Below are 47,783 nucleotides of genomic sequence, written 5' to 3'. Positions count from 1 at the left end.
CATCCTGTCGGACAACCTTGAAAGCAGTTTGCGGATCATGCGGAAACTCTTCTGCGGCACGCGACCCGGCCTAGCTAGGCGTGAACCGCACGCCTGTAAAGGCCGGCAGGTCACAGCGATGGCTTCGCGCCGCCGCGTTCGGACAGGCGCGGGCACCCGCGAGCGGATGTCCGCGCCCCGCTGTTCAGTCCGGAAGCTTGGTGTAGCGCAGGTAGGGCAGAACCGCGTTGAACCCGCCGAACTTCTTCTTTGCCGCCTCGTCGTCGAGCGCGAGCGGGATGATCACGTCCCCGCCGGGGGTCCAGTCGGCGGGCATCGACACGCCCGCGCGCGCGGAAGTCTGAAGGGCGTCGAGCGCGCGCAGGACCTCGGAGAAGTTGCGACCCACCGTCATCGGATAGGTCATCGACAGTTTCAGCTTCTTGTCCGGTGCGATGATGAAGACCGCGCGTACCGTCTCGCTGTCGGCCGGGGTCGGGTGCTCGGGCAGATAGTATTCGTGCGGCAGCATGTCGAAGGCTTTCGACACATGCAGGCCGTCATCGGCGATGATCGGGAAATAGGGCGTGGCGCCGCCCGCCTTCTCGATGTCGCGCTTCCAGCGCTTGTGGTCTTCGATGCCGTCCACCGAGATGCCGATCACCTTAGTGTTGCGCTTGTTCCATTCGTCGGCAAGCCGCGCCACGGCGCCGAATTCGGTGGTGCAGACCGGGGTAAAGTCCTTCGGGTGCGAGAACAGGATCGCCCAGCTGTCGCCGATCCATTCGTGGAAGCTGATCACGCCCTGGTCGGTCTGGGCCGTGAAGTTCGGAACCGTGTCATTGATGCGAAGGCCCATGCCTTGTCCTTTCCTGTCGGGTGGAACTCATGTGTCAGACACGTAGTCGTTTCCGCAACGTTTTTCACCCCGTATGGCACCCGAAGGCGAGATTCGTTTTCAGGGTCCGGCTATGGGTCCGACCGGGGGCGGATCGCAGCCCCGGGAAAGGCGCTTTTGCGAGGTTGTCAGCTTGTCCTCTTGAATTTCGGAAAAATTTGATCAAATTATGCGTCGACGCTTGCGGCCCGGCTTAGGGCCTGCCACTTTGCCGCCGCCATCTGACGAGGTATGCCATGATCGAGAAACGCGACTTCTACATCGACGGGCGCTGGACCGCCCCGCTTGCCCCCCGCGACTGCGCGGTCATCGACCCTTCGACCGAGGAGCCCTGCGCGGTGATCTCGCTCGGTTCGGCGGCCGATGCCGACAGGGCCGTCGCCGCCGCCAAGGCCGCCTTCCCGGCCTGGGCAGCGACCCCACCGGCGGAGCGCCGCGCCGTCGTCGTTCGCATTCTCGAACAGTACGAGAAGCGCAAGGAGGAAATGGCCGAGGCGATTTCCTGCGAGATGGGTGCGCCGATCGACATGGCGCGCGACAGCCAGGCGCCCTGCCTGCCGTGGCACCTGACGAACTTCCTCCGCGCCTTCGACGAGATCGAATGGGTGAAGCCCCTCGGCCCGCATGCGCCGAACGACCGGATCGCGCTCGAGCCGATCGGCGTCGTCGGGCTCATCACTCCGTGGAACTGGCCGATGAACCAGATCGCGCTGAAGGCGATCCCGGCGCTGCTGGCGGGCTGCACCTGCGTGCTGAAGCCTTCCGAGGAAAGCCCGCTCAATGCGATGCTCTTCGCCGAGTTCTGCCACGACGCGGGCGTGCCGCCGGGCGTCTTCAACCTCGTGAACGGCGACGGGATGGGGGTTGGCACCCGGCTCTCGACCCATCCGGACGTGGAGATGATCTCCTTCACCGGCTCGACGCGCGCGGGCATCGCGATTTCCAAGGCGGCGGCCGAGACGCTGAAGCGGGTGACGCTGGAACTCGGCGGCAAGGGCGCCAACGTGATCTTCGCCGATGCCGACGAGAAGGCGGTGAAGCGCGGCGTGCTGCATATGATGAACAATTCCGGGCAGAGCTGCAACGCGCCCTCCCGGATGCTGGTCGAGCGGTCGGTCTACGATCGCGCGGTGGAGACGGCGGCCGAGGTCGCGGCCTCGGTCAAGGTCGGCCCGGCCTCCGAGCCCGGCCGCCATATCGGCCCGGTGGTGAACAAGCGCCAGTGGGAGCAGATCCAGGGCTACATCCAGAAGGGCATCGACGAGGGCGCGCGGCTGATCGCCGGGGGGCTCGGCCTGCCCGAGGGGATGAACAAGGGCTTTTACGTCCGCCCGACGGTCTTTGCCGACGTGAAGCCCGGCATGACCATCGAGCGCGAGGAGATCTTCGGGCCGGTCCTGTCGATCATTCCCTTCGAGGACGAGGCCGAGGCGGTCCGGATCGCCAATGACACGCCCTACGGGCTCACGAACTACGTCCAGACCCAGGACGGCGCGAAGCGCAACCGGATGGCGCTGGCGCTGAAGGCCGGCATGGTCGAGATGAACGGCCAGTCGCGCGGTGCGGGTTCGCCTTTCGGCGGGGTGAAGGCGTCGGGACGGGCGCGCGAAGGCGGGCATTGGGGGATCGAGGAGTTCCTCGAGGTCAAGGCGATCTCGGGCTGGGCCACGGATCTCGCGGCCGAGTAGGGGAGGAGCGCGGTCCGGCCGGGGCATCGAGCCGCGTCCGGACCGGTCCGGCTGACGCCGGACGGCACCGACCCAATGTCGATGCAAAACGACATTTCGAACCTTCGGAATGTCGCCATGGCTACTTTCCCCGGCGCCGCCGCTGCCCGTAAAATCGGGCCCGGAATGCGCAACTGCCGAGGAGAGAATTATGGCTGGCGAGGACACAACGGCAAAGGCGCGGCACGGTGGGCGCGAGGCGCGGCGGCGCGAGCGGTCGCACAAGGCGACGGGGCTCGGACGGCCCTACATCACCCGCAACATTCCGACCTATGACGTCCTGTCGGAAGAGAACCTCCTGAAGATCGAGGCCGCGGCCGACCGCATCCTCGCCGAGACCGGGATCGAGTTCCGCGACGACGACGAGGTCCTGGGCTACTGGAAGGCGGCCGGCGCCAAGGTCGACGGCACGCTGGTGAAGTTCGAGCCCGGCATGCTGCGCGAGATCCTGAAGACCGCGCCGGCCGAGTTCACCCAGCACGCCCGCAATCCCGCCAATTCGGCGCAGATCGGCGGCCGGAACGTCGTCTTCGCGCCCTCCTACGGGTCGCCCTTCGTGATGGACCTCGACCGCGGCCGCCGCTTCGGCACGCTGCAGGACTTCCAGAACTTCATCAAGCTCGCGCAGTCCTCGCCCTGGTTCCACCACTCGGGCGGCACGATCTGCGAGCCGACCGACGTGCCGGTGAACAAGCGCCACCTCGACATGGTCTATGCCCATGTCCGCTATTCCGACCGCCCGTTCCTCGGCTCGATCACCGCCGAGGAGCGCAGCGAGGATTCGATCGACATGGCGCGGATCGTGTTCGGCGAGGACTTCGTCGACCAGAACTGCGTCATCATGGGCAACGTCAACGTCAACTCGCCGCTGGTCTGGGACGGGACGATGACGAAGTCCTTGCGCGCCTATGCCCGCGCAGGCCAGGGCTCGGTGATCGTGCCCTTCATCCTCGGCGGCGCGATGGGGCCGGTGACGAATGCCGGCGCCATCGCCCAGGCGCTGGCCGAGACGATGGCGGGCTGCGCGATCACCCAGCTCGAGCGCAAGGGCGCGCCGGTCGTGTTCGGCAACTTCCTGTCCTCGATGTCCCTGCGCTCCGGCTCGCCGACCTTCGGCACGCCGGAACCGGCGATCGGCTCGATGGTGATCGGTCAGCTCTGCCGCCGGCTGAACCTGCCGCTGCGCTGCTCGGGCAACTTCACCACCTCGAAGTTGCCGGACGCGCAGGCGATGACCGAAGGCGTGATGTCGATGCTGGCCGCGATCCATTGCGGGGCGAACTTCATCCTGCATTCGGCGGGCTTCCTCGACGGGCTCCTGTCGATGTCCTACGAGAAGTTCATGCTCGACGCCGACCTCTGCGGCGCGCTGCACAGCTACCTCGACGGGGTGAAGATCGACGACAACCAGCTTGCCGTCGACGCCTTCGCCGAGGTCGGTCCGGGCAACCACTTCTTCGGCTGCGCGCACACGATGGCGAACTACGAGACCGCCTTCTGGGACAGCGAGACCGCCGACAACGAGCCCTTCGAGAAGTGGGAGGCGAACGGCAGCACGGATGCCGCGACCCGCGCCAACCGGCTCTGGAAGGAGAAGCTGCGCGAGTATCAGGCGCCGCATCTCGACGAGGGCATCGACGAGGCGCTGAAGGACTACATCGCCAAGAAGAAGGCCTCGATGCCGGACGCCTGGTACTGAGACCTCAATCTTTCGAACCAAGAGAACACTCATGGAAACTCACGCCCGTGTTGTCATCATCGGCGGCGGCGTCGTCGGCTGCTCGATCCTCTTCCACCTCGCCAAGTTCGGCTGGAAGGACGTCATCCTTCTCGAACGCGACGAGCTGACCTCCGGGTCGAGCTGGCATGCCGCCGGCCAGATCCACACGATCTCGTCGGACCCCAACATCAGCCGGCTCCAGGGCTACACGATCAACCTCTACAAGGAGATCGAGGAGACGTCGGGCCAGTCTGTGGGGATGCACAACACGGGCGGCTTCTACCTCGCTTCGAACGAGGTCTGGTACGATTACCTCAAGCGCGAACGCTCGAAGGCCCGCTACATGGGCCTCGATCAGGAGTTCATCTCCGTCGAGGAGGCCGCGCGGCGCCACCCGCTGATCGACCCCAAGCATTACATCGCCGCGCTCTGGGATCCGCTCGATGGCGACGTGGACCCCTCGGGCGTCTGCTATGCCTATGCGAAATCGGCCCGCGTGCACGGCGCGAAATACTACACCCATACCCCGGTGATCGAGACGCGCCAGCGCAAGGACGGGACCTGGGACGTCGTGACCGAAAAGGGCACGATCAACACCGAGCATGTCGTCAACGCCGCCGGGCTCTGGGCGCGCGAGGCGGGGCGGCTGGCGGGGGTTCACCTGCCGGTGCAGCCTATGGAGCACCATTACCTCGTTACCGAGGAGATCCCCGAGATCGCCGAGCGTATGAAGACGGGGGAGCGGCTGCCCGCAGGCATCGACTACGAGGCCAACATCTATTTCCGCCAGGAGCGGAACGGGATGCTCCTTGGCACCTACGAGCCGAAATCGACGCCCTGGAAGGTCGGCGGCACCCCGATGGACTTCGGCCACGAGCTTCTGCCACCCGATCTAGACCGGATCGCCGACCGGCTGGAACTGGCCTTCGACCGCATCCCGGCGCTCGGCCGCGCCGGCATCAAGAACGTCGTCAACGGGCCCTTCACCTTCGGCCCCGATGGCAACCCGATGATCGGGCCGGTGCCGGGCCTGACGAACTACTGGGCGGCCGTGGGCGTCATGGCGGGCTTCTGCCAGGGCGGCGGCGTCGGCAAGTGCCTTGCCGAATGGATGATCGAGGGCGAGCCGGAGATCGACGTCTGGGCCATGGACATCGCCCGCTTCGGCGATTTCGCCACCCCCGACTGGGGCACGGTGAAGTCGTCTGAGAACTACGAGCGCCGCTTCGTGATGACCTTCCCGAACGAGACCCTGCCCAAGGGCCGGCGCCAGAAGACCACCGCGCTCTATGACCGGCTGGTCGGTCGCGGCGCGGTCATGGGCACCTCCTTCGGGCTCGAACACGCGCTCTGGTTCGCGAACGGACCCGAGGATGCGCATGAGGCGCCGACCTTCGACCGCAACCGCAGCCACGCCTATGTCGCGGCCGAGGTGAAGGCTGTGCGCGAGGCGGTCGGCATGATCGAGATCGCCAACTTCGGCAAGCACGAGGTCAAGGGGCCGGGCGCGCGCGCCTTCCTCGACCGGATGCTCGCCGGCAGGCTGCCGAAACCGGGGCGTGTCGCGCTTTCGCCGGTGCTGACCCACAAGGGCAAGCTTTACGGCGACCTCACCGTCACCTGCCTCGCCGAGGATCACTTCGTGCTGCTCGGCTCGGGTGCTGCGCAGGAGATGCACCGGCGCTGGTTCACCCGCCACCTGCCGGATGAGGGCGTCGCCTACGCCAACATCACCGACAGCCTGCACGGTGTCGCCATCGCCGGGCCGAATGCCCGGAAGCTCCTCGAGCGTGTCACCCGCGACGACGTTTCCGCGAATGCGCTGAAGTTCCGCGATGTGCGCAGGACCTTCGTCGGCGGTGTGCCGGCGATCCTGATGCGGCTCTCGTTCTCGGGTGAACTCGGCTACGAGATCTATGTGGCGCCCCAGTACCAGATGCGGCTCTGGGAAGCGCTGGAGGCGGCCGGCGCCGATCTGGGGCTGAAGCCCTACGGCGCGCGGGCGCTGATGAGCCTGCGGCTGGAAAAGGGCTGGGGGGTCTGGACGATGGACTTCCGCCCCGACTACACCGCTGCGGAAAGCGGGCTCGACGCCTTCATCGACTGGAAGAAGGACTTCATCGGCAAGGCGGCGGCCGAGGCCGAGGCGAAGCGGGGGCCTAAGGCCAGGCTCGTGACCATGGTCATCGAGACCGACCGCGACGTGGTCGGCGACGAGGCGATCCTGCAGGACGGCGCCTGCATCGGCCATGTGACCTCGGGGGGATATGCCCACCATGCAGGCAAGTCCGTGGCGCTCGGCTATGTGCCGCCTGCGGCAGCGGCTGACGGCACCGCGCTACAGGTCGAGATCAACGGCACCTTCTGCGCCGCGAAGGTCGTGGCCGAGCCGCTCTACGACGCGGCCGGCGAGCGTATGAGGGGGTGACCGTGACCACCGCCCATCCCCGCCTCATGTCCCCGATCGAGCTTCGGGGACATACGCTTCGCAACCGCATCGTCTTCGGTGCCCATACCGCGAACATGAGCGTCGAGGGCCTGCCCGGAGAGCGGTTCGGGGCCTATCTCCTCGAACGCGCGCTCGGCGGCGCGGCGATGATCGTCGCCGAGCCGATGCCGGTGCACCGCACCGGGGTCCTCACCCGCGGCAACTTCCGCCACGGCACCGACGATGTGATCCCGCATTTCCGCAAAGTGACCGAGCCGGTGAAGGAGGCGGGCGCCGTCCTCCTCCAGCAGCTCTACCATGTCGGCTCGCACGGCGATTCCGACCTCAGCTTCTCGCCCCACTGGGGGCCGTCCGGGGGGCCGAGCTATCACGACTCGGACGGCTCGCATGCGATGACCGAGGCCGAGATCGAGGAACTGATCGAGGCCCATATCGCCGCCGCTGTCCGCTGCCAGAAGGGCGGTTTCCAGGGCGTCGAGGTCTGGGGTGCCTATCACTCGCTTCTCGACCAGTTCTGGACCCCCTGGTCGAACAAGCGCACCGACAAGTGGGGCGGGAGCCTCGAGAACCGCACCCGCATGTCGCGGACGATCATCGAGGGCATCCGGAAGCGCTGCGGCGAGGATTTCATCATCGGCCTCGCCATCTCCACGTCCGACGCCTACGACGTGACGCTTCAGGGCGAGGCTTTGGCCGAGGTCGTGGCGGCGCATGACGCGACGGGGCATATCGACTATGTCACCTGCGGTCACGGCGGCTATCTCGACTTCCAGCGGCTGATGCCGACCTTCCTTTACGGCGAGAAGCTGACCGCTCCCTTAACCGAGGAGCTGAAGAAGATCGTCAAGCACGCCAAGGTCACCTCGGAGGCGCATATCCGCACGCCCGAGAATGCCGAGGCGGTAATCGCCTCCGGCCAGGCCGACATGGTCTCGATCGTGCGCGGACAGATCGCCGACCCGCATCTGGCGCGCAAGACCTTCGAGGGCCGGGCCGAGGACGTGCGCGGCTGCATCTCTTGCAACCAGATGTGCTGGGGCCGGCGCTCGCGCGACTACTGGATCTCCTGCCTCATAAACCCCTCGGCGGGGCGCGAGTTCGAATGGGGCGGCGACCGTTTCACGCCGGCCGGGAAACCCCGCCGCATCGTGGTTGTCGGCGCCGGTCCGGCCGGGCTCGAGGCGGCGCGGGTCGCGGCCGAACGCGGGCACAGGGTCGATATCTTCGAGGCCCAGCCCCGCATCGGCGGCCAGTTCCGGCTCGCCGGCGAACAGCCGCGCCGGGCGCAGATCCTTGAGCTGATGGACTGGTACGAACGCCAGTTCGAGAAGCTGCAGGTCCGGCTCCACCTCAATGCCTATGCCGAGGCCGAGGATATCCGCGCGCTGAACCCCGATGTCGTGGTGCTGGCGACCGGCTCGCTGCCGGACGAGGACGGCTTCCAGAGATGGATGCCCGGCGCCGACCGGCTTCCCGGCATCGACAGGGGCAATGTCTGGTCACCCGAGGACGTGATGCGCCGCGAGGCGAAGCTCGGGGATCACGTCATCCTTTATGACGAGGGCGGCAACTGGCGCGGCCTCGGCACCGCCTGGGCGATGGCCGAGCGGGGCCTGAAGGTGACGATCGTCACGCCCGAGCCCTTCATCGGCAAGGAACTCGCCCGTACCTCGTCGGACATCCCGCTCCGCCCGCGGCTGGCGCAGCTTGGCGTGACGTTCCTCACCGAACACCTGATCGCCGAATGGCACGGGAGCGGGGCAACGGTCCGCAACATGCTCACCGGCAGCGACATGAGGCTCGACGCCTCGGCGCTCGTCATGTCGACGACGAACCGCGCCTTCGATCCGCTGTCGGGCGACCTCGCCGGGATCGAGACCCACCTCATCGGCGACGCCGCGGCGCCCCGGCAGGCGCCCTATGCCTTCCATGAGGGCCGCAAGACCGGCCTGAAGCTGTAACCTCGGCGCCGGCGGGCAAGGATGCCCGCCGGCGCTCTGGACTTGGCCCTCGCGCTCGCCTATCTCGGGCGGATCATGGCCGAGAAATCAGACCCCAACTACAAGGTGATCGCCGAGAACCGCCGCGCGCGGTTCGNCGGCGCCGGCGGGCAAGGAGGCCCGCCGGCGCTCTGGACTTGGCCCTCGCGCTCGCCTATCTCGGGCGGATCATGGCCGAGAAATCAGACCCCAACTACAAGGTGATCGCCGAGAACCGCCGCGCGCGGTTCGACTATTTCATCGAGAGCGATCTCGAGGTCGGCATCGTGCTGACCGGGTCGGAGGTGAAGTCGCTCCGCACCGGCCAGTCGAACATCGCCGACAGCTATGCCTCGGTCGAGGGTGGTGAGCTCTGGCTGATCAACGGCTATATCGCGCCCTACAAGCAGGCCGGCATCTTCGGCCACGAGGAGCGGCGGCGGCGCAAGCTCCTGGTGTCGCGCAAGGAACTGGGGCGGCTCTGGCAGGCGGTGGGGCGCGAGGGCATGACGCTGGTGCCGCTGGTGATGTACTTCAATCACAAGGGAATCGTGAAGCTGAAGATCGGCATCGCCAAGGGCAAGAAGCAGGCCGACAAGCGCGCGACCGAGGCCAAGCGCGACTGGGGCCGGCAGAAGCAGCGGCTCCTGAAGCAGGGGTGACGCCGGGTCATTCGGCTCGGGCTGCGCACCGGTATTGTTGCCAAATCAGAGACATGAGACGCTATAGAGCACCGGACGGCCCCCGGCCGCAGCCGCCGGTACTCGTATTGGCGGTCTTACGAAAAGGTGTGTTTTCATGGAACAATTGATCATCAGCCTCCTTTCGGGCGCCGCCGGAGGCAACATAGCGGGCAAGCTCCTTCGCAACCTCGATTTGGGCCTCCTCGGAAACTCGCTTGCCGGAATCCTCGGCGGCGGCCTGGGCAGCCAGATCCTCGGCGCGCTTTTCGGCGGTGGCGGGGAGGCGGCTGCGGGGCTCGATATTGGCTCGATCATCTCCTCGGTCGCGTCGGGCGGCGTCGGCGGCGGGGTCCTTATGGCGCTCATCGGCGTCGTGAAGAGCATGATGGCGAAGTGACAGATTGCGGAGCGGGACCCGAGGTCCCGCCCGCTTTCCCTCATGCACCCTTGCGTCCCCCCGCCGCTGCCGGTTATTGCAGTTTTGTCAGATTTTTGGGGATGGCCATGGCAACGGACGATCCGAAGACGCTTGTTTCCACAGACTGGCTCGAGACACATCTGAAGGATCCCGACCTCAGGATCCTCGATGCGTCCTGGTACCTGCCCGACATGGGGCGCGACGCGAAGGCGGATTACGCCGCCGCCCACATTCCCGGCGCGCGGTTCTTCGACATCGACGACATCTCCGACCACCGCTCGCAGCTGCCGCACATGGCGCCGCCGCCGGAAAAGTTCATCTCGCGCCTGAGGGCGATGGGCGTGGGCGACGGCCACCAGGTCGTGGTCTACGACGGGGCGGGGCTCTTCTCGGCGGCGCGGGTCTGGTGGACCTTCCGTCTGATGGGCAAGACCGATGTCGCGGTGCTCGACGGCGGCTTCCCGAAATGGCAGTCCGAGGGACGCCCGATCGAGGACATGCCGCCGGTGCTCCGTGACCGCCACATCACCACGAGCCGTCAGGCGCATCTTGTGAAGGACGTGACCCAGGTCGCCGCCGCGGCCAAGCTCCGCGACCACGAGATCATCGACGCCCGCAGCGCGCCGCGCTTCCGCGGCGAAGAGGAAGAGCCGCGGCCGGGTCTCAGGTCCGGGCATATCCCGAATTCGAAGAACGTGCCGTATCGCGCGGTCCTGAACGGCGACGGCACGATGCTGGCGCCCGAGGCGCTGCGCAGCGTGTTCGAGACCGCCGGCGTCGACCTCTCGAAACCCGCGATCACCACCTGCGGTTCGGGCGTCACCGCCGCGATCCTGAGCCTCGCGATGGAGCGGATGGGCAAGCGCGACCACGCGCTCTATGACGGATCCTGGGCGGAATGGGGAATGTACGGCGATCTGAAGGTCGCCAAGGGCTGACAGGAGTATCGCCATGCTGGGCACTCTCAAACCGCAACCCGCGGACAAGATTCTGCAACTTATCGGCCAGTTCAAGGCCGATCCCCGGACCGACAAGATCGACCTCGGCGTCGGCGTCTACAAGGACGCGACCGGGCTCACGCCGGTGATGCGCGCGGTGAAGGCCGCCGAGAAGCAGCTCTGGGAGGTCGAGAAGACCAAGACCTATACCGGCCTCGCGGGCGAGCCGGAATACAATGCCGCGATGGCCAGGCTCGTCCTCGGGGACGCGGCCGCGGCCGACCGCATCTCCTCGGTCGCCACACCGGGCGGCACCGGCGCCTGCCGGCAGGCCTTCGAACTGATCCGGATGGCGAATCCCGAGGCGAGCGTCTGGGTCTCCGACCCGACCTGGCCCAACCACCTCTCGATCCTGAAATATCTCGGGATGAAGGTGGAACCCTACCGCTATTTCGACGGCGACACGCGGGCGGTCGACTTCGAGGCGATGCTGGCCGACCTTGCCGCCGCGAAGCCCGGCGACGTCGTGCTGCTGCACGGCTGCTGCCACAACCCGACCGGGGCGAACCTGACCCTGCCGCAGTGGCAGGCGGTGGCCGAGCTGCTGGAAAAGACCGGCGCGGTGCCGATGATCGACATCGCCTACCAGGGCTTCGGCGACGGGCTCGAGGAGGACGCGGCCGGGGTACGGCTGATCGCGTCGCGGCGGCCCGAGGTGCTGATCGCCGCCTCCTGCTCGAAGAATTTCGGCATCTACCGCGAACGCACCGGCGCGCTGATCGCGCTGTCGGAGCCGGCGAATCGCGAGGTGACGCAAGGCACGCTCGCTTTCCTCAACCGGCAGAACTACTCCTTCCCGCCCGACCACGGCGCGCGGCTGGTGACGATGATCCTCACCGACGCAGCGCTCCGCGCCGACTGGCAGGCGGAACTCGAGGAGGTGCGGCGCGGCATGCTCGGCCTGCGCGAGCAGCTGGCGAAGGAACTGCAGACGCTCTCCGGCTCCGACCGCTTCGGCTTCATCGCCGAGCATCGCGGCATGTTCTCGCGCCTCGGTGCGAGCCCCGATCAGGTGGAGCGGCTGAAGACCGAGCACGGGATCTACATGGTGGGCGATTCGCGGCTCAACATCGCTGGTCTGAACAAGACGACCGTGCCGATCCTCGCCCGCGCCATCCTCGACGTCGGCATCTGATCGCGGGGCGACACGGCGGCAGGACGTTCGAGGGAAGAAAAAGGCGGGGCACATGCCCCGCCTTTCGCTTTTCCTGCGCCGAGGCTCAGGCGTGGTAGGCGCTCTCGCCATGCGCGGTGAGGTCGAGCCCCCGGCGCTCGTCGTCGCCGTCGACCCGGAGCCCGATGGTCTTGTCGACGAGGAGATAGAGTACCGCCGAGGCGAGGCCGCACCAGAGGATGGTGATCGCGACCGCCTGGATCTGGATCCAGGTCTGCGCGGCGATCGCATAGTCCTCGCCGCCGGTCCCGCCGAGGCCCGGCGCGGTGAAGATGCCGGTGCCGATGGCGCCGACGATGCCGCCGATCCCGTGGATGCCGAAGACATCGAGGCTGTCATCATAGCCGAACTTGTTCTTGACCACCGCGACGAAGAAGTAGCAGACGGCCGAGGCGATTGCGCCGAGGACAATGGCGCCCACCGGGCCGACCGACCCCGCTGCCGGCGTCACCGCGACGAGACCGGCAATGAGGCCCGAGGCTGCGCCGAGAAGCGAGGCCTTGCCGCGCAATACCGCCTCGAGCCCGGCCCAGGCGAGGATCGCGCCCGCCGTCGCGGTGAAGGTGTTGATCATGGCGAGCGTCGCGCCGCCATTGGCCTCGAGGTTGGAGCCCGCGTTGAAGCCGAACCAGCCGACCCAGAGGATGCCCGCGCCGACAAGCGTCAGCGTCATCGAGTGCGGCGCCATCATGTCGCGCCCGTAGCCGACTCGCGGTCCGACGAAGAGCGCGCCGATCAGTGCCGCTACGCCTGCGTTGATATGAACGACCGTGCCGCCGGCGAAGTCGAGCGCCCCCATGTTGAAGATCAGCCCGGCGCCGTCCCAGACCATGTGGGCGACCGGGAAGTAGACCACCGTCACCCAGAGCGCCGAGAACAGCATCACGGCCCCGAACCTGATGCGCTCGGCGAAGGCGCCGACGATCAGCGCCGGGGTGATCGCCGCGAAGGTCATCTGGAAGGCGATGAAGACATATTCCGGGATCACCACGCCGTCGGTGAAGGTCGCGGCCATGCTGTCGGGCGTCACGCCGGCGAGGAAGAGCTTGCCGAAGCCGCCGAAGAACGGTCCGGTTCCGCCGCCGAAGGCGAAGGAGTAGCCGTAGACCACCCAGATCACCATCACCATCGCGGTGACCATGGTGCACTGCATCAGCACCGAGAGCATGTTCTTCGACCGCACCAGCCCGCCGTAGAAGAGCGCCAGGCCCGGCAGGATCATGAACAGCACCAGGAGCGTCGACACCATCATCCAGGCGACGTCGCCCTTGTCCATGACCGGCGCGACCTCTGCCGCAGTTTCTGCCGCCGCCTCCTGCGCTGCCGCGGGCAGCGCGGCGAATCCGGCCGCGAGCGCGGCCCATCCAGCAAATTTCGTCATTCCGTTCCCCATTTCCATATGCCGACTCACAGCGCGTCCTCCCCGGTTTCCCCGGTCCGGACGCGCAAGGCGTCCTGAAGGTCGAGGACGAAGATCTTGCCGTCGCCGATCTTGTCGGTCCGAGCGATGCGGGCGATGGTGTCGACGACGTCATCGGCCAGCGCCGCGCTGACCGCGACCTCGATCTTCACCTTGGGCACGAAGTTCACGGCGTATTCGGCACCGCGATAGATCTCGGTATGGCCGGACTGCGTGCCGAAGCCCTTGATTTCACTTACCATCATGCCCCGGACGCCGATCGCGGTCAGCGCCTCGCGCACCTCGTCGAGCTTGTAGGGCTTAATTGCCGCTATGATGTATTTCACGTCGCGTTCCTCGCAAAACCAGCCCCCAGAGCGGGCCTCGGGGTCGAGCCAAGACGCTGCGCTGCAGCATTTCAAGGAATGCAGCGGCGGCAAGGGCCGAAAATCCGGGGATACGCACATCTTTCGCACGTTTTCTGCCGATTGCCTGTTTTTTGGGCAGATGACGAAGCGAAACGTGAACGTGAACGGCTCCACATTCCCGGCGCGTGCCTGTATGGTCCCGACCGGAAAAGCAGGCATCGGGTTCGACATCAATGAGCAGATCGGGCGGCAAGAAACCCCCCATGGTCGCCGAGAGGCGCTATTCGCAGGGCGCGGCGCCGAAGTCGAAGCCGGCCCGGAAGCCGGCGCGCAAGCCGAAGGCGGCACGGCCGCGCCGGGCGGCGAGAGGGTCGAGCTGGCCGGTCCGGCTGGTGACCGGGCTCGCCGGGCTGATCTGGCGCGTGGTCTGGGGCATCGGCTGGCGCGTCGGCGCGGTGGTCGCGATTCTCGTCGGCCTCGCGACGCTCTATTTCTACGCGCAGCTGCCGCCGCTCGAGCAGCTGATCGACGCCCGCACGCGCGGTTCGGTCACGATGCTCGACCGTGACGGCAAGGTCTTCGCCTGGCGCGGCGAGACCTTCGGCGGCACGATCACCGCCGACACCGTGTCGCCGCATCTCAAGAACGCGATCGTCGCGACCGAGGACAAGCGGTTCTACCGCCATCTCGGCGTCAGCCCGCGCGGCATCGCCAGCGCGATCCGCATCAACCTCGCGGAGGGGCGGGGGCCGCTCGAGGGCAACGGCGGTTCGACGATCACCCAGCAGGTCGCGAAGCTCCTCTGCCTCGGCGTCGCCTATGACCCGGCGACCTGGAAGTCCGAGAGCGACTACGAGGCCGATTGCCGCCGCGGCAGCCTCGTGCGCAAGATCAAGGAAGTCCCGTATTCGCTGGCGCTCGAGGCCAAGTACGGCAAGGACGATGTCCTCACGCTCTACATCAACCGCGCCTATCTCGGCGCCGGCGCGCGCGGCTTCGAGGCGGCGAGCCAGCGCTATTTCGGCAAGTCGGCGAACGAGGTCAACCCGAGCGAGGCGGCGATGCTCGCCGGTCTTCTGAAGGCGCCCTCCTACTACGCGCCGACCAACGATCTCGGCCGGGCGCAGGAGCGCGCGGCGTTGATCCTCGGGCTAATGCACGACCAGGGCTATATCACCGACACCCAGTATGCCGAGGCCCAGGCCACTCCGGCGCGGCTGTCGCAGGCGGCCGAGGCCCGCGCCGGCGGCTATTTCGCCGACTGGGTGATGGAATCCGGTCCGGGCTTCCTGACCCAGGACACGACCGAGGACGTGATCGTGCGCACCACGCTCGACCAGCGGATGCAGACGGCGGCGGAGGACGCACTGGCCTTTGTCTTCGATACCAAGGTCAAGGAAGGGTCGCAGGCCCAGGCGGCGATCGTGGTGATGTCCGCTGACGGCGCGGTGCGGGCGATGGTCGGCGGGCGCAAGACCAAGGTCAACGGCGCGTTCAACCGGGCGATCCAGGCCAAGCGCCAGGTCGGCTCCACCTTCAAGCCCTTCGTCTATGCCGCGGCACTCGACATGGGCTACACGATGAACTCGATCGTCGAGGACGCGCCGATCACGCTTCACGTCAAGGGCTCGGGCGAGTGGTCGCCCAAGAATTATACGCCGGACTTTCGCGGCCCCATCACGCTGACCGACGCGCTGGCGAACTCGATCAACACCGCGACGGTACGGGTCAGCCAGTGGGTTGGGCTCGAGGCGGTGCGCCAGGTGGCTGAGTATTTCGGGCTCGCCTCCGACCTCGCGGCCGGGCCGGCGGTGGCGCTGGGCGCGTCGGAATCGACGCTTCTGGAGATGACCGGGGCCTATGCCGGGATCCTGAACGGCGGATCCTCGGTCAGGCCCTACGGACTGACCGAGCTGCGCATCCAGGGCGACGACACCGCGCTCATGGGCCAGGAGGGCGGCATGGGTGAACGCGTGATCTCGGAGGAGGCGGCGCGCCAGCTGACCTACATGATGACCCAGGTGATCGAGCGCGGCACCGGCGGTCGGGCGCGGCTCCCGGACCGCGACGCTGCCGGAAAGACCGGCACGACGTCGGACTACCGCGACGCGTGGTTTATCGGCTTCACCGCCGACTACGTCGCCGGGGTCTGGATGGGCAACGACGACAACTCGCCGCTCACCGGCGTGACCGGCGGCGGATTGCCGGCCGAGATCTGGCACGAGGTGATGCTGCGCATCCACGAGGGCTTGCCGCCCGGGGCGCTGCCGATGATCCGGCCCGAGCAGCTGCCTCCCCCGGCCTGGTCGGGACAGACGCAGCAGAGCGGCGGGTTTGCCCAGCAGGGCCAGCAACCGCGGCAGGATCCGGTCGAGAATGTCATCAGGGATGTTCTTGGCGCGATTCTCGGCGGCGGCCGGAACTGATCCCGGCCGGCGCCGGGCGGTTCAGCCCGCCCGCGTCAGGTCGGCGGTCAGGGCGCCGATATCGCCCCCGCGGCGGTCGAGCATCGCGCCGATCTCGGTGCGCTCGGCTGCGAGCATGTTCACGCCCTCGATGATGATGTTGAAAAAGCGCTCGCGGCCGGACTTGTCGAAGACGTGCCAGTCGACCCGGAACGGCGCCTGACCGCGCAGATGCGCAACCGTGCGCACCTCGTAGAAGCTCTTCAGCGGCCGCGCGTCCGTGACCTCGATCCTTCCGCCGATGAACTCGCGGAAGCGGCGTCCGTACTTGCGCGCCATGTAGCCCTGGAAGGCCTTGATATAGGCCGACATCTGCGCCTTGCTGGCGCGCCGCCCGGCCGGGCCGAGGGCGCTCTGGGCGATGTAGCGGACATCGGCATGGCGCACGAAGATCGCCTCGAAGGAGCGCAGCATCGCGCTTTCGGACTTGCCGGAGTTGATCACGCCGTTGACCTCGCCCACGACCTGGTCGACCAGCGCCCGTGCCTGGCCGACGGTAAGCGCCCCCGCCGTGCCCGGCAGGCTGGCCAGCGCGAGGCCCGCGGGAAGCGTTGCGAGCAGGTGGCGGCGGGTGATGTCACTGGCCATAGGGATCCTCGTAGGGGTCGATGACGTCGGTTTCGATGCCAAGCTCGAAGCGGCGGTTCTGCAGGTGGATGAGCCGCATCTGCGCGTAGCTGTCCGCGCTTTCATATAGGATCGAGTCGATGGTCTCGCCATAGAGCTGGCGGTCGGCAACCATTCCGCCCACGCGCGCGGCGACGATGTAGTAGGCCTCCGGCGCGCCGACGAGGATGCTGATCGGGTCGACGAAGAGGTCGGCGAACCAGCCGATCGCGTCGCGCTCCGTCGTCGGGCCGGCGATGGGCACGACCAGATAGGCCCCCTCCGGCGCGCCCCAGACATGCAGCGTCTCGCCGAAATCGGTGCTCTCGGCATGGATGCCCATTGCGGTCGCCGGGTCCAGAAGGCCGCCGACGCCGATCGTGGTGTTGATCGCGAACCGCAGCGCGTTCTGCAATGCCGGCCCGGGGCGCACCTGCAGCACGCTGTTCACCGCCGAGCCGGGCATGTCGAGGTTGCTCGCGAAGTTGCTGAGCGAGGTCGCGACCGGCTCCGGCAGGAAGGGCTTCCTGCCGGGCTTGCCGCCGCCGAAGAGCGCCCGGTCCATCGCCAGGTTCTCCTCGTGCACTGCCCGGTTCTGCGCCTCGTGGGGGTCGTTGAACTCCACGCCGGGGGGCGGGGCGGAGCAGGCCGCGAGAAGCCAGGCTGCGGCGAGAACCGGTCCGAGCGACCGGCCGCGGATCGCAATATCAACGGAAGTGTTCGACATCTGCCCCTTACGCCCTCGCTATTGCGACGTTGCGTGACCCAGCCCCGATTCTAGGCTTAGAAGCCACGGCTGCCGGTGGCAAGCCGCAAGCGGCGCAGAAAGGTCCGGGCAGGTGTTTTGCGGTGACCGACCGCCGCGTCCGGGCTTTCGTTCGGCGCGCGCCGCGGGTAACTTCCGCCGAAACTGGAATCGGGAGATTGAGACATGGCCGGAAAGATCGACGCACGCCTGGCAGACCTTGGCATCACCCTGCCGGACGCCCCCGCGCCGGCGGCGAACTATGTGCCTTATGTGCAGACGGGCGACCTCGTCTTCGTCTCGGGCCAAATCAGCCAGGGCCCGGACGGCCTGATCAAGGGCAAGCTTGGCGCCGACATGGCGGTCGCCGACGGGGCCGAGGCCGCGCGGCGCTGCGGGCTCAGCCTTCTGGCGCAGGCCCGCGCCGCGCTCGGTGGCGATCTCGACCGGATCGTGCGGGTGGTCAAGCTCACCGGCTTCGTGAACTCGACGCCGGACTTCACCGACCAGCCGAAGGTGATCAACGGCTGCTCCGACCTCATGGTCGAGGTGCTCGGCGATGCCGGCCGCCACGCCCGCGCCGCGGTCTCGGCGCCGGCGCTGCCGCTCGGCGTCGCGGTCGAGATCGAGGCGATCTTCCAGGTCGCATGATGGCGCCGCAGCCGGTTCCGCTGCCCGCCGCCTTCCTGACCGCCCCCATCGCCCATCGCGGGCTTCACGACCGCAGCGCGGGCCGGCCGGAGAACTCTCCGGCCGCGTTCCGCGCGGCGCTTGCGGCGGGCGTCGGGATCGAGTGCGACATCCAGCCCTCGGCCGACGGCGTGCCGATGGTCTTCCACGACTACGACCTGCGCCGCCTGACCGGGGTGCCGGGCCGGGTCGGCAGCCGCACAGCGGCGGAGCTTGGCGCGCTGAAGCTCCTTGGCGGTGCCGATTGCGTGCCGACGCTTGCCGAGATGCTCGCGCTCGTCGCGGGCCGGGTGCCGCTTCTCATCGAGATCAAGGACCAGGACGGGGCGATGGGGCCCGATGTCGGTCCGCTGGAACGGGCGGTGGCCGAGGCGCTTCGCGACTATGCCGGTCCGGTGGCGCTGATGTCCTTCAACCCCCATTCCGTGGCCGCCCTCGCCGCGGCCGCGCCCGACCGGCCGCGCGGGCTCGTCACCTCCTCCTACACGGCGGCCGACTGGCCGCTTCTGCCCGCCGAAGTGCGCGACCGGCTGCGCGAGATTCCCGATTACGACCGGGTCGGCGCGAGCTTCATCTCGCACGAGGTCGCCGATCTCGGCCGCGACCGCGTGGCCGAGCTGAAGCAGGCGGGCGCGGTGGTGCTGTGCTGGACCGTGCGCTCGCCCGAGGCCGAGGCCAAGGCGCGCCGGGTCGCCGCAAACGTCACCTTCGAGGGCTACGCCGCGCCGGTTCCGGCTTGACGCGGGCGGGGGCGCCTCCCCAAGTCAAGGGGGAGGAACCCGCCCGCCCATGGACCAGAAAGCCGTCGAAATCACCGTCCTCTCCGGCCTCGGCGACATCGCCGCCGCCGATTGGGACGCCTGCGCCTGCCCCGAGGCGGCGGTGGGCCGGCCGCGCGACCCCTTCACCACGCACCGGTTCCTTTCCGCGCTCGAACGCTCGGGTTCGGTCGGAGCCGGGACCGGCTGGCAGCCGCACCACCTTGTCGCCCGCGTCGACGGAGAGGTCATCGCCGCGATGCCGCTCTATGCCAAGAGCCACAGCCAGGGCGAATACATCTTCGACCACGGCTGGGCCGATGCGCTCGAGCGGGCAGGGGGCCGCTACTACCCGAAACTGCAATCGGCGGTCCCCTTCACGCCCGTCACCGGCCGCCGCTACCTCACCCGCCCCGGCTGGGAAGGGGCGGGCCGCGCCGCGCTGACCCAGGCCTTGGTGCAGATCGCCGCCGACAACGCGCTCTCGTCGGCCCATGTCACCTTCTGCACCGCCGAGGAGGCCGAGGCGGGCCGCGCGATGGGGCTCTTGCACCGTGTCACCCAGCAGTTCCATTGGGAGAACCGCGCCTACGCCGATTTCGACGCCTTCCTCGGCCAGCTTTCCTCGCGCAAGCGCAAGGCGATCCGGCGCGAGCGGGCCGGCGCCGCGGCCTTCGGCGGCACCATCCGCCGGCTCAGCGGCGCGGCGATCCACCCCGAGCACTGGGACGCGTTCTGGGCCTTCTACCAGGACACCGGCAGCCGCAAATGGGGCCGCCCCTACCTGACCCGCGCCTTCTTCGACGAGATCCACGAGACGATGCGCGACGACGTCCTCCTGATCCTCGCCGAGCGCGACGGCCGCCCGGTCGCCGGGGCGCTGAACTTCCTCGGGGCCGACACGCTCTACGGCCGCTACTGGGGCGCGCTCGAGGATCACCCGTTCCTGCATTTCGAATGCTGCTACTATCAGGCGATCGACCACGCGATCGCCCAGGGCCTGGCCTGCGTCGAGGCCGGTGCGCAGGGCGAGCACAAGCTCGCGCGCGGCTACCTGCCGGTCGAGACCCACTCGCTGCACTGGATCGCCGAGCCCTCGTTCCGCGCCGCCGTCGCCCGCTACCTCGACGCCGAGCGCCACGCCGTCGGCAGCGAGATTGCGGCCCTCACCGACTACGGCCCCTTCCGCAAACCCCAGAGGGACGGCTGATCAGTTTCGTCCTCCCGAAAATATCCCCGCCGGAGGCATTGAAGTTTCTCGCCCCCGGCGGGAGTATTCCCGGCAAGATTGAAGGGAGTGCCACGCCATGGCCGCCGACCTCGTCCTCTATTCGAACCCGATGTCGCGCGGCCGGATCGCGCGCTGGATGCTGGAGGAGGTGGGCCAGCCCTACGAGGTGCGCTACCTCGATTACGGCGAGGCGATGAAGTCGCCGGAATATCTGGCGATCAACCCGATGGGAAAGGTGCCGGCGCTGGTCCACGGCGACCGGATCGTCACCGAATACGCCGCGATCTGCGCCTATCTCGCCGACGCTTTCCCCGAGGCCGGGCTCGCTCCGAAGGACCGCTCGTCCTACTACCGCTGGCTCTTCTTCGGGGCCGGGCCGTTCGAGGCGGCTGTGATCGCCAAGATCTGCGGCTGGATCGTGCCGGACGAGCAGCGCGGACGGGTCGGCTTCGGCCCGCTCGACACCGCGCTCGACGCGCTCGAACGCGCGGTGACCGATCATCCCTACCTGGCGGGCGACAGCTTCTCCGCCGCCGACGTCGCGACCGGATCGCAGATCGGCTTCGGGATGCACTTCGGCACGATCGAGAAGCGCCCCGCGCTCGAAGCCTACTGGGCGCGGATCAACGCGCGACCGGCCCTCGGACGCGCCAGTGCTGCCGACGACGCGGCGCGAAGCGAGAAGGAATGACATCATGGCAGAGCTTTTGACCGAAACCGAACGCAAGGCCGAACTGCCCGCGCTGGGCGATGCCGGCTGGGGCGCAGTCGAGAGCCGCGACGCGATCCGCAAGATCTGGAAATTCAAAAACTTTTCAGAAGCCTGGGGATTCATGTCGCGGGCCGCGCTTCAGGCCGAGAAGCTCAACCACCACCCGGAATGGTCGAACGTCTACAACGTCGTCGACGTGACGCTGACCACGCATGACTGCGGCGGGCTCTCGGCGCTCGACCTCACGCTCGCGAAGCGGATGGACAAGATCGCCGGCGCTGCGGAGGTGCAGCGCGACCATTCCGAGCCCGTCACATGCCTTTGCGAGATCCACGCCCGCAAGTAGGGCTCAGAGCTTCTCCAGCAGCGCCTCGCCGGTCGAAAGGCTGCATTGGCCGATCGGGTCAAGCTCGAAGGCGGTCACAACCCCGTCCTCCACCACCATCGCGTAGCGGCGCGAGCGGCCGAACATGCCGGCGGCGGGATTGTCGTAGGTGAGCCCCAGCGCGCGGGAGAAGGCGCCGTCGGCATCGGCCAGAAGCGTGATCCCCGCCGCCGTCGCGCCCGTGGTCTCGCCCCAGTAGCGCATCACATGGGCGTCGTTGACCGAAACGCAGATGATCTCCTCGACGCCTCTCGCGCGAAGCGCGGGGGCGCTGCGGATGAAGCCCGGCAGATGCGCCGAATCGCAGGTCGGCGTAAACGCCCCCGGCACCGCGAAGAGCACCACCTTGCGGCCCGCCAGACGCTCCGACAGGCGGACCGTCTCCGGTCCGCCCGCGCCGATCCTGAGAAGCTCTGCCTCCGGCAGGCGCCCGCCCGTGGCGATCACGCTCAGATCTCTGCCAGCAGGTGTTCGCCGGTCGAGATGTCGCAGACCCCCGGCTTGTCGACCCTCGCGGCGGTGATCACCCCGTCGTCGAGCACCAGCGCATAGCGGTTCGAGCGCCCGATCAGGCCGAGATGCGGTGCGGTGAACTCCATGCCGAGCGTCTTGGTGAAGCTGCCGTCGGCATCGCCCAGAAAGCTGATCCCCGCCGCCGTGGCACCGGTCGATTCGCCCCAGGCCTTGAGCACGAAGGGATCGTTGACGGCGATGCAGATGATCTCGTCCACGCCCTTCGCCCGGAAGGCGTCGGCGGTCTTGACGAAGCTCGGGATGTGAATGCCGGTGCAGGGGCCGGTATAAGCGCCGGGCAGTCCAAAAACCACGACTTTTCGGCCCTTCAGCCGCTCGGAAAGCTTAACCTCCCGCGGCCCCTCCGTGCCCATTTCCACGAATGTCGCCTCCGGCAGCCGGTCGCCCTTGGAAAGTGCCATTCTCTCATCCTCTCGCGTTGCGTTTTCCCGAACCCACGATATAGGCTCCCCGCGACCGGCGACCAGAGGGAGAATGGGCATGGGCGGGATCGTTATCATCGGCGCGGGCCAGGCCGGCGCCTCTCTGGCAGCAAAGCTGCGCGCCCTTGGCTATGACGGGGACGTCACGATGATCGGCGAGGAGCCGGCGCCGCCCTACCAGCGCCCGCCGCTGTCGAAGGGCTATCTCCTTGGCGACATGGAGCTGGAGCGGCTCTATCTCCGCGCGCCCGCCTTCTGGGAGGAGCACCGCATCACGCTGAAGCTCGGCGCGGCGGTGACCGCGATCGACCGCACCGCGAAGACGGTGCGGGTGAACGGCGAAACGATCTCCTACGACCAGCTCGCGCTGACCACCGGCTCGCGCCCAAGGCGGCTGCCGGCGTCGGTGGGCGGCGATCTGAAGGGCGTCTACACCGTCCGCACGCTCGCCGATGTCGACGCGATGGCCCCGGAATTCGAGGCCGGGCGCAAGCTCCTCATCGTCGGCGGCGGCTATATCGGGCTCGAGGCGGCGGCGGTGGGCGCCAAGCTGGGGCTTTCCGTCACGCTGATCGAGATGGCGCCGCGCATCCTCCAGCGCGTGGCCGCGCCCGAGACCTCGGACTATTTCCGCAAGACCCATGCCGACCACGGCGTGACGATCCTCGAGAACACCGGTCTCGACCGGCTGACGGGCGAGGGGCGGGTGTCCGGCGCGGTCCTCTCCGATGGCCGCGAGATCGCCGTCGACTTCGTCATCGTCGGCGTCGGCATCACGCCGCTCACGATCCTCGCCGAGGAGGCGGGGCTGGAGATCGACAACGGCATCCGCACCGACGAATTCGGCCGCACCTCCGATCCGGCGATCTGGGCGGCGGGCGACTGTGCCTCGTTCCCGCACCAGGGCGGGCGGATCCGGCTCGAAAGCGTCGGCAACGCCATCGACCAGGCCGAGATCGTGGCCGAGAACATGCTCGGCGCCGAAAAGCCCTATGCGGCCAAGCCGTGGTTCTGGTCCGATCAGTACGACGTCAAGCTTCAGATCGCCGGGCTCAATACCGGCTACGACCGGATCGTGACCCGGGGCGAGGGCGCCTCGGTCAGCTTCTGGTACTACAAGGGCGACAAGCTCCTCGCCATCGACTCGATGAACGACGCCCGCGCCTACATGATCGGAAAACGCCTGATCGAGGCGGGGAAGTCGCCCGATCCGGCGGTGATCGCGGACCCCGCTTCCGATCTCAAGGCGCTCCTGAAGTAGATGCGGATCATCGGCGGAGCGCGGCGCGGGCTGAAGCTCGCCGAGGTCGGCGCGGGCGATGCGGCGGCGCATCTCCGGCCGACCTCGGACCGGGTCCGCGAGGCGATCTTCAACCTCCTGATCAACGGTCCCTACGGCAATCCGGTCGAGGGCGCGCGGGTGCTAGACCTCTTCGCCGGGACCGGCGCGCTCGGGCTCGAGGCGCTCTCTCGCGGCGCGGCGCGGGCGGCTTTCGTCGATGAGGGCACAGCGGCGCGGGCGCTTTTGCGGCAGAACATCGAGAAGATGCAGGCGATGGGCGTCACCGATGTCTGGCGCCGCGACGCGACCCGGATGGGGCCGAACCGGGGGGCGGGCTACGACCTCGTGTTTCTTGACCCCCCCTATGGCAAGGGCATGGGCGAGGCGGCGCTCGCCTCCTGCATCGAGGGCGGCTGGCTCGCGCCCGGCGCGATCGTCGTATGGGAGGAGAGCGCCGCACCGGTCCCGCCCGAAGGGGTCGAGGTCCTTGACCAGCGCCGCTACGGTGACACCCTGATCACGATCCTCCGCACCCCGGCCTGACGCCGGGGAGAAGCGTCGCAAACAGGCGGCCAATTCCGAAATATTTCCGCTATGGCGCAGAATGCGGCCTTTGGCCGCCGTTCGAGCGAACGGATTCGGAAAACCTGAAAGGGCGCGTGCGATGGCCGATTCAATCAGCAAGGTGATCACGCTGCGCGGTCTGGAGGTTTTCGACGAACTCGCGCGCACGGGGTCGCTGCAGGAGACCGCCCGCAAGCTCGGCCTCAGCCCGCCGGCGGCCTCGCAGCAGCTGAGAAACCTCGAAGCCGCGCTGGGCGTCGATCTCGTCGATCACGGCCGCCGCCCGCTGGAGCCGACACGGGCGGGGCGCGCCTACCTCTCGCACGCCCGTGCCGCGCTCGCGCATCTGCGGCAGGGCGCGGCGGAGCTGTCGCTGATGGATCTCAGGCGGCTCCGCAGCCTCAGGCTCGGCATCATCGACGATTTCGACGGCGAGGTGACGCCGAAGCTCGCGGTCGCGCTCGCGGCGATGCTGACACCTTGCGATCTTTCGCTGCGGACCGCCCTGAGCCACACTATCCTCGCCGATGTCGCCGAGCGGCGGATCGACCTCGGTGTGGCGGCGCGCGCCCACGACCTGCCCGAGGGCGTGGTGGAGACGCCGCTCCTGCGCGACCCCTTCGTTCTCGCGGTTCCGCACGGCCGCCTTCCGGGACCGCCCGACTCGATCGCGGCGCTCGGGTCTCTGCCGTTCCTGCGCTACGAGAAGAGTCAGATCATCGGCCGGCAGATCGCCACCCATCTCGCGCGGTTGAAGCTGGCGCCGCAGGGGCGGATCGAGCTTGACAGCAACCAGGCGCTGTTCGGGCTCGTTGCGAATGGCGCGGGCTGGGCGATCACCACGCCGCTCGGCTATCTCCGGGCGCGGCGCTTCCACGGCCAGGTCGATCTCTATCCGCTGCCCTTCGCCGGATTTTCACGGGTGATCTCGCTCTTTCACAAGTCCGACTGGACCGACGAGGTCTCCGGCGTCATCGGCGGCACGCTGCGCGGCATCCTGCGCCGGCAGGTGGTGGAGCCGGGCGTGTCGGCGCTGCCCTGGCTCGAAGGCGGGCTCGCGCTCCTGCCGACCGAACCGGCGCCGGACTGATCGGGCAGAGCGGGAGTTTCGGTTTCCCCGACCCGCCGAAACCGTTTTTCGAAATCGGGCCGCGCCGGATTGACCGGAGGCCGGGGTTCCGCGCTCATGCTCCAAAGACTGCAATCGGAGGCGCGCCATGAAGACCCAGACCCGTGTCGTCGTGATCGGCGGCGGCATCGCCGGATGCTCGACGCTTTATCATCTGACGCAGGAGGGCTGGACCGATGTCGTCCTCGTCGAGCGCAACGAGCTGACCTCGGGCACGACCTGGCATTCGGCCGCACAGGTGACGAACTTCGGCATGACCCAGACGATGGTCGGGCTGAAAAGCCACTCGATCCGGCTCTACAAGGAACTGGCCGAGGATCCGGAGTACCCCATCAACTACCACCATGCCGACGGCGGCATCCGACTGGCCAATACCGAGCGGGTGATGGAGGGCTATCGCCATTTCGCGAGCATGGCCAAGGGCATGGGCGTCGATTTTGAAGTGATCGACGGCGAAGAATGCGCCCGCCGACATCCGCTGATCTCGACCGACAACCTCATCGGCGGGCTCTGGGACCCCTTGGACGGCGACATCGACCCCGCCCAGCTTTGCCAGGCGCTCGCGCGCCGTGCGCGCAAGGCCGGTGCCGAGGTCTACCGCAACACCCCCGTCATCGGGCTCACGCAGCATCAGGACGACAGTTGGACCGTGCACACCACTCACGGGGACATTGCTTGCGAGATCGTCGTGAATGCCTGCGGCTACCGCGTCAACGAGGTCGGCGCGATGATGGGGGTGCACCACCCGGTCGCCTCGATGGAGCACCAGTACTTCCTGACCGAGGAGATCCCGGCGATCCGCGAGGCGGGCCACCGGATGCCGCTCCTGCGCTGCCCGATCAGCGACTACTACTGCCGGCAGGAGAAGTTCGGGCTCCTGGTCGGGTTCTACGAACAGGGCTGCAAGACCTGGGGCATGGACGGAATCGACCCGAACTTCGTCAACGCGCTCTGCCCCGATGACCTCGATCGCGTGACCGACGTGCTGGAAGGCGCCTTCGCGCGGATGCCCGCGCTGACCGAGGTCGGCATCCACACCGTCGTCAACGGCCCGATCACCTACACGATCGACGGCGCGCCGCTGGTCGGCCCGATCCCCGGCAAGCGCAACGCCTTCTGCATCATCGGGCTCCGCGCCGGGCTTGGCGAGGGCGGCGGCCACGGCTGGCTTCTGGCGCAGCAGATCGTCCACGGCGAGGCCTGCTACGACACCTGGGTCATCGACCCGCGCCGCTTCACCGGGCACGCCAACGTGGAGCTGACCGCGCTGAAGGCGGTGGAGGACTACCAGAACGAGTTCCGCTTCCACTTCCCGCACGAACACCGCCCCGCCGGGCGGCCGATGAAGACCACGCCGCTCACCCCGATCCTCGCCGCCGAGGGCGCCGAGTTCGGAACCGTGAACGGCTGGGAGCGGGTGGCCTACATCAAGCCCGCGCCCGACTTCCACGAGACCCATTCGTTCCGCTTCACCGAGGCCTTCGACGTCGTTGCCGCCGAGGTCAAGGCCGTGCAGGAAGGCGTGGGCCTCACCGAGGTCAACGGCTTCAACCGGATCGAGATCACCGGTCCGGGTGCGCGCGACTGGCTCGACCGGATGGTCTGCGGGCGGATTCCGCGCAACGAGGGCAAGGTCGGGCTCGGGTATCTCCTGAACCACCACGGCATGGTCAAGGCCGAGGCGACGCTCGCCAATCTCGACGAGGGTACGATCTGGTACGGCTCGGCCGCCGCGTCGGTATATCACGACATGGACTGGCTCACGGCGCATCTGCCGAAGGACGGCAGCGTGAGGCTCCGCTCGCTCACCAATGACTGGACGATCCTCGTCCTCGCCGGGCCAAGGGCGCGCGACGTGCTTCAGGCCGCCTCGCGCGGCGACTGGTCGGCGGCGGCGTTCCCCTGGCTTTCGACCCGCCGCGCCTTCGTCGGCATCGCGCCGGCCGTCGTCATGTCGGTCAGCTTCTCGGGCGAGCTTGCCTACGAGATCCACGTCCCCAATGCCTCGCTCTATGCCGCGTATCTCGCGCTGCGGCGCGCGGGCGAGGCGCACGGGCTGAGGCTCTTCGGCTCCTACGCGGTGGAATCGATGCGGCTTGAAAAGGGCTACCTGCACTGGAAGGCCGACCTCGTGACCGAATTCACCCCGTTCGAGACCGGCCTCGACCGTTTCGTGGCGATGGGGAAGCCGGATTTCACCGGCAAGCCGGCGCTGGAGCGGATGGTCGCGGCCGGTGCGCGGCGGGCCTTCGTGAGCCTCGTGCTCGACTGCACCCACGCGCCCGCGCATGGCGGGGACAGCATCATCCACGAGGGCCGCGTCGTCGGCACCGTCACCTCGGCGGGGTGGGGGCATCGCATCGGCAGGAACATCGCCATGGGCTTCGTCGAGCCGGGCTTCGCCGCGCCCGGAACCCGGCTCTCGGTCGAGGTGATCGGCGCGCCGGTCGCGGCCGAGGTGGTGGAGGGCTGCCTCTACGATCCCGAAAACGTCCGCGTCCGTGCCTGATCCGCTTCGCACGGAAATACTCATCGCGCCGGGGTTCGTTCCGACCGAACTGGCCGCGGCGCTCGACTGCCTGCGCATCGCGAACCGCGTTTCAGGGCGCGAGCATTTCAAGTGGGCGATCGTCTCCGCCAATGGGAAAAGCAGCGTCACGTCGCTTGGAGGCATGGAGGTGACGGCGGTCCCGGTCGCGAAAGCGGCGACCTCGCCCGACCTTCTGATCATTCCGGGCGGAAGCGGAATTTCCGATTGCCTGCGGGACGTTCTGCCGCGACTGCACCGGGTGAACCATCGCGGCGGCTGCGCGCTCGCGATGTCGGATGCCGCGCGGGCACTGCTGGTCGCCGGAATGACCGAGCGCGCGGCCGTTCATTGGGAAACACGCGCCGTTCTGGAAGAAGAAGGCCTTGCCCCGAACTGCGTGCCGGTCATCTTCCTCCGAGAGGGCAAGCTTGTCACCAGCGCGGGCATGGCGTCGGCCTATGACGCGCTGATCACCCTGATCGCGGAGTTCTGTTCGCCACAGGTCGCCGGAACCGTGGCGCGGATTTTGCTGCTCGAACGCTTTCGGATCGGAAGCGCCGAACAGCCTCAAGGTGTCAGCAACATGCCCAACCTGCCGGACGGGCCGCTGCGGGCCGCGCTGGCGCTCATGGAGATGAACACCGAAGAGCCGATCTCGACCCATACGATCGCGCGCAGCATCAAGGTCTCGACCCGGCAGATGGAGCGCCTGTTCGCCCGGTACCTCGGAACATCGCCCAACAAGTACTATCGCCAGATCCGGCTTCACAAGGCGCGCATCCTGATCGAAGGGAGCAAGCTCTCGCTAAGTCAGGTCGCCCTGGCCTGCGGCTTCGAGTCCCATTCGCATTTCTCGCGCGTCTTCAAGAACCGCTATGGCGTCACCCCCTTCGACGTGCGTTCGCGACTTCTGCACCAGTAACGACCCGCTATGCCTCCGTCCGGGTCAGGACCAGATCGGACAGCGCGGCGAAGCCGTCCGCGTCCAGCGTGTCGAACCTGCTCGCCAGCCGTTCCAGCTCCGCGGCGCGCTCGGCACCGAGGACCGGATCGGCGAAGCCGTGGAACTTGGCGCGGATCTCGTCGTCGCCGAGCGGCTGGTCGGTGTCGCCGCGCGGCGTGCGCGGCGGCGCCTCGAAGCGGCGGCCGTCGGTGGTGATCAGCGTGACCGCCGCCCAGCGCTGGGCGACGCTCCGGGCGGTCAGTTCGGGATCGTCGATGAGCGTGGTGGCGCGGCTGATCCGCAGGATCTCGGGGTCGCGCAGCGTCTCCTCGGTCAGCTCCCCGACGCCGATCCGGCCACGCACGATCATCGCCGCGACCGGGAAGGCGATCGCGTAGCTGAACTCGTCGAGCGATTTCGGTTCGTGCCCGGCAAGGCGGGTCGCGTAGTGGAAGGTGCGGATCTCCACGCCCGCGATCCGGTCGTGGGTGAGGCCGTTCTCGCGCATCAGGTCGCGCGCGGCGTCGATCGAGGGATGCGCCCAGCGGCAGCAGGGATAGGCCTTGTAATGGGTGTGATCGAGCGTCAGCCAGCGTTCCCCGAGCCCTTGCCAGAAGGGCGCCGCCGCCGCGCCCTCGCAGGTCAGGGCCGGGGCGCCGGTGAAGCCCTCGCGCGCGAGATAGGCGGCGGTGACGCCCGAGGGCGCACCCCAGCCGACGCCGTCGCGGACCATGGTCGGGAAATCGATGCAGCGCATCATCTGGCTGCGCGGCCCGTGGTATTCGCCGATCCCGGCGGCGTGGCGGATCTGCTCGCGGTCGCAGCCGAGCATCCGCGCCACCGCAGCGGCGACGCCGACCGCCGTCCAGGCGCCCGAGGTGTGATAATCGGGGCAGGTCGCGTGCTGGACCTGACCGGCGCGGTAGCTGATCTCGTAGGCGAGCGCGAGCCAGAGCGCGAAGTCGCGCCCGGTGATCGCGCGTCCCCGGCCGCGCTCGGCATCGGCGACGGCGAGGAGGGCGGGGAAGATCGCCGATCCGGCATGGCCCTTGTTGGGCGTGGTGCCGTCATGGGCGTCGATGCTGTCGACCAAGAACGCCCCGGCCATCGCCGCCCCGGCCGGGCTCACCTCGCGTCCGTCCATCAGCATCCGCGCCGCCCCGGCCTCGCCCGGCCCGAAGAGCGCGAGCGCACCCTTGCGGGCGATCTGCGACAGCCCGGTCGTCGAGCCGATCGCAGCCACGCCCATCGTGTCGAGAAAGCTGCGCCTGAGAAGCGCGAGAAGCGCCTCGGGCAGATCGTCGGTGCCGAGCGCGGCAGCGAACCCGGCCATATCCACAGTCATCGCGAACTCCCATCGTCTCGCCCGTCCGGCGGGCGGCGCCCCGTCGCGGACATCAAGCATCGTGGTGCTATCGGGCGCAATCGCGATTTCCGCGCGGCGGTCGCAGAAGGGATCAAATTCGCAGGCCCGCGGGGTCGATACGCATGTGTCGCCTCCACGGGACAGGTCCGCGCACCGGATCAAGCCCCGATCGCGAGCCTCAGAACGCGGCCACGCGGCTCAGGAACCAGAATGCGGAGGTTCCCCCTATCGCGTAGCTCATGATCCTCATCCCGTATCCGGTCCGGCTGAGCGCAAGCTCCGCGAGACGGGGCAGGGTGCGTCTGGCGGCAAAGGCCGCAACCATCACCACCGCGATGAACATGAGCTGTCCGATCTCGACGCCGACATTGAAGGAAAACAGCGCGAGCGGAATTTCCCGTTGCGGCAGGCCGATCTCCTGCAGCGCGCCCGCAAAGCCAAGGCCGTGCAGCAATCCGAAACCAAACGAAACCGCCCAGGGGTAGCGGTGCGACAGCCGTGTCTCGGGGGCATCGGAGCGCAGAAGCTCGCTGGCCAGAAACATGATCGACAGCGCGATTACCGCCTCGACCGGCGGCGCCGGAAGGGTGATCCATCCCAGCGTCGCGGATGCGAGGGTGAGGGAATGCGCCGCGGTGAATGCCGTGATCGCCCCGATGAGCGGACCCGGCGACCGGATCAGCAGAAGCAGCGCGAAAACGAACAGAAGGTGATCCGCGCCGGCGAGAATATGCTCTACTCCAAGCGCCGTATAGGTGGCGAAGACGCCCAGCTTGCCCTGCGGCGCCGGCACGGTGAAAGCGGTTGATGCTGGCGTCAGGCGCTGGCTCTCCGCCACGCCCGTCGAAAGCTCGTAGCGGACCAGGACGTCGGTTGCGGTATTCTCGAGCCCTTCGATGGCGATCGCGCCGCCCTGAAGACCGCCGGGGCAATCGGCGTTCCAGGAGCCGATGAATGCCCGCCCGTCGAACTTCAGGTTGGGCGCACGGCGCTGGGTACAGTTCTCCGGCAGGACGGCATCGATCGGCATCGGTTTGCCATTGACGCTCGGCACCTTCCAGAAGGCCCGCCAGCTCTCGGCGCCGACCAGGCGAAGCTCCAGAAAGCCGGGGTCGAGCGCATGGGAAAGCGCAGGCGCCGCCCAGAGCGCGAGCGCCAGAAAAAGCGAGACGAGCGAAGCGAGCCTCATTGTTCGACCGGCTCCGGCATGCGGACCTCGTAACCGGCCAGATACGCCTGGTACTGGCTTTCACGCAGGGCTTCGGCTTGATCGTGCCGCCAGGATTGCTCGACCTGCTCGCGGATATCCGCAAGTTCCAGAGGAGCCGGGCGCTGCATCTCGTCGACGCGGACAAGATGATATCCGTAAGCGGACGGGATCGGCCCGGTCCAGACCCCGGCCGGGGTGGCGCTGAGCCGCGCAAAGAACTCGGTGCCGAACGTGCCGTCCACGGCCGCCTCCTGCGCGTTTTCCATCGCCGGCGGCAACAGCGATGACCGGCCGAGGGACATCGGGTCCGCGCCGCCCTCCAGACGTGCCCTGATCTCGTCGGGATCGTCGCCCTCCGAGAGCATGACCTGTCGAAAGCTCACCTGCGCCGGCCGGGTGAACTGCGACTTGTTTTCCGCGTAGTAAGCCTCAAGCGTCGCGTCATCGACCTCGAGGCTGTCGGCGACGCTGGCGGTCAGAAACTCCATCTTCAGCCGAAGCCTCTGGCGGATGACCGCATCGTCCTGGTCAAGACCAAGCGCGAGCGCTTCGCGGTAATAGACCTCGTCGCGTACATACCCGTCGATCAGCCCCGCAAGCTCATCCTTCGTCGGCTCGCGGTTCCACGTTCCCTTGAACTGGTTGGAAAGGCGGTCCAGATCGCGGGTGCTGATTTCAATGACATCTGGAGAGTCGGGTATCGGATCCGTATTGGTCTGGTCGTAAAACCAGAACAACAGCGCACCAATCAGAGTGAAGTGCAGCAGGGGCTCGTTGATGGCGCGTATCATCCATCTATTTGGTTTGTATGCGTTTTCCAGAGATCTGCCCGGTTCAGAAGTTCCATACATAACGCGATCGCCGTCAATGACATGGGGGAAGCGTAAAGAGATCACTATCTCGGGACAAGGAGCTTGACCGTGAAGTTCAGCGTATCTTTCGGCGCAACGCTCTTGTCATAGAAATTGTGCTCGTAACTCAGAGAAAACTGCACCGGCGTCTTATCGAACCTATGCAGCTTCTTGACGGCGACGCCCAAGGGAAGGCTGATGAATTCGTTGCGGTCCCAATCGTAGGTGATGGTCATTTCAGACGTGCCAATGCTCCAGCCATTGTCGAGGGAGGCGTTGAGGATCGGCTGAATGATGGAAATATTGACGTCCGGAAAACTGCTCTTTCCAGCCACCGTGAAGATGTTCTGGTTGAACAGGCCCAGGCTTCCCCAAGGCTGCTGCGCAACGAATCCGGCCGCAGGGCCAAGCCCCCATTTCTCCGTGCTCAGGCCCGAGGCACCGGTGGGCAAAAGCGCAACGGCGCCGACCCCGAAGCGTCCCCAGCTGCGATCGAAGGTCGCCAGGTTGAAGATCGTGATGTCGCTCAAGCCACTGGCGCCGCTCGGGCTGTCGGAAATGTAGGGAACGGTGATGCGGAAAATGTTGTTCAGGTCACCCAACCTGAACGGGTAGGCCATGCGGAACTGAAGCGTGTTCCCGTCGGCCGTGCTGTTATGGTAGCTCGGCGTGTAGATATCCGAAAACTGGTAGGCCGTGATGGACGCCGTCGGGTCATTAGCGGCGCTCTCAAGGGATTGGCCCTGTTCCTGGGCGAAGGCACCGCCCGGCGCGGCCAGGGCAATCGAAAGGCATCCTGCCAGGTAGTGCTTGCGAAGGTTCATTCCACCATCCCTTTCACCCGGGGTGCTGCTCACGTTCCGTCAAAAGACAAAGCCGACATTCATCCAGTACACATCGCTCTCGAACCGGCGTTTCGCATCGAATTCGTGCGTGTAGTGAAATTCCATCGTGGCCTTCTGGCCGGAAAACTCTCCCGAATAGGTCACGATGGGGCCGATACCATAGACCTGTGCCCTGAGGCTGCTGGCGCCGAGTGCCTGCCTGATCCTTTCCGCCCCCACTCCGCCGTCGTCGCCGATCTGGTGATAGGCATATCCCGAGGCCCCGAGGGCGAGGCCCGACGGCAGGTGTTGCAGCGCCGCCAATTCGAGCGCGAACTGCGGCGCGGAGTGGTAGTCCGTCGCGTCGTTCGGCTCGCTGAACAGCAGGCTTGCCGCGCCGGAAAGCTCGCGGCCGTTTTCGGTGTTCAGGTAGGTGCCGGCGATGAACGGCTGGATCGCCCACACGTTCTTGCCGATGCTCAGCACGTCGGCCTGTCTGGTCGCCGGGTTGATGGTCGCCGGATCGTACTGGCCGACCGGCGCATAGACCGTCGCCCCGGTGTTCCAGTGCCGCATGCCGTCATGCCAGCCGACCATGCCGGTGACCGAGATATCCCCCATGGCCGTTCGCTCGTCCTGCAGGCTGCCCGCGACGGCCGGGGTCGTCAGATCGATATCGGCATTCGCATAGGGAATGTTCAGGTTGATGGCCGGCGTGCCGCCCCAGAGGCTCGCGTCGAAAACATGGGTGTAGCTGAACTTGAAGAGGTTGGTCCTGACCTTTGCGCTGCCCACCGCGAGGCCGCCGATGGAGACATTCTCCACGCTGCCCTCGAAATAGATGAAATCGCTCGACACATAGTTTCCGGGAGGGGGGACGACGCCCGCCAGCGTGTCCCGGCTTCCGAGAAAGTAGGCACCGGTGCCGCCCTCGACCGCGAAGGCGGCGGGGGCGGAGAAAGCTGCTCCGAGAGCCAGCGCCGCCGTGCCGGCCAACCAGGAAAATCGCGTCGATTTCATGCTCCGGTCCTTTCGTCAGCCCTTCGGGCCGTACCAGATGGGGGAGCTGTACGCCCGCTCCTGGATCTTCAGCGGAATGTTTTCCGGCAGATCGAGGTTGAACTTCACCGCGTCGTAAGCCGTCCAGCGCGGCGTCGGGATCTCGATGACGCGGGCGTAGTAGAAGGCCCTGAGCGCGGGGTCGAAATCGGGATCGGTCCAGACCGCGCCGAGCTCGGACGCGCCGATCGTGTTGGTCCAGCTCGGGATCGTCAGGTCGACGGTGTCGCCGACCGGCGGCAGCTTGCCGTCGGCGCCGGCTGTGCGCCCGTCCGACCAGGCGACGTCATAGACCTTCTCGCGCGGATTGCCGTCCGCGTCGATCCAGCCCTTGACGATCTGCACGCGGTCGAGGTTCGCGCCCATCGGGTCGCGGAGCGCGTAGACGAGGAAGCTCGGCGCCGTCGCGCCTTCGGGTGCGGCGGTGAGGTCCGATCCCATCGGGACGCCCTTGCCGTACCCGATGAGCGCGAGGTCGCGGCGATGGACGTCGTTCGGCTCGAAGTCCCAGCCGCCGAAGAAGCGCAGCCGCAACCGCGAGCCGGTCGTGGCATAGGTCTCGCGCCGTTCCATCGCATCGAAGATCGCCTCGCGGGTGTTCTCGGTCGCCCAGACGGCGGACAGGCCCGAGGCGGAGTAGACCCAGGACTCGTAGGCGACCTCGCCGTCGGCGAATTTCTTGCCGACGTGGGTCGCGCGGTGCGGATTCGGCTCGTAGGCCGTGAACTTGCCGAAGAAGTTGTCCTCGTCGACCGTGGTGATGCCGGTATGGGTGTCGGACGCCCCGACAAGTCCGAACTTGTAGGGATTGGCGCCAAGGCTGTTTTGCAGCATCAGGCCGCGCTGGAGGCCGGAGCGGACGTATTCGCCCGGCAGCATTTCCGGCGTCTTGCGCTCGCTGACATCGAGATTGCCCCAGTCCCAGGTCTCGAAATCGGCGAACTCGTCGTCGGGCGAGAGCATCGGATGCGCCTCGCCGTCGCCCTTGTATTGCGTCGCTTCGTAGAGCCGTTCCCACTTCTGCCGCGTCGCGGCGTAGTCGGTGTCGAACGCGGCGCCGTTCTCGAAATCGTCCTGCAGCGCGAACATCATGCCGTTCGAGAGGTTGCCGTTGTGCGGGATCGCGAGAACGTCGCCGCCGGTCTGATCCTCGTAGTTCTGCAGCCATTTCCACAGGTCGCGCGGGTTCGGCGAGCCGATGGGGGGCGTCGTGGTATAGGGCTCGATCCGGCCGGCCTTGTCGGCGCCGTCGCGGAAGATGACGTTGCGGTGCAGGTTGTTGCCCTTGACGAGCGAGGTCCATTCGAAGGCGATGAAGGTGGTGAAATGCCCGGGGTCGTTGAACTCCTCCGTCACCTTGACGATGTCATCCCAGGTGCGTTTGTAGGCGGGATTGCCCGGCTGGTAGTTCAGCGCCTCGGGCACCTTGCCCTGGGCAAAGGTTGCAACCAGTTTCTGTGCCGCCCGCATCGCCGCTTCGCCGCCCGCGTTGAAGTCGCGGTTGAATTCCTTGCCGAGCGGGTCGGCCATCACGTTCGGAGCGCCATTCAGAATGTCCGTGATTAGCCCCATGCCGTCGGAATGATCGGTGATCATGTAGAAATCCAGCGGCCGGGAGAGCTTCACCGGCTGGCCGGTGTTCGAGACCACCTGCTCGCCCCGCGCAAAACGATAGGCGTCCCGCGGCATCAGCCGCGTGCCGCCGCCGCCCGCATCGCCCGAGATCCCGGTATGGACATGGGTGTCGCCGAAATAGACCTCGGCCGGAAAGCCCCGGTCGGCGTAGGGCGAGTAGGGCCGGCCCTTCATCACGGATTCAAGGCCGGTCATGTCGTCGTAGTCCTGCGCGTGAACGGCGGGCGCAATGACTGCCGCGATGATCGCGGCCCCGGAACGAAGTGAGGGTTTGCTCGGCATATGCACATCTCCTTGAAAAGGATACTGGAATGTTCGAGTTCTTATCCGCCCGGTGAATACCAGATCGGCGAAGTATAGGCGCGTTCTTGATGCTTGCGCAGGGCTTCTGGCGGTGCGTCACCCTTGCCGAAGAACGCTTCGTCGTACGCGATCCACGTCGGGGTCGGGATCTCGAGCACGCGCACATAATAAAACGCCGCCTGCGTCGGATCGAATTCGGGATCCATCCAATACGCACCGATCAGAGCCTCGCCGATCGTGTTGGTGTAGGCGGCATTTTCCACGTCGACCGTGTCGCCGACGGGGCTCTCGCACCGGCCCTCGACGACAGACCGGTTCGCACAGGCGATGTCGAACACTTTTTCCTGCGCGCCCCCGCTGGCGTCGAGCCAACCCTTAACGATCTGGACACGATCTATGTTGGCGCCGTCCGGGTCTCGCAGGACCCTCACCATCAACCGCGGCGCAGCGCCCTCGGGCGCCGCAGCGAGATCACCACCCATCGGCACGCCGTTCTGATAGCCCAGCCGCGTGAAATCCGGGCGCTGCACGTCGTCGGGCGCGAAATCCCAACCCGCAAAGACCCGGACCCGCATCCGCGTGCCGGTTGTGGCATAGACCTCCTTGCGTGCCATCGCGTCCCAGATGGCTTCCCGCGTGTTCTCCTGCGCCCAGACGGCGGCCAGCCCTGACGCGAGCGACTCCCAATGATAGACATTGAGCGATCCGTCCCCGTCGGGCCGCAGGTCCTGACTGACGAGATCGAGATACCGACCCTCGGTGCCCGGCTCGGTTCCCGAGAACTTGCCAAAGAAGTTGTCCTCGCCGGTGGTCGAGAGCGACGTGTGGCTGTCAGTAGAGCCTACGACCCCAAACTTGAAAGGGTTTTCACCGAGCTTGGCCGCCTGCTCGAGGCCGATTTTCAGGGCGCTGCGCATATATTCGTGCTGGAGCATACCGGGCTCTTTCGGGTTGAAGCCGAAGTCGCCCTTGTCCCAACGGTAGTAGTCCGCAAACTCGTCATTGGGGGACAGGAATGGATGCGTCTCTCCGTCACCCTTGATCTGGGTAACCTCGTAGATCGGCTCCCATTTCATGCGCCGCCGTGCGTAGTCGGCATCGATGGGTTCGCCATTCATTCGCTCGACCGAGAACATCAGGCCCTGGCTGAGGTTGCCATTGTGCGGGAGTGCCAGCGCCCTGCCGCCCGTCGTTTCCTCGTACATCGCCATGTAGTCCCACAAACCCTCGGGGTCGAGCGTCGTGAAGGCGCTGAGTGGCACCACCTGACGCGCCTCGTCCGCACCGTCGCGGAAGATGACGTTGCGGTGCATGTTGCGCAGCTGCGGCGTGGAACTCCATTCGAAGCCGTGAAAGGCGGTGAAGACCCCGGGTTGATTGTGGCGGTCGACAGCATCGATGATGCGGTTCCACATCTGTGCCTGCAGCCGGGGATTGGGGAGCGTATCGACCATCGTGATGGCCGACTGCTTCCAGATCTGGTAGGCATCCCATCCCTTCCCGGACGAGACAAGGTCGTAATACTTCTTGCCCTGCGGATCGCGCAGCAGTTCGGGGTTGGCCTCCTCGATCATCGGTGCGAGGCCGAGATTCTCGGCGTGATCCGCGACCACCAGGAAATCGAGCGGCCGCTGCAGCCGGCCGCGAACGCCCGTCGACGACACGACCTCTTCGCCCTTGGCGAAGCGAAGGGCAGCATCCGGGTCGAGCCGGTTGCCGACCATTCCCGCGTCAGTCGAGTAGCTGGTGTGCAGGTGCGTGTCGCCGAAGAACACCTGGTCAGGATAGCTTTGGTAAAGGTACGGGGAGTATTCACGGTGTCCGATTTGGATGTCCGCTTCCTGCGCGGAAAGATCCTGCGCCATAGCGGATCCAGCGACCGCGCAGTGCGTAGAAAACAGCAGCAGAGCAATCTCGCGAAGATGTTCTTTCATGTCTGTCTCCAAAAGCAAATCTGCAAATGCGAGCGGTCAGCCCGGCGTGTACCAGATCGGCGAGGTCCAGGCGCGCTCCTGAAGCGTCGCCGGAACCGTATCGAGAAGCGGCAGGCCGTGGCGCACCGCGTCGTAGGTGGTCCAGCGCGGCGTCGGTATCTCGATCACCCGAAGGTAGTAGACGGCCGCCTTGGCCGCGTCGAAGTCGTCGTCGGTCCAGTGACCGATCAGTTCCGCCGCGCCGATCTCGTTGGTATAGGTCGCCGTCGCCGTGTCGACGGTGTTGCCGACCGCGGGCAGCTTGCCGTCCGCGCCGGGCTGCCGGTCGCCGGACCAGACGACGTCGATCACCCTGTCCTGCGGCTCGCCATTCTCGTCGACCCAGCCCTTGACGATCTGGATCCGGTCGAGATTGGCCCCTTCGGGATCCTTCATCGCATGGACGTTGAAGCTCGGCGGGCCGTCGAGTGCGGTCAGCGTTCCGCCCATCGGTACGCCGTCGGCATAGCCCGTCTCGACGAGCGCCACCGGGTCCTCCGTCGCCGCGAGCGCGGCGCCGCCGAAGAAGCGCGGCTTGATGCGCGGGCCGGAGGTGACGAAGCTCTCGCGCGCCGCCATCGCGTCCCAGATCGCGCCGCGCGTGTTCTTTGTCGCCCAGACCCCGGCGAGTGAGCCCGGATTGGCCTCGGGCCCCTTCACCCAGCCGTCGATCTCTCCGTCGCGGCGCTCGCCGACCGTGCCGTCGGCAACGCCGTGGCTGCCGTTGTAGGTTGCCTCGTCGACATCCGAAGGCGTGCCGTTATGGGTATCGGTGCCGCCGATGAAGCCGAGCTTGTAGGGGTTTGCGCCAAGCTTCTCCTGATAATCGAGCCCCTTGGTCACGGCCCAGCGGACGAAGTTTTCCTTCCTGAAATCCCCACCGCTGAACGATCCCACGCTCGGCGCGTTCTCGAAATCGGCGAACTCGTCGGCGGACCAGAGCGAGGCCACGACCTCGGAGTTGCCCTTGATCTGCATCATCTCGATGAGAGGTTCCCATTTCGCGCGGTTCTTCGCGTAATCTGCCGTGAGCGGGTTGCCGGAATTGTCCACCGGCTCGAACATCTGGCCCTTGGAGCCGTTCGAGTTGTGCGGGATCGCGAGCAGGGTCGACCCCGCAGCCTCCTGCTCCGCCATCCAGGCCCAGAGCTTCTCCTCGTCGGTGGTGTCGAGGCCGCTGATCGGCTCGTTCGGCACCACGGCATCGCGGAAGATCACATTGCGGTGCATGTTCGCGGCATTCGGCGCCGAGGTCCATTCGAAGCCGATGAGCGCGGTAAAGACACCCGGATCGTAATGCGCCTGCGCGGCCGCGATAACGACGTCCTTCCAGGCCGAAATACTCGTTTCAGGCCCGGCAAAGAACGGCGGGTGTTCCGGCTTTCCAGAGCGGTTGTTTTCCACGACGTATTTCAGGAACCACGCCCGCTGTTGATCGATATCCTTCAGCCCGCGAAGTTCCGCCAGCGCCTCCTGGTAATGGCCGGGCGCATCCACGATCTGTGTCGAATACATCTCGCCGAGGAACTCGGCGTGATCCGACACCGCGGTGAAGTCGAGCGGGCGGCCGATGTTGCGCAGCACGTTGTTGATCGAGACATCCTCGCCCTTGGCGAAGCGGTACGCGTCGAACGGCGTCAACCGCGCGCCGCCGATATAGGCGTCGAGCGAGAACGAGGTGTGGACATGCGTGTCGCCGAAGAACGCGCTCTTCAGCGGATTTTCCGGCACCGCAGCCTCTCGCGCCGCGACGTCGGCGTCCTGAGCTACAGCCGCCGCGGGATGGAAAAGGCACCAGACGAGTGCGGTGACACCAAACATATACCGGATCGCGTCTTCCTTCGGCATCGTTATCCTCTCCCTGAAAGAACGTAGCGCGGACAGAAAAGCTGCCGCGAGTCTGATAAAAGACCCCGAATATTCCTTGTTTTAAGTCGTCTTGAGGCTGCCAAAGCCGCCTGTTCGCGTGAAAAAACGCTAGCATGAGGATGCGAGCTCAACTATCCATATCGGGACATTTCCGGTCCCGGCGCGGGCCGCTTTCGGAAGCCGTCGGAACGGAGGAAACGATGTCACGAACCGCCGCCGTCGACTTTCTGTGCAGAAACGGCTGGCTGTCGCGCGTCGATCACGAATTTCGCAACGCGCTTCTGGAGCGCGGCGTGGTCCGGCAGATGCGCCGCAACGATCTCGTGTACCGCGCGGGCGGGCCGGCCGGAGGTCTGTGGGGCGTCGCCTCCGGCTCGGTGATCGTGGAGGTGGCAACCGATATCGGCGGGCCGTCGATCAGTCATTTCTGTCCGGGGTTCTGGTTCGGGGAAGGGCCGGTCATCAATTCCGCGCCGCGCCAGGTCACGGTGATGGCGGCGTCCTCTTGCCAGGTGCTCGGCATCCAGAAGAGCGACGTGGACGAGATACTGCGTGCCCAGCCGGAGCATTGGCGCTGGCTGGCCCTTCAGGCGAACGTCTCGACCCTGCACGCGATGGCGATCGCCTGCGACCTCCTGATCCGCAACCCGTTCTGCCGGGTCGTGGCCATGCTGCTGCGCATGTCGGGCCATGCCGCCGGTCCGGTTTCCCAGCCTGCCTTCGGCGCGCTGCACATGAGCCAGGAGCAGCTGGCGATGGCCGCGAATGTCTCGCGCACCGTCCTGAGCCCGCTGCTGAACGAGATGGAAACCGCCGGGCTGATCAAGATCGGCTACCGCAAGATAACGATCACGGATCCCGAGAGGCTCCGGCAGGCGGCCCGGACCCGGCCTTGAAATTCGTTGAGCCGCGAGGGGGAATGCGAGGGTGATTGGCAATCCGCTGCGCCCGGAATTCGTCTTGGGGCCATGGCGCCCCGGTAAACCTGGAAATGCGAAGAAATAGACCAGCATCGGATGCTGTCATGCCGGCATGTGGCAACCGACTGGCCGTCATCGTCTCGTGCGACCTCGGCCGCCCGAGACGAGTATGGATCAGTTGCGGTTGCCCGCGCCGTTGCCGATGCGGTTTCCAGCGCCGGGCTTCTCGTAAGTTTTGCCGCTGTGCACCGACGTATAGGATCCGTTTTCACGAATGGCCTCGTTGACGGTCTTGTTGACCGATCCGTAGGACTGGCCATGAGCCGAATTCGGGCCACCCTTGAACGTGCCCGACACGGTCTGGCCTATGCCATTGTTGGCCAGGGCGGCCGTGCCGAGCGTGGTCATTGCGGCGGCAGCGACGATCATTCTGAGCATTTGGTCCTCCATGTTTTGGTTTGTACGCTTGCCTACGTCCGCGAACGCCACATGGATCAAATTCAGCGCGGCCGGTCGGTCCTTGGAACCCGACGCCGTGATGTCCGGGAATTTCGAAGCAAGAAAACAACGATCGGCCGCGGGCATGCCGGCGAGCGATATCCGGCAGGGTGCGGGTGCTTGACCTTGCCACGGCGTCTGTGTGTGGTCCGCGCGGGAATCACCCCGAAATCCGAATCCTGAACAAAGGGACGCCAAATGAAGAATGTGAGTGCAGGTTTGCTTGCTCTGCTGATGCTGTCGGCCTGCGCGAAAGACGCGCCCGCCGTGTCCGACTACAACGGCGACAGCGTGAAGGTCGTGACGCCGACGCGCGGCTCCGACGAGGAAACCAAGGTGGCCGCGCAGAAAGAGGCAGACCGGGTCTGCTCCATCGGCAATCGCAAGCGCGCGGAATACGCGTCGACGCGCGAGCTGCCCGACAACCAGTCCGAGCACCTGTTCCTGTGCCTCTGAGCTAGCTGCCGCGCGGAAGCCCGCCATCGGGTCGGGCCCCCGCCGCCGGACACCCAGGCGCCCCGCGCGCGGTGGCTGTCCGGCAAGATTTTCGGTCCGGGGCCGTATTGCCAGGCCGCCGGATCCGATCGGGGCAGGCCGGCCGTGTTCGTCCATCCACCGGCATGTCCTGCGGGCCGGGTCGGCGGCGATCTCCCGCACCTCCGCGACGGTATCGAAGATCCGCAAGTCCAGCCACTCGCGCCGGTCCGTCCGGGTGCAGGTCGTGGCGATGCCCTGCCTCTCGGGCCAGGCCATGATCGTGGAACTGGCACAGTCCGGGCCGTGGCACCTCGGGAAGAAGGGTTCTCGGTGGTATTGGCCGCCTGCGCAGTTCCGACGGCGCGAAGACTTGCCGTGAATGCCGGACAGTTTTGCGACGACGGACCGGCGTCAACATGTCTTCAAGACGCCTCCTGACGCATGGTCTGGTCGGGCGTCAGCACCACGACCCGGCGCTTCAGCTTCGCGCGCTCGTCCCAAAACCGCTTCCGAGGCATCCGGGCACTCCCCTTCTTCCGGAAACATGCCCGAAAATCGCGGTCGGTTCGGTTCCGGTAGGCCCGTGAACCCGCCTCCCGCGCGTATCGTTTCGCCTCACCCCCTCGACGTCGGGCCCCGTCGTCCCTACCTCGGGAGGAACCGGAAAGGAGGCCAGAATGCCTTACACCATCGACCGTCTGATCCCCGGCGTCAGCATCGACGAGGCCGACGAACGCACACGCTCCGCCCTCGCCAGCAAGGGCTTCGGGGTGCTGACCGAGATCGACGTCGCCGCCACGATGAAGAAGAAGCTCGACCGCGACATGGCCCCCTACCGGATCCTCGGCGCCTGCAATCCCGGCATGGCCTGGGAGGCGGTCGGGATGGAGCCGCGGGTCGGCGCGATGCTGCCCTGCAACGTCATCCTGCGCGCCGTCGAGGGCGGCGTCGAGGTCAGCGCCGTCGACCCCGTAGCCTCGATGCAGGCCATCGACAACGCCAAGCTGACCGCCGTCGCCGGTCAGGTCCGCGACATGCTGAAATCCGTGGTCGACGCGATCTGAGGGAGGCCCCGCATGGACCCGATCACCGGCGGATGCCTCTGCGGCGCGGTGCGCCTCACCGCGACCGGCGTCCCGTACCGGGTCGGCCTCTGCCACTGTCTCGACTGCCGCAAGCATCACGGCGCGCTCTTCCACGCCTCCGCGATCTTCCCCGCAGACGCGGTGACGGTCGAGGGCGAGACGCGCGACTACAAGGGCCGGCATTTCTGCCCCCTGTGCGGCTCTTCCGTCTTCGGGCGGAGCGGCGACGAGGTCGAGGTCAATCTCGGCACGCTCGACGCGCCCGACCGGTTCCGGCCGAGCTACGAACTCTGGACCATCCGCCGCGAGGCCTGGCTGCCGCCGTTCCCGCTTTCTCGGCACTACGACCGCGACCGCGAGGGCGCGGGCCGCTCCGAGCCGTGAGGGCAGGTCGCGGTCAGGTCGGCCGACCGCCGCGCGATGCCGGGCTCTCGCCGGTCCGGGCTATTTCTTCAGAAGCGTCGCCCCGGTCTCGGTCTTGAGGATCTTGCCGTCCTTGAGCGTGTGCACGCCCATCACCGCCTCGCTGGTGCCGTCGGGAAAATCCATCACCGAATGCTCCACGAGGATGTCGCCGTTCTCGTAGATCAGCCGCTGGTCGCGGATCGCCAACTTGTCGCTGGCCATCATCCGACGGATCATCTCGGCCATCGCGGCCTTGTCCATCGTCTCGCCGCTCTGGTGGCGGACGAAGGTGAAGTCGTCGTGCAGGTGGTTGATGTAGGCCTCCGCGTCGCGGGCCTCCATCGCCTTGTCGAGCGTCTGGTAGAGTGCCATCGCGTCCTCCTGTCCTGAGCCGATGCCACAGGATGCGCCCCGGATGGCTCCGGGGCAACCCCGGGGCGTTCCGGGCCGCAATTGCGGTGTCGGTACGGAAGTCAGACGGATGCTGTACGGAACGCGTACAAGGATCGGACGCGGGCAAGGCTACGCCGCCGCCGTCAGCTCATTCGACCTTCGTCATCAGCGGCACGCCCTCCTGGCTCACCTGGATGAGCAGGATCGTCACCGGATCAGACGCGCTTTCGTTGCGGGCGTTCATCGCGGTGTCCATGGGTTCCGCGGCAAAGTCACCGGCCGAGAGCGTCGCCGGATCCTGGCCATCCACCTCGACGGTGATCTGGCCATCCAGCACATAGACGAACACCGGCCCGCCATGCGTATGGCGCTCGCCCGTCCAGCCCCCGGCAAAGGTCACGCGCTGGATCGCGATCGCCTGCCCCTCGGCACCTGGCAGCGGGGTATTCGTAAGCTCCACCCGCTCGCCCGGGGTGTATGCCTCGCCGGTTTCCTGGGCGAGCGCCGCCGTTCCGATCATGATCGTCGCGCCTGCAAGCAGCATCAGTTTCATCGACTGTCCTCCCTGTTAAGAGTTCGCGCTGAGGATACGTCGCGCCGACAGTCCACGAGCAAAGCCGCGCGCGTCCGTTGCCGACCCGATTGACGCAGCCGGGCGGACCTTATCACAAACGCCCCGGTTTTCCGAGGATCGCAGGACACCTGCCCGGAGAAGAGACAGAGCTTTCGGGCCTTGGGCTCCAAGACATTGATCTTTTTGGGGAGATGGTGGGCGACCCTGGAATCGAACCAGGCATGGGTCTCCCCGGCGGAGTTACAGTCCGCTGCCGCACCTTGCAGCACGTCGCCCGACGCTGGGGGCTGGATACTCAAGCGGTCCGGAGGCGTCAAGCGGGAAAATCTCGGCGAAGAGGCCGCCCGCGGGGTTGTGTCCCAAGGCTGGCCGGCGCATTCTCCGCCCCTGCCGCGAAGGGGGTCTGACGCATGAAGAAACCGGCCTGGGTGATCGAAAAGGAACGCGCCCGCCGGGCCACCGCGAGCGAGACCGTGTGGCTCTTCGGGCTCCACGCGGTGCGCGATGCACTTGCCAATCCGGCACGGGAAAAACTCCGGCTGGTCCTGACCAAGAACGCCGCCGACCGGCTCGGCGAGGCGATCGCGGAGGCGGGCCTCGCGCCCGAGATCGTGGATCCGCGCAAGTTCGACAGCCATGTGCCGCTCGCACCGGACAGCGTCCACCAAGGGGCAGCACTCGAGGTGAAGCCGCTCAACTGGGGCCGGCTCGAGGAGATCGCCGCCGGCGGCGAGGGGCGCCCGCTCGTGGTGCTGCTCGATCGCGTCACCGATCCGCACAATGTCGGCGCAATCCTGCGCTCGGCCGAGGTTTTCGCCGCGCGCGCGGTGATCGCGCCGGCGCGCCATGCAGCACCCGAGACCGGCGCGCTCGCCAAGACCGCGAGCGGCGCGCTGGAGCGTCAGCCCTATCTCCGCGTCGGCAACCTCGCCGAGGCGATGGAGCGTCTGAAGGACATGGGCTATGTGCTGATCGGTCTCGACGGCGAGGCGGAGGAGACGCTCGGCGTGGCGGTCGCGGCGGCGGCCGGACGGCCGCTCGGCCTCGTGCTCGGGGCCGAGGGGCCGGGACTGCGGGAGAAGACCCGCGAGACCTGCGACCGGCTGGCGAAGATCCCCTATCCGGGCGAGTTCGGCTCGCTCAACGTCTCGAACGCGGCCGCGGTTGCGCTTTATGCGGCGGCGGTCGGCTGACGCGCGATGACGGCTGATCACGCTCGTGCCGGGTTTGATCACGCTTGCGGGAGGCGGCTTTTCCGGCGGCGTCGAAACCGTCATTGTGTGACCCACGATCGGGCATCCGCCCGCGGGGATTCGACATGCTTGTGACACGCCGCGCCCTGGTGGCCGCCGCCTTTGCCCTGCCTGTTGGCGGGACGGTCTTGCGTCCGGCACTCGCCGGCGAAACCGCTATCTTCGCGCCGGGCGGGGCCGCGATCTCGGGCTACGACCCGGTCGCCTATTTCACCGAAGGCCGCCCGGTACCCGGCCAAGCCAACCACGCGCTGATGTGGCGCGGCGCTACCTGGTTCTTCGACACCGCCGCGGCAATGGAAACCTTCGAGATGAACCCGGCGGCCTATGCGCCGCAATACGGGGGTTACTGCGCCTATTCGATGTCGATGGGCGCACTTTCGCCTTCCGTTCCCGAAGCCTTCACGGTGTATCGCGGACGTCTCTATCTCTACTCCTCGGTGAATGCGCGGGCGACGTGGAGCGGCGATATTTCCGGCAATCTTGCGCGTGCAGACGCCAACTGGCCGACGACAATCGCCGGTCAGTGATCACATCTGCGCGACACGGTCTTTAACAAGGGCTTAACGGTACTACATTATTGTCTTGAAGCGTGGCACGGAACAGCTGCGCTTCTTATCACTGTCCCTCGTTCCGCGACTGGCGCCCGTCCTCTTGGATCGGGCGCCTTTTTCTGGCAAAGCAAGGCAATGACCGAGTATTCAGACGCCTTCCTGCGCGACATCCTCACCTCGACCCGCGTGATCGCGGCGGTTGGCGTTTCGCCCAATCCCGTGAGGCCCTCGCATTATGTGGCGCGATATCTGGGGCAGAAGGGGTTCAAGGTAATCCCGGTCAATCCCGGCCATGCCGGAGAGGAGATCCTTGGCCAGCGGGTGTATGCCGATCTCGCCTCGATCCCGAAGACGGCGCGGGTCGACATGGTCGACATCTTCCGCCGCGCAGAATCGGTGCCGGGCATCGTCGAGGAGGCGCTGGCGGAGCTGCCGGAACTGAAGACCATCTGGATGCAGGTCGGCATCAAGCATCCCGAGGCTGCGGCGCGGGCGGCGGCGGCGGGGCTCACGGTGGTGCAGGACCGCTGCCCGAAGATCGAGTACCAGCGGCTGTTCGGGGAACTCAGGATGGGCGGGTTCGCGACCGGGGTGATCTCCTCGCGGCTCTGATCCGCGGTCAGCCGCGCGACGCCTTTTCGGCGAGGCCGGAGAGGCCTTCGCGCCGGTCAAGCTCCGCGAGCACCTCGTCAAGCGTCACGTCGCGGGCGGCGAGCATGACGAGAAGGTGGTAGAGCACGTCCGCCGCCTCGGCGGTGAGCCGGGCGCGGTCGCCCTTCACCGCCTCGACGATCGCCTCTATGGCCTCCTCGCCGAATTTCTCGGCGCATTTCTCGGGGCCCTTCGCGAGAAGTTTCGCGGTCCAGGATGTGTCGGGGTCGGCGCCCTTGCGGGCGGCGATGGTGGCGGCGAGCCGGGCGAGCGTGGTCATTCGAGCCTCATCGGGATGCCGGCGGCGGCCATGTGCTCCTTGGCCTCGCGGATCGTGTAGTCGCCGAAATGGAAGATCGAGGCGGCGAGAACGGCCGAGGCATGGCCCTCGGTCACGCCCTCGACGAGATGGTCGAGCGTGCCGACGCCGCCGGAGGCGATCACCGGCACGTCGACCGCGTCGGCGATGGCGCGGGTGAGGGGCAGGTTGAAGCCCGCCCGCGTGCCGTCGCGGTCCATCGAGGTCAGGAGGATCTCGCCCGCGCCTCTTGCCGCCACGGTGCGGGCGAAGTCGACCGCGTCGATGCCGGTGGGCTTGCGGCCGCCGTGGGTGAAGATCTCCCAGCGGCCGGGCGCGACGGTCTTCGCGTCGATCGCCACGACGATGCACTGGCCGCCGAACCGGTCAGCGGCCTCGGCCACGACGTCGGGGTTGGCGACGGCGGCGGAGTTGAAGCTGACCTTGTCGGCGCCGGCGAGGAGGAGCGCGCGTACGTCCTCGTGCGTGCGCACGCCGCCGCCGACGGTGAGCGGGATGTAGCACTGTTCGGCGGTGCGGGTGACGAGGTCGTACATCGTGCCGCGGTTTTCATGCGTGGCGTGGATGTCGAGGAAGCAGAGCTCGTCGGCGCCCGCGGCATCATAGGCCTTGGCGGCCTCGACGGGATCGCCGGCGTCGATCAGGTTCACGAAGTTCACGCCCTTGACGACGCGGCCGTCGGCGACATCGAGGCAGGGGATGATGCGGGTCTTGAGCATGGCGGATCCTCTCGGCCCCTCCTAGCGCGGGCGGGCGCGGGGGGGAAGGGGTTTCGT

General features: G+C 67.0%; 46 protein-coding genes and 1 tRNA gene. 26 read left to right on the top strand and 21 right to left on the bottom strand.

The features are described from left to right. Positions 1–184 precede the first annotated feature (184 nt). Entirely contained in the window at positions 185–838 is a 654-nt protein-coding gene (locus R5H32_RS18325) for a peroxiredoxin (RefSeq protein ID WP_318340139.1), read from the bottom strand. Between the two features lie 275 nt (positions 839–1,113). Here R5H32_RS18325 and R5H32_RS18320 point away from each other — a divergent pair, with 275 nt between their 5' ends. From R5H32_RS18320 to R5H32_RS18285, 8 genes are all read left to right on the top strand, one after another. Further along, positions 1,114–2,565, top strand: coding sequence for an aldehyde dehydrogenase family protein (locus R5H32_RS18320; RefSeq protein ID WP_318340138.1), 1,452 nt, complete (start codon positions 1,114–1,116; stop codon positions 2,563–2,565). Positions 2,566–2,755: 190 nt separating this feature from the next. Further along, positions 2,756–4,303, top strand: a complete 1,548-nt coding sequence (locus R5H32_RS18315) for a trimethylamine methyltransferase family protein (protein WP_318340137.1) — start codon at positions 2,756–2,758, stop codon at positions 4,301–4,303. Positions 4,304–4,334: 31 nt separating this feature from the next. Then, entirely contained in the window at positions 4,335–6,752 is a 2,418-nt protein-coding gene (locus R5H32_RS18310) for an FAD-dependent oxidoreductase (protein ID WP_318340136.1), read from the top strand. Positions 6,753–6,754: 2 nt separating this feature from the next. Continuing rightward, positions 6,755–8,734, top strand: a complete 1,980-nt coding sequence (locus tag R5H32_RS18305) for an FAD-dependent oxidoreductase (RefSeq protein WP_318340135.1) — start codon at positions 6,755–6,757, stop codon at positions 8,732–8,734. A gap of 209 nt (positions 8,735–8,943) precedes the next feature. Next, a complete protein-coding gene (smpB, locus tag R5H32_RS18300) occupies positions 8,944–9,414 on the top strand; it encodes an SsrA-binding protein SmpB (protein ID WP_318340140.1) in 471 nt (156 codons plus the stop codon). A gap of 136 nt (positions 9,415–9,550) precedes the next feature. Further along, positions 9,551–9,832 carry a hypothetical protein gene (locus R5H32_RS18295; protein WP_318340134.1) on the top strand — a complete coding sequence of 94 codons (282 nt, stop codon included), beginning with the start codon at positions 9,551–9,553 and terminating at the stop codon, positions 9,830–9,832. Positions 9,833–9,939: 107 nt separating this feature from the next. After that, entirely contained in the window at positions 9,940–10,791 is an 852-nt protein-coding gene (gene sseA / locus R5H32_RS18290; protein WP_318340133.1) for a 3-mercaptopyruvate sulfurtransferase, read from the top strand. Positions 10,792–10,804: 13 nt separating this feature from the next. Continuing rightward, complete coding sequence (locus tag R5H32_RS18285; RefSeq protein WP_318340132.1) at positions 10,805–11,986, top strand: amino acid aminotransferase; 1,182 nt, start codon at positions 10,805–10,807, stop codon at positions 11,984–11,986. Between the two features lie 85 nt (positions 11,987–12,071). Here the strand turns inward: R5H32_RS18285 and R5H32_RS18280 are convergent, their stop codons facing one another. Together R5H32_RS18280 and R5H32_RS18275 are read right to left on the bottom strand one after the other, a co-directional pair. Continuing rightward, the gene (locus R5H32_RS18280) at positions 12,072–13,406 is read right to left on the bottom strand and encodes an ammonium transporter (protein WP_318340131.1); all 1,335 of its coding nucleotides are present in this window, start codon (positions 13,404–13,406) and stop codon (positions 12,072–12,074) included. A gap of 26 nt (positions 13,407–13,432) precedes the next feature. Then, positions 13,433–13,771 (bottom strand): P-II family nitrogen regulator, encoded by a 339-nt coding sequence (locus tag R5H32_RS18275; protein ID WP_318340130.1) that lies wholly within the window; start codon positions 13,769–13,771, stop codon positions 13,433–13,435. 254 nt (positions 13,772–14,025) lie between these two features. On the opposite strand from R5H32_RS18275, the gene R5H32_RS18270 reads away from it, so the two are divergent. Further along, complete coding sequence (locus R5H32_RS18270) at positions 14,026–16,218, top strand: PBP1A family penicillin-binding protein (RefSeq protein WP_318340129.1); 2,193 nt, start codon at positions 14,026–14,028, stop codon at positions 16,216–16,218. A 21-nt stretch (positions 16,219–16,239) separates the two neighbouring features. Here R5H32_RS18270 and R5H32_RS18265 read toward each other — a convergent pair whose 3' ends face one another. Both R5H32_RS18265 and R5H32_RS18260 read right to left on the bottom strand, forming a co-directional pair. Next, the gene (locus tag R5H32_RS18265) at positions 16,240–16,845 is read right to left on the bottom strand and encodes an ABC transporter substrate-binding protein (protein WP_318340128.1); all 606 of its coding nucleotides are present in this window, start codon (positions 16,843–16,845) and stop codon (positions 16,240–16,242) included. Beyond that, complete coding sequence (locus R5H32_RS18260) at positions 16,835–17,590, bottom strand: VacJ family lipoprotein (protein WP_318340127.1); 756 nt, start codon at positions 17,588–17,590, stop codon at positions 16,835–16,837. Before R5H32_RS18260 ends, R5H32_RS18265 begins: the two co-directional genes overlap by 11 nt. A gap of 204 nt (positions 17,591–17,794) precedes the next feature. Between R5H32_RS18260 and R5H32_RS18255 the strand changes: the two genes are divergently transcribed. The 5 genes from R5H32_RS18255 (at position 17,795) to R5H32_RS18235 (ending at position 21,345) form a co-directional block, all read left to right on the top strand. After that, positions 17,795–18,259, top strand: a complete 465-nt coding sequence (locus tag R5H32_RS18255; RefSeq protein WP_318340126.1) for a RidA family protein — start codon at positions 17,795–17,797, stop codon at positions 18,257–18,259. Further along, positions 18,259–19,038: a glycerophosphodiester phosphodiesterase family protein gene (locus tag R5H32_RS18250; RefSeq protein WP_318340125.1), complete on the top strand. Its 780-nt coding sequence runs from the start codon at positions 18,259–18,261 to the stop codon at positions 19,036–19,038. Before R5H32_RS18255 ends, R5H32_RS18250 begins: the two co-directional genes overlap by 1 nt. Positions 19,039–19,087: 49 nt before the next feature. Continuing rightward, positions 19,088–20,266: a GNAT family N-acetyltransferase gene (locus R5H32_RS18245; RefSeq protein WP_318340124.1), complete on the top strand. Its 1,179-nt coding sequence runs from the start codon at positions 19,088–19,090 to the stop codon at positions 20,264–20,266. Between the two features lie 97 nt (positions 20,267–20,363). Further along, complete coding sequence (locus R5H32_RS18240; RefSeq protein ID WP_318340123.1) at positions 20,364–20,978, top strand: glutathione S-transferase family protein; 615 nt, start codon at positions 20,364–20,366, stop codon at positions 20,976–20,978. A gap of 4 nt (positions 20,979–20,982) precedes the next feature. Further along, positions 20,983–21,345: a 4a-hydroxytetrahydrobiopterin dehydratase gene (locus R5H32_RS18235; protein WP_318340122.1), complete on the top strand. Its 363-nt coding sequence runs from the start codon at positions 20,983–20,985 to the stop codon at positions 21,343–21,345. A gap of 3 nt (positions 21,346–21,348) precedes the next feature. On the opposite strand, the gene R5H32_RS18230 is transcribed toward R5H32_RS18235, so the two are convergent. Together R5H32_RS18230 and R5H32_RS18225 are read right to left on the bottom strand one after the other, a co-directional pair. Next, a complete protein-coding gene (locus R5H32_RS18230; protein ID WP_318340121.1) occupies positions 21,349–21,831 on the bottom strand; it encodes a peroxiredoxin in 483 nt (160 codons plus the stop codon). Positions 21,832–21,833: 2 nt separating this feature from the next. Beyond that, positions 21,834–22,319: a peroxiredoxin gene (locus R5H32_RS18225; protein WP_264773116.1), complete on the bottom strand. Its 486-nt coding sequence runs from the start codon at positions 22,317–22,319 to the stop codon at positions 21,834–21,836. A gap of 79 nt (positions 22,320–22,398) precedes the next feature. Between R5H32_RS18225 and R5H32_RS18220 the strand changes: the two genes are divergently transcribed. From R5H32_RS18220 to R5H32_RS18200, 5 genes are all read left to right on the top strand, one after another. Then, positions 22,399–23,601 carry an NAD(P)/FAD-dependent oxidoreductase gene (locus R5H32_RS18220; protein WP_318340120.1) on the top strand — a complete coding sequence of 401 codons (1,203 nt, stop codon included), beginning with the start codon at positions 22,399–22,401 and terminating at the stop codon, positions 23,599–23,601. Further along, a complete protein-coding gene (rsmD, locus tag R5H32_RS18215; protein WP_318340119.1) occupies positions 23,602–24,165 on the top strand; it encodes a 16S rRNA (guanine(966)-N(2))-methyltransferase RsmD in 564 nt (187 codons plus the stop codon). Positions 24,166–24,286: 121 nt separating this feature from the next. Further along, entirely contained in the window at positions 24,287–25,276 is a 990-nt protein-coding gene (locus R5H32_RS18210; RefSeq protein WP_318340118.1) for a LysR family transcriptional regulator, read from the top strand. Between the two features lie 127 nt (positions 25,277–25,403). Next, positions 25,404–27,824 (top strand): FAD-dependent oxidoreductase, encoded by a 2,421-nt coding sequence (locus tag R5H32_RS18205; RefSeq protein ID WP_318340117.1) that lies wholly within the window; start codon positions 25,404–25,406, stop codon positions 27,822–27,824. Then, the gene (locus R5H32_RS18200; protein WP_318340116.1) at positions 27,817–28,767 is read left to right on the top strand and encodes a GlxA family transcriptional regulator; all 951 of its coding nucleotides are present in this window, start codon (positions 27,817–27,819) and stop codon (positions 28,765–28,767) included. Before R5H32_RS18205 ends, R5H32_RS18200 begins: the two co-directional genes overlap by 8 nt. A gap of 7 nt (positions 28,768–28,774) precedes the next feature. Here R5H32_RS18200 and R5H32_RS18195 read toward each other — a convergent pair whose 3' ends face one another. The 8 genes from R5H32_RS18195 to R5H32_RS18160 form a co-directional block, all read right to left on the bottom strand. Next, positions 28,775–30,133, bottom strand: a complete 1,359-nt coding sequence (locus tag R5H32_RS18195; protein ID WP_318340115.1) for an MmgE/PrpD family protein — start codon at positions 30,131–30,133, stop codon at positions 28,775–28,777. A gap of 199 nt (positions 30,134–30,332) precedes the next feature. Beyond that, the gene (locus tag R5H32_RS18190; RefSeq protein WP_318340114.1) at positions 30,333–31,343 is read right to left on the bottom strand and encodes a HupE/UreJ family protein; all 1,011 of its coding nucleotides are present in this window, start codon (positions 31,341–31,343) and stop codon (positions 30,333–30,335) included. Further along, complete coding sequence (locus tag R5H32_RS18185) at positions 31,340–32,155, bottom strand: peptidylprolyl isomerase (RefSeq protein ID WP_318340113.1); 816 nt, start codon at positions 32,153–32,155, stop codon at positions 31,340–31,342. Before R5H32_RS18185 ends, R5H32_RS18190 begins: the two co-directional genes overlap by 4 nt. A gap of 104 nt (positions 32,156–32,259) precedes the next feature. Then, positions 32,260–33,039, bottom strand: a complete 780-nt coding sequence (locus R5H32_RS18180; protein WP_318340112.1) for a hypothetical protein — start codon at positions 33,037–33,039, stop codon at positions 32,260–32,262. A gap of 39 nt (positions 33,040–33,078) precedes the next feature. After that, positions 33,079–34,059, bottom strand: coding sequence for a transporter (locus R5H32_RS18175; protein ID WP_318340111.1), 981 nt, complete (start codon positions 34,057–34,059; stop codon positions 33,079–33,081). Positions 34,060–34,074: 15 nt separating this feature from the next. After that, the gene (locus R5H32_RS18170) at positions 34,075–36,015 is read right to left on the bottom strand and encodes a DUF3604 domain-containing protein (protein ID WP_318340110.1); all 1,941 of its coding nucleotides are present in this window, start codon (positions 36,013–36,015) and stop codon (positions 34,075–34,077) included. A 41-nt stretch (positions 36,016–36,056) separates the two neighbouring features. After that, entirely contained in the window at positions 36,057–37,970 is a 1,914-nt protein-coding gene (locus R5H32_RS18165; RefSeq protein ID WP_318340109.1) for a DUF3604 domain-containing protein, read from the bottom strand. 36 nt (positions 37,971–38,006) lie between these two features. Further along, the gene (locus tag R5H32_RS18160) at positions 38,007–39,857 is read right to left on the bottom strand and encodes a DUF3604 domain-containing protein (RefSeq protein ID WP_318340108.1); all 1,851 of its coding nucleotides are present in this window, start codon (positions 39,855–39,857) and stop codon (positions 38,007–38,009) included. A 221-nt stretch (positions 39,858–40,078) separates the two neighbouring features. Between R5H32_RS18160 and R5H32_RS18155 the strand changes: the two genes are divergently transcribed. Beyond that, the gene (locus R5H32_RS18155) at positions 40,079–40,774 is read left to right on the top strand and encodes a Crp/Fnr family transcriptional regulator (RefSeq protein WP_318340107.1); all 696 of its coding nucleotides are present in this window, start codon (positions 40,079–40,081) and stop codon (positions 40,772–40,774) included. Positions 40,775–40,972: 198 nt separating this feature from the next. On the opposite strand, the gene R5H32_RS18150 is transcribed toward R5H32_RS18155, so the two are convergent. Continuing rightward, positions 40,973–41,383, bottom strand: coding sequence for a hypothetical protein (locus R5H32_RS18150; RefSeq protein WP_318340106.1), 411 nt, complete (start codon positions 41,381–41,383; stop codon positions 40,973–40,975). A gap of 111 nt (positions 41,384–41,494) precedes the next feature. On the opposite strand from R5H32_RS18150, the gene R5H32_RS18145 reads away from it, so the two are divergent. The 3 genes from R5H32_RS18145 (at position 41,495) to R5H32_RS18135 (ending at position 43,242) form a co-directional block, all read left to right on the top strand. Further along, the gene (locus tag R5H32_RS18145; protein WP_318340105.1) at positions 41,495–41,752 is read left to right on the top strand and encodes a hypothetical protein; all 258 of its coding nucleotides are present in this window, start codon (positions 41,495–41,497) and stop codon (positions 41,750–41,752) included. Between the two features lie 698 nt (positions 41,753–42,450). Beyond that, entirely contained in the window at positions 42,451–42,837 is a 387-nt protein-coding gene (locus R5H32_RS18140; RefSeq protein ID WP_318340104.1) for a DUF302 domain-containing protein, read from the top strand. Between the two features lie 12 nt (positions 42,838–42,849). After that, a complete protein-coding gene (locus tag R5H32_RS18135; RefSeq protein ID WP_318340103.1) occupies positions 42,850–43,242 on the top strand; it encodes a GFA family protein in 393 nt (130 codons plus the stop codon). Positions 43,243–43,302: 60 nt separating this feature from the next. Here R5H32_RS18135 and R5H32_RS18130 read toward each other — a convergent pair whose 3' ends face one another. The 3 genes from R5H32_RS18130 to R5H32_RS18120 all read right to left on the bottom strand — a co-directional run bounded on the left by R5H32_RS18130 (position 43,303) and on the right by R5H32_RS18120 (position 44,506). Beyond that, the gene (locus tag R5H32_RS18130) at positions 43,303–43,635 is read right to left on the bottom strand and encodes a nuclear transport factor 2 family protein (protein WP_318340102.1); all 333 of its coding nucleotides are present in this window, start codon (positions 43,633–43,635) and stop codon (positions 43,303–43,305) included. A 169-nt stretch (positions 43,636–43,804) separates the two neighbouring features. Continuing rightward, positions 43,805–44,209 carry a cupin domain-containing protein gene (locus R5H32_RS18125; protein WP_318340101.1) on the bottom strand — a complete coding sequence of 135 codons (405 nt, stop codon included), beginning with the start codon at positions 44,207–44,209 and terminating at the stop codon, positions 43,805–43,807. A gap of 213 nt (positions 44,210–44,422) precedes the next feature. Then, positions 44,423–44,506 (bottom strand) — tRNA-Tyr (locus tag R5H32_RS18120). A gap of 134 nt (positions 44,507–44,640) precedes the next feature. Between R5H32_RS18120 and rlmB the strand changes: the two genes are divergently transcribed. The 3 genes from rlmB to R5H32_RS18105 all read left to right on the top strand — a co-directional run bounded on the left by rlmB (position 44,641) and on the right by R5H32_RS18105 (position 46,649). Beyond that, on the top strand, positions 44,641–45,423 hold the full coding sequence (rlmB, locus tag R5H32_RS18115; protein ID WP_318340100.1) for a 23S rRNA (guanosine(2251)-2'-O)-methyltransferase RlmB: 783 nt from the start codon (positions 44,641–44,643) through the stop codon (positions 45,421–45,423). A gap of 125 nt (positions 45,424–45,548) precedes the next feature. After that, a complete protein-coding gene (locus R5H32_RS18110) occupies positions 45,549–46,013 on the top strand; it encodes a YHS domain-containing (seleno)protein (RefSeq protein ID WP_318340099.1) in 465 nt (154 codons plus the stop codon). Between the two features lie 159 nt (positions 46,014–46,172). Beyond that, positions 46,173–46,649: a CoA-binding protein gene (locus R5H32_RS18105; RefSeq protein ID WP_318340098.1), complete on the top strand. Its 477-nt coding sequence runs from the start codon at positions 46,173–46,175 to the stop codon at positions 46,647–46,649. Between the two features lie 7 nt (positions 46,650–46,656). Here the strand turns inward: R5H32_RS18105 and R5H32_RS18100 are convergent, their stop codons facing one another. Continuing rightward, a complete protein-coding gene (locus tag R5H32_RS18100; RefSeq protein ID WP_318340097.1) occupies positions 46,657–46,968 on the bottom strand; it encodes a phosphoribosyl-ATP diphosphatase in 312 nt (103 codons plus the stop codon). Further along, positions 46,965–47,726, bottom strand: a complete 762-nt coding sequence (hisF, locus tag R5H32_RS18095) for an imidazole glycerol phosphate synthase subunit HisF (protein ID WP_318340096.1) — start codon at positions 47,724–47,726, stop codon at positions 46,965–46,967. The genes R5H32_RS18100 and hisF overlap by 4 nt, the downstream gene beginning before the upstream one ends. Positions 47,727–47,783 lie beyond the last annotated feature (57 nt).

It is taken from the genome of Defluviimonas sp. D31 (genome assembly GCF_033436765.1).
Taxonomy (GTDB): domain Bacteria; phylum Pseudomonadota; class Alphaproteobacteria; order Rhodobacterales; family Rhodobacteraceae; genus Albidovulum.
Note: the sequence above shows the minus strand (reverse complement) of the source record. Positions and strands in the feature narration are given on the sequence as shown.

Excerpts from the sequence above, each read along its gene's own strand:
- R5H32_RS18310 (WP_318340136.1), top strand. The coding sequence starts at position 4,335 with ATGGAAACTCACGCCCGTGTTGTCATCATCGGCGGCGGCGTCGTCGGC.
- R5H32_RS18315 (WP_318340137.1), top strand. The coding sequence starts at position 2,756 with ATGGCTGGCGAGGACACAACGGCAAAGGCGCGGCACGGTGGGCGCGAG.
- R5H32_RS18320 (WP_318340138.1), top strand. The coding sequence starts at position 1,114 with ATGATCGAGAAACGCGACTTCTACATCGACGGGCGCTGGACCGCCCCG.
- R5H32_RS18225 (WP_264773116.1), bottom strand. The coding sequence starts at position 22,319 with ATGGCACTTTCCAAGGGCGACCGGCTGCCGGAGGCGACATTCGTGGAA.
- R5H32_RS18135 (WP_318340103.1), top strand. The coding sequence starts at position 42,850 with ATGGACCCGATCACCGGCGGATGCCTCTGCGGCGCGGTGCGCCTCACC.
- smpB (WP_318340140.1), top strand. The coding sequence starts at position 8,944 with ATGGCCGAGAAATCAGACCCCAACTACAAGGTGATCGCCGAGAACCGC.
- R5H32_RS18125 (WP_318340101.1), bottom strand. The coding sequence starts at position 44,209 with ATGAAACTGATGCTGCTTGCAGGCGCGACGATCATGATCGGAACGGCG.
- R5H32_RS18235 (WP_318340122.1), top strand. The coding sequence starts at position 20,983 with ATGGCAGAGCTTTTGACCGAAACCGAACGCAAGGCCGAACTGCCCGCG.
- R5H32_RS18145 (WP_318340105.1), top strand. The coding sequence starts at position 41,495 with ATGAAGAATGTGAGTGCAGGTTTGCTTGCTCTGCTGATGCTGTCGGCC.
- R5H32_RS18175 (WP_318340111.1), bottom strand. The coding sequence starts at position 34,059 with ATGAAATCGACGCGATTTTCCTGGTTGGCCGGCACGGCGGCGCTGGCT.
- R5H32_RS18270 (WP_318340129.1), top strand. The coding sequence starts at position 14,026 with ATGAGCAGATCGGGCGGCAAGAAACCCCCCATGGTCGCCGAGAGGCGC.
- R5H32_RS18285 (WP_318340132.1), top strand. The coding sequence starts at position 10,805 with ATGCTGGGCACTCTCAAACCGCAACCCGCGGACAAGATTCTGCAACTT.
- R5H32_RS18110 (WP_318340099.1), top strand. The coding sequence starts at position 45,549 with ATGCTTGTGACACGCCGCGCCCTGGTGGCCGCCGCCTTTGCCCTGCCT.
- R5H32_RS18130 (WP_318340102.1), bottom strand. The coding sequence starts at position 43,635 with ATGGCACTCTACCAGACGCTCGACAAGGCGATGGAGGCCCGCGACGCG.
- hisF (WP_318340096.1), bottom strand. The coding sequence starts at position 47,726 with ATGCTCAAGACCCGCATCATCCCCTGCCTCGATGTCGCCGACGGCCGC.
- R5H32_RS18280 (WP_318340131.1), bottom strand. The coding sequence starts at position 13,406 with ATGACGAAATTTGCTGGATGGGCCGCGCTCGCGGCCGGATTCGCCGCG.
- R5H32_RS18255 (WP_318340126.1), top strand. The coding sequence starts at position 17,795 with ATGGCCGGAAAGATCGACGCACGCCTGGCAGACCTTGGCATCACCCTG.
- R5H32_RS18265 (WP_318340128.1), bottom strand. The coding sequence starts at position 16,845 with ATGGCCAGTGACATCACCCGCCGCCACCTGCTCGCAACGCTTCCCGCG.
- R5H32_RS18140 (WP_318340104.1), top strand. The coding sequence starts at position 42,451 with ATGCCTTACACCATCGACCGTCTGATCCCCGGCGTCAGCATCGACGAG.
- R5H32_RS18165 (WP_318340109.1), bottom strand. The coding sequence starts at position 37,970 with ATGAAAGAACATCTTCGCGAGATTGCTCTGCTGCTGTTTTCTACGCAC.
- R5H32_RS18190 (WP_318340114.1), bottom strand. The coding sequence starts at position 31,343 with ATGAGGCTCGCTTCGCTCGTCTCGCTTTTTCTGGCGCTCGCGCTCTGG.
- sseA (WP_318340133.1), top strand. The coding sequence starts at position 9,940 with ATGGCAACGGACGATCCGAAGACGCTTGTTTCCACAGACTGGCTCGAG.
- rlmB (WP_318340100.1), top strand. The coding sequence starts at position 44,641 with ATGAAGAAACCGGCCTGGGTGATCGAAAAGGAACGCGCCCGCCGGGCC.
- R5H32_RS18155 (WP_318340107.1), top strand. The coding sequence starts at position 40,079 with ATGTCACGAACCGCCGCCGTCGACTTTCTGTGCAGAAACGGCTGGCTG.
- R5H32_RS18210 (WP_318340118.1), top strand. The coding sequence starts at position 24,287 with ATGGCCGATTCAATCAGCAAGGTGATCACGCTGCGCGGTCTGGAGGTT.
- R5H32_RS18240 (WP_318340123.1), top strand. The coding sequence starts at position 20,364 with ATGGCCGCCGACCTCGTCCTCTATTCGAACCCGATGTCGCGCGGCCGG.
- R5H32_RS18180 (WP_318340112.1), bottom strand. The coding sequence starts at position 33,039 with ATGAACCTTCGCAAGCACTACCTGGCAGGATGCCTTTCGATTGCCCTG.
- R5H32_RS18185 (WP_318340113.1), bottom strand. The coding sequence starts at position 32,155 with ATGATACGCGCCATCAACGAGCCCCTGCTGCACTTCACTCTGATTGGT.
- R5H32_RS18220 (WP_318340120.1), top strand. The coding sequence starts at position 22,399 with ATGGGCGGGATCGTTATCATCGGCGCGGGCCAGGCCGGCGCCTCTCTG.
- R5H32_RS18260 (WP_318340127.1), bottom strand. The coding sequence starts at position 17,590 with ATGTCGAACACTTCCGTTGATATTGCGATCCGCGGCCGGTCGCTCGGA.
- R5H32_RS18195 (WP_318340115.1), bottom strand. The coding sequence starts at position 30,133 with ATGACTGTGGATATGGCCGGGTTCGCTGCCGCGCTCGGCACCGACGAT.
- R5H32_RS18105 (WP_318340098.1), top strand. The coding sequence starts at position 46,173 with ATGACCGAGTATTCAGACGCCTTCCTGCGCGACATCCTCACCTCGACC.
- R5H32_RS18160 (WP_318340108.1), bottom strand. The coding sequence starts at position 39,857 with ATGCCGAAGGAAGACGCGATCCGGTATATGTTTGGTGTCACCGCACTC.
- rsmD (WP_318340119.1), top strand. The coding sequence starts at position 23,602 with ATGCGGATCATCGGCGGAGCGCGGCGCGGGCTGAAGCTCGCCGAGGTC.
- R5H32_RS18325 (WP_318340139.1), bottom strand. The coding sequence starts at position 838 with ATGGGCCTTCGCATCAATGACACGGTTCCGAACTTCACGGCCCAGACC.
- R5H32_RS18245 (WP_318340124.1), top strand. The coding sequence starts at position 19,088 with ATGGACCAGAAAGCCGTCGAAATCACCGTCCTCTCCGGCCTCGGCGAC.
- R5H32_RS18205 (WP_318340117.1), top strand. The coding sequence starts at position 25,404 with ATGAAGACCCAGACCCGTGTCGTCGTGATCGGCGGCGGCATCGCCGGA.
- R5H32_RS18150 (WP_318340106.1), bottom strand. The coding sequence starts at position 41,383 with ATGCCCGCGGCCGATCGTTGTTTTCTTGCTTCGAAATTCCCGGACATC.
- R5H32_RS18100 (WP_318340097.1), bottom strand. The coding sequence starts at position 46,968 with ATGACCACGCTCGCCCGGCTCGCCGCCACCATCGCCGCCCGCAAGGGC.
- R5H32_RS18170 (WP_318340110.1), bottom strand. The coding sequence starts at position 36,015 with ATGCCGAGCAAACCCTCACTTCGTTCCGGGGCCGCGATCATCGCGGCA.
- R5H32_RS18295 (WP_318340134.1), top strand. The coding sequence starts at position 9,551 with ATGGAACAATTGATCATCAGCCTCCTTTCGGGCGCCGCCGGAGGCAAC.
- R5H32_RS18250 (WP_318340125.1), top strand. The coding sequence starts at position 18,259 with ATGGCGCCGCAGCCGGTTCCGCTGCCCGCCGCCTTCCTGACCGCCCCC.